At 40.4% G+C, this 57,671-nt stretch carries 54 protein-coding genes and 1 riboswitch (1 of these 55 running past the window's edge); of the genes, 44 read left to right on the top strand and 10 right to left on the bottom strand.

Translation table 11 applies throughout. The annotated features are described in order from the left end of the window. The 7 genes from metG to IV67_RS00300 all read left to right on the top strand — a co-directional run. Window positions 1-800, top strand: the 3' end of a protein-coding gene (metG, locus tag IV67_RS00330; protein WP_057785997.1) for a methionine--tRNA ligase. The gene continues 1,189 nt to the left of window position 1, outside the view; only the last 800 of its 1,989 coding nucleotides appear in the window; the start codon falls outside the window, past its left edge; the stop codon is at window positions 798-800. Window positions 801-873: 73 nt separating this feature from the next. After that, complete coding sequence (locus IV67_RS00325; protein ID WP_057785995.1) at window positions 874-3,021, top strand: cation:proton antiporter; 2,148 nt, start codon at window positions 874-876, stop codon at window positions 3,019-3,021. 141 nt (window positions 3,022-3,162) lie between these two features. Beyond that, complete coding sequence (locus IV67_RS00320) at window positions 3,163-3,966, top strand: TatD family hydrolase (protein ID WP_057785993.1); 804 nt, start codon at window positions 3,163-3,165, stop codon at window positions 3,964-3,966. Further along, window positions 3,966-4,529 (top strand): ribonuclease M5, encoded by a 564-nt coding sequence (rnmV, locus tag IV67_RS00315; RefSeq protein ID WP_057785991.1) that lies wholly within the window; start codon window positions 3,966-3,968, stop codon window positions 4,527-4,529. The genes IV67_RS00320 and rnmV overlap by 1 nt, the downstream gene beginning before the upstream one ends. Then, complete coding sequence (gene rsmA / locus IV67_RS00310) at window positions 4,526-5,422, top strand: 16S rRNA (adenine(1518)-N(6)/adenine(1519)-N(6))-dimethyltransferase RsmA (protein WP_057785989.1); 897 nt, start codon at window positions 4,526-4,528, stop codon at window positions 5,420-5,422. Before rnmV ends, rsmA begins: the two co-directional genes overlap by 4 nt. Window positions 5,423-5,501: 79 nt before the next feature. Next, a complete protein-coding gene (locus tag IV67_RS00305) occupies window positions 5,502-6,869 on the top strand; it encodes a hemolysin family protein (protein WP_057785988.1) in 1,368 nt (455 codons plus the stop codon). Window positions 6,870-6,910: 41 nt separating this feature from the next. Then, on the top strand, window positions 6,911-8,269 hold the full coding sequence (locus tag IV67_RS00300; RefSeq protein WP_057785986.1) for a hemolysin family protein: 1,359 nt from the start codon (window positions 6,911-6,913) through the stop codon (window positions 8,267-8,269). A gap of 46 nt (window positions 8,270-8,315) precedes the next feature. Here IV67_RS00300 and IV67_RS00295 read toward each other — a convergent pair whose 3' ends face one another. Continuing rightward, window positions 8,316-9,350, bottom strand: a complete 1,035-nt coding sequence (locus IV67_RS00295) for a branched-chain amino acid aminotransferase (protein ID WP_057785984.1) — start codon at window positions 9,348-9,350, stop codon at window positions 8,316-8,318. A 162-nt stretch (window positions 9,351-9,512) separates the two neighbouring features. After that, on the bottom strand, window positions 9,513-9,755 hold the full coding sequence (locus tag IV67_RS00290) for a Veg family protein (protein WP_057785982.1): 243 nt from the start codon (window positions 9,753-9,755) through the stop codon (window positions 9,513-9,515). Window positions 9,756-10,020: 265 nt separating this feature from the next. Here IV67_RS00290 and IV67_RS00285 point away from each other — a divergent pair, with 265 nt between their 5' ends. The 8 genes from IV67_RS00285 to IV67_RS00250 all read left to right on the top strand — a co-directional run bounded on the left by IV67_RS00285 (window position 10,021) and on the right by IV67_RS00250 (window position 17,802). Then, on the top strand, window positions 10,021-10,512 hold the full coding sequence (locus IV67_RS00285) for a deaminase (RefSeq protein ID WP_057785980.1): 492 nt from the start codon (window positions 10,021-10,023) through the stop codon (window positions 10,510-10,512). 2 nt (window positions 10,513-10,514) lie between these two features. Beyond that, window positions 10,515-11,471: a thymidylate synthase gene (locus IV67_RS00280; protein WP_057785978.1), complete on the top strand. Its 957-nt coding sequence runs from the start codon at window positions 10,515-10,517 to the stop codon at window positions 11,469-11,471. A gap of 31 nt (window positions 11,472-11,502) precedes the next feature. Further along, window positions 11,503-12,615: an LCP family protein gene (locus tag IV67_RS00275; RefSeq protein WP_057785976.1), complete on the top strand. Its 1,113-nt coding sequence runs from the start codon at window positions 11,503-11,505 to the stop codon at window positions 12,613-12,615. A gap of 202 nt (window positions 12,616-12,817) precedes the next feature. Then, window positions 12,818-13,753, top strand: coding sequence for a phosphate/phosphite/phosphonate ABC transporter substrate-binding protein (locus tag IV67_RS00270; protein WP_057785974.1), 936 nt, complete (start codon window positions 12,818-12,820; stop codon window positions 13,751-13,753). A 140-nt stretch (window positions 13,754-13,893) separates the two neighbouring features. Then, window positions 13,894-14,664, top strand: coding sequence for a phosphonate ABC transporter ATP-binding protein (phnC, locus tag IV67_RS00265; RefSeq protein ID WP_057785972.1), 771 nt, complete (start codon window positions 13,894-13,896; stop codon window positions 14,662-14,664). Next, window positions 14,664-15,446: a phosphonate ABC transporter, permease protein PhnE gene (gene phnE / locus IV67_RS00260; RefSeq protein ID WP_057785970.1), complete on the top strand. Its 783-nt coding sequence runs from the start codon at window positions 14,664-14,666 to the stop codon at window positions 15,444-15,446. Before phnC ends, phnE (IV67_RS00260) begins: the two co-directional genes overlap by 1 nt. Beyond that, window positions 15,446-16,237, top strand: coding sequence for a phosphonate ABC transporter, permease protein PhnE (gene phnE, locus IV67_RS00255; RefSeq protein ID WP_057785968.1), 792 nt, complete (start codon window positions 15,446-15,448; stop codon window positions 16,235-16,237). Before phnE (IV67_RS00260) ends, phnE (IV67_RS00255) begins: the two co-directional genes overlap by 1 nt. A gap of 14 nt (window positions 16,238-16,251) precedes the next feature. After that, window positions 16,252-17,802 (top strand): bifunctional metallophosphatase/5'-nucleotidase, encoded by a 1,551-nt coding sequence (locus IV67_RS00250; protein WP_057785966.1) that lies wholly within the window; start codon window positions 16,252-16,254, stop codon window positions 17,800-17,802. Between the two features lie 35 nt (window positions 17,803-17,837). On the opposite strand, the gene IV67_RS00245 is transcribed toward IV67_RS00250, so the two are convergent. Both IV67_RS00245 and IV67_RS09335 read right to left on the bottom strand, forming a co-directional pair. Then, entirely contained in the window at window positions 17,838-18,632 is a 795-nt protein-coding gene (locus tag IV67_RS00245) for a CPBP family intramembrane glutamic endopeptidase (RefSeq protein ID WP_057785964.1), read from the bottom strand. Window positions 18,633-18,651: 19 nt separating this feature from the next. Then, a complete protein-coding gene (locus IV67_RS09335) occupies window positions 18,652-19,143 on the bottom strand; it encodes a CPBP family intramembrane glutamic endopeptidase (protein WP_162261061.1) in 492 nt (163 codons plus the stop codon). A 602-nt stretch (window positions 19,144-19,745) separates the two neighbouring features. On the opposite strand from IV67_RS09335, the gene IV67_RS00235 reads away from it, so the two are divergent. Next, entirely contained in the window at window positions 19,746-21,005 is a 1,260-nt protein-coding gene (locus IV67_RS00235) for an aminoacyltransferase (RefSeq protein ID WP_057785960.1), read from the top strand. Between the two features lie 50 nt (window positions 21,006-21,055). Beyond that, a complete protein-coding gene (locus tag IV67_RS00230) occupies window positions 21,056-21,373 on the top strand; it encodes a bacteriocin immunity protein (protein ID WP_057785958.1) in 318 nt (105 codons plus the stop codon). 64 nt (window positions 21,374-21,437) lie between these two features. On the opposite strand, the gene IV67_RS00225 is transcribed toward IV67_RS00230, so the two are convergent. Next, window positions 21,438-21,665 carry a PspC domain-containing protein gene (locus tag IV67_RS00225; protein WP_057785956.1) on the bottom strand — a complete coding sequence of 76 codons (228 nt, stop codon included), beginning with the start codon at window positions 21,663-21,665 and terminating at the stop codon, window positions 21,438-21,440. 178 nt (window positions 21,666-21,843) lie between these two features. Here IV67_RS00225 and IV67_RS00220 point away from each other — a divergent pair, with 178 nt between their 5' ends. Beyond that, a complete protein-coding gene (locus IV67_RS00220; protein ID WP_057785954.1) occupies window positions 21,844-22,683 on the top strand; it encodes an undecaprenyl-diphosphate phosphatase in 840 nt (279 codons plus the stop codon). Window positions 22,684-22,902: 219 nt separating this feature from the next. Here the strand turns inward: IV67_RS00220 and IV67_RS00215 are convergent, their stop codons facing one another. Together IV67_RS00215 and IV67_RS00210 are read right to left on the bottom strand one after the other, a co-directional pair. Continuing rightward, window positions 22,903-23,772, bottom strand: a complete 870-nt coding sequence (locus IV67_RS00215; protein ID WP_057785952.1) for a YihY/virulence factor BrkB family protein — start codon at window positions 23,770-23,772, stop codon at window positions 22,903-22,905. Window positions 23,773-23,936: 164 nt separating this feature from the next. Continuing rightward, complete coding sequence (locus IV67_RS00210) at window positions 23,937-24,194, bottom strand: hypothetical protein (protein ID WP_057785950.1); 258 nt, start codon at window positions 24,192-24,194, stop codon at window positions 23,937-23,939. Window positions 24,195-24,433: 239 nt separating this feature from the next. Between IV67_RS00210 and IV67_RS00205 the strand changes: the two genes are divergently transcribed. The 15 genes from IV67_RS00205 to arcA all read left to right on the top strand — a co-directional run bounded on the left by IV67_RS00205 (window position 24,434) and on the right by arcA (window position 38,959). After that, entirely contained in the window at window positions 24,434-25,177 is a 744-nt protein-coding gene (locus IV67_RS00205; RefSeq protein ID WP_057785948.1) for a hypothetical protein, read from the top strand. Window positions 25,178-25,192: 15 nt separating this feature from the next. Next, window positions 25,193-25,855, top strand: coding sequence for an ATP-binding cassette domain-containing protein (locus IV67_RS00200; RefSeq protein ID WP_057785946.1), 663 nt, complete (start codon window positions 25,193-25,195; stop codon window positions 25,853-25,855). A gap of 102 nt (window positions 25,856-25,957) precedes the next feature. Continuing rightward, window positions 25,958-26,056, top strand: a riboswitch (TPP riboswitch). Between the two features lie 81 nt (window positions 26,057-26,137). Beyond that, window positions 26,138-26,920, top strand: a complete 783-nt coding sequence (thiM, locus tag IV67_RS00195) for a hydroxyethylthiazole kinase (RefSeq protein WP_057785944.1) — start codon at window positions 26,138-26,140, stop codon at window positions 26,918-26,920. Beyond that, window positions 26,911-27,729, top strand: a complete 819-nt coding sequence (gene thiD, locus IV67_RS00190; RefSeq protein ID WP_057785942.1) for a bifunctional hydroxymethylpyrimidine kinase/phosphomethylpyrimidine kinase — start codon at window positions 26,911-26,913, stop codon at window positions 27,727-27,729. Before thiM ends, thiD begins: the two co-directional genes overlap by 10 nt. A 6-nt stretch (window positions 27,730-27,735) precedes the next feature. Further along, the gene (gene thiE, locus IV67_RS00185) at window positions 27,736-28,383 is read left to right on the top strand and encodes a thiamine phosphate synthase (protein ID WP_057785940.1); all 648 of its coding nucleotides are present in this window, start codon (window positions 27,736-27,738) and stop codon (window positions 28,381-28,383) included. After that, window positions 28,376-28,963 carry a thiaminase II/PqqC family protein gene (locus IV67_RS00180; protein ID WP_057785938.1) on the top strand — a complete coding sequence of 196 codons (588 nt, stop codon included), beginning with the start codon at window positions 28,376-28,378 and terminating at the stop codon, window positions 28,961-28,963. The genes thiE and IV67_RS00180 overlap by 8 nt, the downstream gene beginning before the upstream one ends. Before the next feature lie 221 nt (window positions 28,964-29,184). Continuing rightward, complete coding sequence (locus IV67_RS00175; RefSeq protein WP_057785936.1) at window positions 29,185-29,931, top strand: cell envelope integrity TolA family protein; 747 nt, start codon at window positions 29,185-29,187, stop codon at window positions 29,929-29,931. A gap of 114 nt (window positions 29,932-30,045) precedes the next feature. Further along, the gene (locus IV67_RS00170) at window positions 30,046-30,978 is read left to right on the top strand and encodes an efflux RND transporter periplasmic adaptor subunit (protein WP_057785935.1); all 933 of its coding nucleotides are present in this window, start codon (window positions 30,046-30,048) and stop codon (window positions 30,976-30,978) included. Between the two features lie 11 nt (window positions 30,979-30,989). Next, window positions 30,990-31,667 (top strand): ABC transporter ATP-binding protein, encoded by a 678-nt coding sequence (locus IV67_RS00165; RefSeq protein WP_057785933.1) that lies wholly within the window; start codon window positions 30,990-30,992, stop codon window positions 31,665-31,667. Next, window positions 31,657-32,850 carry an ABC transporter permease gene (locus IV67_RS00160; RefSeq protein WP_057785931.1) on the top strand — a complete coding sequence of 398 codons (1,194 nt, stop codon included), beginning with the start codon at window positions 31,657-31,659 and terminating at the stop codon, window positions 32,848-32,850. The genes IV67_RS00165 and IV67_RS00160 overlap by 11 nt, the downstream gene beginning before the upstream one ends. A gap of 190 nt (window positions 32,851-33,040) precedes the next feature. After that, window positions 33,041-33,949, top strand: coding sequence for an ATP-binding cassette domain-containing protein (locus IV67_RS00155; RefSeq protein ID WP_057785929.1), 909 nt, complete (start codon window positions 33,041-33,043; stop codon window positions 33,947-33,949). A 2-nt stretch (window positions 33,950-33,951) separates the two neighbouring features. Further along, on the top strand, window positions 33,952-34,725 hold the full coding sequence (locus IV67_RS00150; protein ID WP_057785927.1) for a hypothetical protein: 774 nt from the start codon (window positions 33,952-33,954) through the stop codon (window positions 34,723-34,725). A gap of 3 nt (window positions 34,726-34,728) precedes the next feature. After that, the gene (locus tag IV67_RS00145) at window positions 34,729-35,511 is read left to right on the top strand and encodes an ABC transporter permease (protein ID WP_057785925.1); all 783 of its coding nucleotides are present in this window, start codon (window positions 34,729-34,731) and stop codon (window positions 35,509-35,511) included. 120 nt (window positions 35,512-35,631) lie between these two features. After that, window positions 35,632-37,317 carry a D-lactate dehydrogenase gene (dld, locus tag IV67_RS00140; protein ID WP_057785923.1) on the top strand — a complete coding sequence of 562 codons (1,686 nt, stop codon included), beginning with the start codon at window positions 35,632-35,634 and terminating at the stop codon, window positions 37,315-37,317. 406 nt (window positions 37,318-37,723) lie between these two features. Continuing rightward, window positions 37,724-38,959, top strand: a complete 1,236-nt coding sequence (gene arcA, locus IV67_RS00135; RefSeq protein WP_057785921.1) for an arginine deiminase — start codon at window positions 37,724-37,726, stop codon at window positions 38,957-38,959. Between the two features lie 54 nt (window positions 38,960-39,013). Here the strand turns inward: arcA and IV67_RS00130 are convergent, their stop codons facing one another. The 3 genes from IV67_RS00130 to IV67_RS00120 all read right to left on the bottom strand — a co-directional run bounded on the left by IV67_RS00130 (window position 39,014) and on the right by IV67_RS00120 (window position 41,562). Further along, complete coding sequence (locus tag IV67_RS00130) at window positions 39,014-39,913, bottom strand: aspartate carbamoyltransferase catalytic subunit (RefSeq protein WP_057785919.1); 900 nt, start codon at window positions 39,911-39,913, stop codon at window positions 39,014-39,016. Window positions 39,914-40,185: 272 nt separating this feature from the next. Beyond that, window positions 40,186-40,821, bottom strand: a complete 636-nt coding sequence (gene cbpA, locus IV67_RS00125; protein WP_057785917.1) for a cyclic di-AMP binding protein CbpA — start codon at window positions 40,819-40,821, stop codon at window positions 40,186-40,188. Between the two features lie 135 nt (window positions 40,822-40,956). Further along, complete coding sequence (locus IV67_RS00120) at window positions 40,957-41,562, bottom strand: TetR/AcrR family transcriptional regulator (protein ID WP_057785915.1); 606 nt, start codon at window positions 41,560-41,562, stop codon at window positions 40,957-40,959. 115 nt (window positions 41,563-41,677) lie between these two features. Between IV67_RS00120 and IV67_RS00115 the strand changes: the two genes are divergently transcribed. The 11 genes from IV67_RS00115 (at window position 41,678) to lysS (ending at window position 57,404) form a co-directional block, all read left to right on the top strand. Further along, entirely contained in the window at window positions 41,678-44,275 is a 2,598-nt protein-coding gene (locus IV67_RS00115) for a YhgE/Pip domain-containing protein (protein WP_057785913.1), read from the top strand. A gap of 197 nt (window positions 44,276-44,472) precedes the next feature. Then, entirely contained in the window at window positions 44,473-45,039 is a 567-nt protein-coding gene (gene pth / locus IV67_RS00110; protein WP_057785911.1) for an aminoacyl-tRNA hydrolase, read from the top strand. Window positions 45,040-45,060: 21 nt separating this feature from the next. Continuing rightward, on the top strand, window positions 45,061-48,555 hold the full coding sequence (mfd, locus tag IV67_RS00105; RefSeq protein ID WP_057785909.1) for a transcription-repair coupling factor: 3,495 nt from the start codon (window positions 45,061-45,063) through the stop codon (window positions 48,553-48,555). Window positions 48,556-48,567: 12 nt separating this feature from the next. Continuing rightward, the gene (locus IV67_RS00100) at window positions 48,568-50,160 is read left to right on the top strand and encodes a putative polysaccharide biosynthesis protein (protein WP_057785907.1); all 1,593 of its coding nucleotides are present in this window, start codon (window positions 48,568-48,570) and stop codon (window positions 50,158-50,160) included. Continuing rightward, the gene (locus IV67_RS00095) at window positions 50,147-50,419 is read left to right on the top strand and encodes an RNA-binding S4 domain-containing protein (protein ID WP_057785905.1); all 273 of its coding nucleotides are present in this window, start codon (window positions 50,147-50,149) and stop codon (window positions 50,417-50,419) included. Before IV67_RS00100 ends, IV67_RS00095 begins: the two co-directional genes overlap by 14 nt. Window positions 50,420-50,547: 128 nt before the next feature. Next, window positions 50,548-50,925 carry an FtsB family cell division protein gene (locus IV67_RS00090; protein ID WP_057785902.1) on the top strand — a complete coding sequence of 126 codons (378 nt, stop codon included), beginning with the start codon at window positions 50,548-50,550 and terminating at the stop codon, window positions 50,923-50,925. Window positions 50,926-50,990: 65 nt separating this feature from the next. Continuing rightward, window positions 50,991-51,968, top strand: coding sequence for a tRNA lysidine(34) synthetase TilS (gene tilS / locus IV67_RS00085; RefSeq protein WP_057785900.1), 978 nt, complete (start codon window positions 50,991-50,993; stop codon window positions 51,966-51,968). Between the two features lie 116 nt (window positions 51,969-52,084). Next, a complete protein-coding gene (gene hpt, locus IV67_RS00080) occupies window positions 52,085-52,681 on the top strand; it encodes a hypoxanthine phosphoribosyltransferase (RefSeq protein WP_083486624.1) in 597 nt (198 codons plus the stop codon). 63 nt (window positions 52,682-52,744) lie between these two features. Continuing rightward, a complete protein-coding gene (gene ftsH / locus IV67_RS00075; protein WP_057785898.1) occupies window positions 52,745-54,823 on the top strand; it encodes an ATP-dependent zinc metalloprotease FtsH in 2,079 nt (692 codons plus the stop codon). Between the two features lie 112 nt (window positions 54,824-54,935). Further along, a complete protein-coding gene (hslO, locus tag IV67_RS00070) occupies window positions 54,936-55,826 on the top strand; it encodes an Hsp33 family molecular chaperone HslO (protein ID WP_057785896.1) in 891 nt (296 codons plus the stop codon). 93 nt (window positions 55,827-55,919) lie between these two features. Beyond that, window positions 55,920-57,404 (top strand): lysine--tRNA ligase, encoded by a 1,485-nt coding sequence (gene lysS / locus IV67_RS00065; RefSeq protein ID WP_057785894.1) that lies wholly within the window; start codon window positions 55,920-55,922, stop codon window positions 57,402-57,404. Window positions 57,405-57,671 lie beyond the last annotated feature (267 nt).

The following is a 57,671-nucleotide window of genomic DNA, read 5'->3' as shown; positions in this document are numbered from 1 at the left end:
ACTTGGAGCAAACTGCTGCAACAGTGATTGAAAACTACAATAAGTATATGGGTGAATTACACACATCAGATGCTTTAGCCGAAGTATGGAAGTTAATCTCACGTGCGAATAAGTATATTGATGAAACAACACCATGGACGATGGCTAAAGATCCTGAACAAGCTAATAACTTGAGTGATGTGATGGCACATTTGGCTGCATCATTACGTGTTGCTGCTATCTTGCTACAACCTATTTTGACAAAGACACCAAAGGCAATTTTTGAACAACTTGGTTTGACTGAATCAAACTTGCAAATTGCTGGACTAAGCTTTAATGACTTGCCAACAGGTGGACGTGTTGTTGAAAAGGGTCAGCCAATCTTCCCTCGTGTGGATGTTGAAGCTGAAGTTGCCTACATTCGTGATGAAATGACTGGTGGCACAGCGCCAACTAAAGATGATAATAAGCCAGAAGACTTAGAGACTAAGCCAGAAATTGAATTTGATGATTTTGAAAAGGTTGATATTCGTGTCGCCCAAATTAAAGAAGTGACAGCTGTTGAGAAATCAAATAAGTTGTTGCGTTTCAAATTAGATGACGGTTCAAAAAATGGTCGTACAATTCTATCTGGTATGAAGAAGTTCTATCCAGAATATGAAGCGCTAGTTGGTAAGAAGATTGCCTTTATTGCTAACTTAAAGCCACGTAAGATGATGGGAGAGTACTCAGAAGGTATGATTCTATCAGCTGAAAAGGATGATCAAGTAACGTTGACTTTCCTACCTGATTCAATCGAACCAGGTGCTGACTTAGGTTAATCAATCACTAAGGGACTCAATCATTAATTGGGTCCCTTAATCTATGTCATCATTTACCCCTCAGGAGGCATATATGAATTATCTAGTTGTTATTTTGGTGATAATGATTGCGATTATTATTGCTAATTTTCTTTCACAACTGGTTCCAAAAGTCCCCAAAGCTTTTTGGCAAATTCTAGCTGGAATTATTTTAGCGTTAATTCCAGGTACCTTAAGTCAAATTCATCTGGAACCAGATTTATTTTTGATGTTAATTATTGCACCTTTATTGTTTTATGAAGGACAGCATACACAAGCACGGTTGATTTCTAAAAACTTTTCAGCGATTATTCGTTTAGCTGGAATTTTAGCGATTGTAACAGTGGTCATGTTGGGATTTACTGAACAAGCCTTGTTGCATTGGGCTTTGCCTTTAGCAGTCGGATTGGCTGCGATTGTGATACCAACTGACGCAACAGCTTTAGATTCTGTAACGTCAACCGTTGAAATGCCGGCAGGGATTAAACGGGCCTTGAACTTGGAATCACTATTTAATGATGCGAGTGGTTTGGTGGTCTTGGAACTGGCATTGCTTTGGTTGAATACCGGTCACTTTTCATTCTTTGAAGGTTTCCGTCAATTCTTAGTGGCTGCCTTTGGTGGTGCAATTGTCGGATTGATTTTAGGGGCGTTACTTGTTTGGATCCGTCAAAACTTGTTGCGTTTCCAATTAGATGACAGTACCGCGCAAATTATGATTCAAATCATTAGTCCGGTTGCCATTTATTTGGTCGCTGAACACGTCTTCCATGTGTCAGGAATTATTGCGGTTGTTATGGCTGGAGTTGTTCATAATGAAGAACGTGCGCATATGCAGTTTATGTCAGCACAACTGAATAATTTAACAAATCAAGTTTGGGAAATGCTTTCTCAAGTCTTGAACGGAATTGTGTTCGTATTGCTAGGACTTGAGTTGGTTCGTGTTGTTGAAATCTTTGTGGATACAACGGGAACTGATTGGTTAGCAATGGTTGGAATGGGAATTCTCATTTATGTCGTTATGTTAGTTATTCGTTATCTATCAATGATCTTCTCACAAAAGGAAGATGTCGAACGCTTTATTGATCCTGGTCAAAAGCAAAAAGACGCGTTGGTCTTTGCGGTCGGTGGTGTGCATGGAGCGATGACAATGGCGATGGCCTTATCATTGCCTTATGTTTTGAACAATGGAAAGGCATTCCCATTCCGTAATAATATTTTGCTGATTGCGTCAGTTGTGATTATCTTGAGTTTGGTAATGCCATTGCTTGTTTTGCCTCGTTTGTTACCAGCAGCTAAGGCTGAATTTGATACGGCCGATTTTGACAAGGCGCATCTTGAAATGGTTAACTTAGGAATCCGAGAGGTTGAACAATCTCAAGCGGATCCTAAGACCAAGACGCAAGTCACACGCCAGTTGCAAGGCCAATTAGGCTATGGTGATGAACAGCTGGATCCAAAAATTATGGCTGAAGCATCTAATCGTATGACGCGGGTCATGAATGATGCGGTTGAAGATGCGATGGATACTGATCAATTATCAAATGATGCGGGGATGTTCTATCAACGTCTATCAAATAATTCAAGAAGCTTTGGTTGGGGTGGTACCAAGCATCGTTTCCGTGTTTATTGGCATACGTTTGAGCAACGTTGGATGCATCTAGTTGATCGCCACGTTTCAGAAGGGCGTCGTAAGAAGCGTCAACAGCAGCGTGCTGATAAGTATATGCGTCATGAAGAAAAGCATCTACAGAATCTACCAGAAGATAAACAAGCGCTTATCAAAGAGCGGATGGCAGAACGTCAAAAGATGCTTGATATTAAGTCTTCAGGTAAGCCAAGTGATTTACATCAATACAAGAAGCGCCAGCGCGAACGTTGGTCAGCTGCAGCCCAAGAGATTCAGGCAGTTACTGGACCAGCCGTTGATGCCGACATTCAATCATTAGAAGCTTCTGGTGAGAATCCTCGTTTAGTTGTTGCCATGCGTAATATTCAAGTGCGTCAACAAAATGTGGTGGAGAACTCAGTTGGTTCAAATATGGCTTCGCAAGAAGTGATGATGAATGCCTTGCAAGCTGAATTACAATACATCCAAGATGGCCGGACAAAGGGCGCATTAACACCCGCTTTGTCAAAGGCTTTGTACGACGAAGTGAACGCCGCACAAGCTTTGGTTTTGGCCATCGAAGAAGAGGAATAAACATTTCATTTCCAAATCTGCAAATAGGCTCGCTAATTCTAAAATTAGCGGGCTGTTTTTGTGGATAAAGCTTAAGCAAAGCGGATTTATTTGTTATGATAGTGTTATCTATAACTGTAATTAAAATAAATGAGGTAGAATATGGCAATTTATGATCCATCGAAGCGTCCAACGGATGCTTACGATACACACACCCATTTGAATGAAGATGAATTTATGGAAGACGTGCCAGCTTATTGGGCGCGTGCGCGTGAATATCGCATTATGGAAATGAACGTGGTTGGCTATAACCACCTTGGTAATGCGCGTGCCATTGAAATGGCCCATGAATTAGAAGGTATCCACGCAATTGTTGGTTTCCAACCAGAAGATGCGAAGGAATTTAATGATGCCGAATTAGCGATTTTGAAGGATCAAACAAATGACGATAAAGTTGTTGGTTTGGGTGAAATGGGCTTGGATTATTATTGGGATGAGAATCCAACGCCTGAAGTTCAAAAGGCCGTTTTCGGAGCGCAATTGGATTTGGCTCGTGAAAAGAACTTGCCAGTCACTGTGCATTCACGTGACGCCTTCGATGATGTATACAGCATGTTGCAAGAACACCATGTTGAAGAATTTGGGGGCGTGATGCACTCATTTTCAGGAGGTCCAGAAGAAGTTAAGCGCTTCGTCGACTTGGGCATGTATATTGGTTTTTCTGGAATGGTCACATTCAAGAAGTCTGACGATATTAAGGCGGCTTTAAAGGCCGTGCCTTTGGATCGGATTCTGGTTGAAACGGATGCACCATTCTTAGCGCCAACACCTATGCGTGGTAAGATGAATGAACCTATGTTCACGCACTTTACCCTTGAAAATATGGCAGAGCAATTAGACATGACTTATAACGAATTGGCAGATATTACGACGCAAAATGCCCATCGTTTGTGGCTTGAGCGCTAATGTCAAAAATTCAAGAAGTGCTTGTTGTGGAAGGTAAAGCAGATACACAAGCCATTCAGCATGCAGTGGATGCCGATACTTTAGAGACGAATGGGTCAGCTTTGAGTCCGTCGACTTTGGCAGCAATCAAGGCAGCGGCAGCGACCCGCGGCATCATTGTGTTTACCGACCCTGATTTCAATGGGGAACGTTTGCGTCAGCTGATTACGCAGGCCGTGCCAGATGCTAAGCATGCATTTTTAACCAAAGATGAAGCTGGGCGTCAAATTAAGCATCATAGTTTGGGCATTGAATATGCCGATTCAGCCACAATTCAGCACGCTTTGGCACAAGTTGTGACGGTTGCGACAAATGATACGCAATCGGATGTTACGCGCCAAGACTTAATTGAATTACACCTATTAGCTGGTCCACAAACAGGACAGTTACGCCAACAAGTGGCGGAGCGCTTGCAACTGGGCTATGTTAACGGTAAACAATTTTTAAAGCGCCTTCAGATGTTTGGAATTTCCAAAGCTGAGTTAATGGCGACAATTCAAGAGATTAAAGAGGAAAATGCATGACAGATGTACCTGATATTGCCACGCCCGTCCGGACTCAGGCAATTATGAATCAATTTGATATTAATACGAAAAAATCGTTGGGTCAGAACTTCCTAACGGATATTAATATCTTAAAAAATATTGTTGACGCTGGGGATGTTCAACCAACGGATAATGTGATTGAAATCGGACCTGGAATCGGGGCATTGACGGAGCAATTGGCACGTAATGCCAAGCAAGTTGTCGCTTTTGAAATTGATGATCGTTTGATTCCGGTGTTAGATCACACGATGGATCCCTACGATAATGTCAAAATCATCAATCAAGATATTCTAAAAGTTAATTTAGAAGAGACGATTCAAGCTGAATTTGATGATCCTGATGCGCCACTTAAATTAGTGGCTAACTTGCCATACTACATCACAACGCCAATCTTGATGCAGGTATTACAATCAAATGTGGTTTTTGATGCCATCGTTGTGATGATGCAAAAAGAAGTTGCGGATCGCTTGTCAGCTGAACCAGGGACTAAAGATTTTGGTGCCTTGACTTTGGCTGTCACGTACCGCATGAACGCTGACTTGGCCTTTAACGTGTCACGGACAGCGTTTGTTCCCAATCCTAATGTTGATTCAGCGATTATCGTGTTAACACCACGTGAACCACTTGAAGTCCAACCTAAGGATGAAAAGAAATTATTCCAACTATTCAAGGTTGGTTTTGCCATGCGTCGTAAGACATTGTGGAATAATCTAATTACCGCATTTGGTAAGACGGATGACATGAAAGCAAAGTTAACGACAGCTTTGGAAGCTGCAGAGATTAGCCCTAAAATTCGGGCTGAAAAGTTGACATTGGATGATTTCATTCGCCTTCACAATGCATTATTTGACGCCGGCGTGTATAGCGTCTAAAATGATGTAGGTAAGTCGACTTTTGTCGAGAAATAATACAAATAACATATATATTTTAAAAAATGAAAGAAGGTAGCTCATGGATTCCGGTCCGTCTATATTGATTAACGTCATTATCATATTTATTATTTTGGGATTGGCAGTATTGTTTACTTTAACTGAGTATTCATTGGTTAAAGCCCGCCCAAGTGCCCTAAAAGCCATTAAAGAAAAGCAAAAGAAACCATCAGCCAAGGTTGATGGTGCGCTTTATATGCTTGATCACTTAACTGAATATCTTTCAACTGCACAAGTTGGAATTACATTGACCTCACTTATTTTAGGTTGGTTAGGTGAAAGTTTTATTGCCGGTTTAATTATCAGCAGTGGCTTATTGCCAGCAGAATTTGCGCATAGTATTGCGTCAATTGCGGCTATTTTGATCTTTACCTTTATTCATGCTGTGTTTACTGATTTGGTCCCAAAGAATATTGCGATTGATGATCCAACAGGGGTGTTGTTGAAGATTGTGCGTCCAGTGATGTTCTTCCACGTTCTTTTCTACCCAATGATTTGGTTGTTTGATCGTACAGCTGCAGTTGTGACTGATTTACTAGGTTACAATTCACATCCAGATGAAGACATTTACTCGCAAGCTGAAATTGTGTCATTGTCACAAGATGCCGCGCAAGCTGGTGAAATTGATGAAGATGATTTGCGTTTCATGAAGCGTGCCTTTGAAATGAATGATAAGGTTGCCGCAGATATCATGATTGACCGAACACAATTGGCCGTAATTGATGTTACGCAAACAATTCGTGACGGTTTAAATATGTATTTGGAAACACAATACTCACGTATTCCAGTAGTTGCCAATAATGATAAAGATAAGATCTTAGGCTACATCTATTCTTATGATTTAGTACGCCAAGGTCGCATTGATATGGATGCACCTGTTCGAACAGTTTTGCGTAACTTGCCAAACATTCCTGAAGACCAACAAATTACAGATGTCCTACAAGAAATGATTGATCATCGTGTACCGATGGTTGTTGTTAAGGACGAGTATGGTGGAACTTCTGGAATCGTAACGGACAAGGATATCTACGAAGAACTATTCGGAACGGTGCGTGATGAAGTTGATGATACGATTGATAATTTGATTACCAAGATTCGTTCTGACGATGAAGGTAATATGCATTATGAAGTATCAGGTAAGTTAAACCTTAATGATTTTGAGCGTTATTTCCACGAAGATATTAGTTCATTTGAAGATTCTGAAAAGGTAACATTGACTGGTTATATGCTAGACAAGTTCCCTGATTTGGAAGTGAATGTACCTAATCAAGTGGCGAATTTTGAAATTACAGCATTAGACTATAAGGATGCTTATATTAATTACTTTGAAGTAACGGTTTATCCGTTGACAGAGGAAAATAGTGCTGAAGTTCGCATTGAAGAAGACTAAAACGTTAGTCTTTAACGCTTAAAAAGAAAGAGGGAAAACAATTGAGTAACGCACAACTATGGATGTCATTATTGATAATTATCCTGGTGTTAGTGTTTGCTGCAATCTTTGTGGCGGCTGAATTTGCTTTAGTTAAAGTTCGTAAAAGTACCTTGCGGGAAATGCAAGAAGATCGTGACAAGCCATCACGTAAAATTGATCGTACCATCTACATGGTGGAACATTTGAATGAGTATTTATCAACAACACAAGTGGGAATTACGCTATCAGGACTACTCCTTGGATTTATGGGGGAGTCAACCGTGGCCCATTTGTTGTTGAATATGGGGATTATTCAAAAAATGACTGGGCCAAGTTCGGGAGTGATTGCATCTGTAATTGCTTTGATTCTTTTGACCTATGTTGAAGTGGTCTTTACGGAATTGGTACCTAAAAATGTCTCAATTGAGTTCCCAGTTAAAATGGCTTTGGCCGTGTCGGGACCATTGCATTTCTTCCATTTGTTGTTCTACCCATTTGTGTGGTTGTTGAACATTTCAGCGAATGTGGTTACCCATATGATGGGGCTTAAGACTGCCTCTGAAGATGACGATGTGTATTCTGAAGCAGAAATTCTCAGTTTGTCACGTAATGCAGCGCGTCAAGGACAATTACAAGACGAAGACTATTTATTAATGCAACGTGCCTTTGAAATGAACGATAAGGATGTTGAAGATATCATGATTGACCGAACACAAATGGTCGTGATTGATATCAATACATCAATCAAAGACGCAGTGAAAGTATACTTTACATCAAAGTTTTCACGTTTGCCGGTTGTTGCCGACAACGATAAAGATAAAGTTTTAGGTTATATCTTTAATTATGATTTGATGCGCCAAGCCGCAGTCGATGACTCAGTTTCTGTTCGTAAAATTTTGCGTCAGATGCCAACTGTTCCGGAAAAGATGCCGATTCAAGATGCTCTGCAAGAAATGATTAAAAAGCGGACGCCGATGGTAGTCATTAAAGACGAATTTGGTGGGACTTCGGGAATCGTAACTGACAAAGACGTTTATGAAGAGCTCTTTGGAACAGTTCGTGATGAAGTTGATGATGTTGCGGATGATTTAGTTGAAAAATTAGGTTCAGATGATGCCGGAGTTATGCATTATCGTGTTTCTGGTAAGATGACCTTGTACGATTTTGAACGTTATTTCAAAACTGAAATTCGTGAGTTTGACCGTTCAGATATGGTTACGTTAACGGGTTACATGTTGGATGATAATCCAAATGCTCGTGCGGGTAGTGAAATGCAAGTTGGTCCATTTAAATTGACCGCTTTGCATTATAAGGATGCCTACATCAGTGATTTTGAAGTGATCCGTGTTCCAGAATCAAAGATTGAACCAACAACATAAAAAAACGCTTAGCTGGTAATGCCCAGTTAAGCGTTTTTTATTTGTTTTAGTTTAATGGGACATCAACGGCCCAACCCTCAGGTCCTGTTGCGTCACCGAATTGAATGCCCAATAGGCGATCGTACAATGCTTGCGTCTTTGGTCCAACTTCAGTTTCTGAATAGAAAACATGTTTGTTGCCATTGTGGGTGATTGAACCCACGGGTGAAATGACAGCAGCCGTTCCCATGGCCCCTGCTTCAGCAAATTGATCAAGATCATAAATACTGATTGTCGTTTCTTCTGTTACCATACCGGCTTCTTCTGCTAGCGCAAGTAATGAGTACTTCGTAATTGAAGGCAAAATTGACGGTGACTTAGGTGTTAGGAAGCGGTTGTCATGTGTGATACCAAAGAAGTTAGCTGATCCGAGTTCTTCAATGGTTTCATGTAAACGTGGGTCAAGGTACACGACGTCAGAATAGCCATCTGCATGGGCTTGTTGACCAGGTAACATTGATGCAGCATAGTTACCACCAACCTTAGCGCGACCAGTTCCACCGTGAGCAGCACGGTCATAGGGACTTGTCACATAAGCAGTCGGTGTTAGGCCACCCTTGTAGTAAGCACCAACAGGTGTGACATAAATCCCAAAGACAAATTCATCAGCAGGTTTCACACCAACAACTGGACCAGTCCCAATCAAATAAGGACGAATGTAGAGTGTGGCTCCTGAGCCATAAGGCGGTACAAAGTCTTGATTAGCTTTGACGACAGCCTGGACTGCCTCCACAAAGGTTTCTTCAGGGAAGGCTGGCATCAATAGACGTTCGGCTGATTGACGCATACGAGCAGCGTTTTGGTCGGGACGGAAAATGTTGACCCCACCATCTGAACGGCGATATGCCTTTAAACCTTCAAAAACTTGTTGGCCATAGTGAATTGCGGCTGCAGCTTCACTCATATTGATTGAGCTGTCTTCAGTAATTTCTCCGGCTTGCCATTGTCCATCGCGATAAATGGCGCGATAGCGATAAGGGAGATCGTGGTATTCAAAACCCAAGTCTTCCCAGTTGAAGTCAGATGGTTGTGCTTTTGTCATAAAGGGTACCTCTTTCTTAAGTTAATCTACTAGTATATTCAGCCTTAATTATTAGAATAAAATGATAAAAAAGTCAAGACCCTAAGATTATAAAGAAAATACAAAAAAACCTCATCACTGGTACTTAGTACGGATGAGGTTTAGTATAATAAACAAAAGCTTTTAATCTTGAATGTCAAAATCAAGTTCAATGTTTTCAGTTAGGACGTCAGTATAGCTAAATGACGCACGGTCGAATTCATGACCATCTTGTTGTAGGTCTAGGACAAAGACAGCAGGGAAAGTTTCACGGACAATGGCTTGATGTTCGATTGTACGATGACGACTTTCGTGCGTAACCAATGTAACGGCTTCTCCTAGATGGCTATCAAGTTTCTGTTTAATTTCTGCTAATGTTGCAGGCATAGAAACACTTCCTTTCGCGAGTCAAACCCGCAAGCTCTCGACAAATGAAATCGAGACAATGATTTGGCGTTGTTTTTATGTACAACAAGGCCTTTTATTATTTTACCATAATTTTTATAACATTGAAAGTTGTTTTTTATTAGTAATTTTTGTTATTTTTTTAACGAATGAGTCAAAAACGCATTTTAATAGGATTTGACTTAGGAAAGTCAAAGTCCAAATCCCCGTTTATTTAAATAAGCGTCAATGAAAAGTGAGGAAAATGATGGCTGAAACACGAGTTGAATGGCCTACTTATTTCATGTTACAAGCAGTAATGATGGCATCGCGTGGTACATGTACCCGTTTACAAGTCGGCGCAGTGGTTGTCAAAGATGGTCGGATTGTTGCCAGTGGGTATAATGGATCAGTTTCAGGAACGCCACATTGTGATGAGGTCGGCGACTTAATGGTTGATGGGCACTGTATTCGTGCCGTACATGCCGAACAAAATGCGCTGATACAAATGGCTAAGATGGGTATTTCGTCAGATGGGGCGGAAATCTATGTAACGGATTTTCCATGTGCTAAATGTACAATGTTGTTACTACAAGCGGGTATTAAAAAGATTAACTACCTACGTAACTATCGCAATGATGCCTTTGCGATGGAATTAATTGCCGAAAAACAGGTCGCCTTAGAACAGGTTGCCATTCATGCGGAAGATATTGAAAAAATGCATTTTGATCAATACATCAATGTTAGCGAGGAGAAATAGTTATGAGTCAGAATGAACAAGCGTATTTAGATACTTTACAAAACATTTTAGAAACTGGTGCGGTTAAGACTGACCGTACAGGGACTGGAACACATTCTGTCTTGGGACGCCAAATGCGTTTTGATATGGCGGAAGGGTTCCCCTTGCTTACAACAAAGCGAGTACCTTTTAAACTAATTAAGAGTGAGTTGTTGTGGTTCTTACAAGGAAACACGAATATTAAATTCTTGCTTGAGAACAATAATCATATCTGGGATGAGTGGGCCTTTAAAAATTGGATTGAGTCTGACGGATACGATGGACCTGATATGACTGATTTTGGACGTCGCGCCCTAGTTGATGAAGAATTTGCTGCTGCGTATGATGAACAACATCAAATTTTTGTGGATAAGATGCTAAGTGATGATGCCTTTGCTGCCGAATTTGGTGAGCTTGGTGATGTCTATGGTGCACAATGGCGTCATTGGAAGAAGGTTCAAGGTGGTTTTATTGACCAAATCCAAGATGTGATTGACCAAATTAAAGTGCATCCTGATTCACGTCGCTTAATTGTGACGGCTTGGAATCCTGAGGCGGTACCAACACAAGCGCTACCACCTTGCCATGCTTTATTCCAGTTTTATGTTGCAGATGGCAAGATTAGCTTACAATTGTACCAACGTTCAGCGGATATGTTCTTAGGTGTACCTTTCAATATCGCTTCGTACTCATTGCTTTTGCACATGGTAGCAGCCCAAACAGGTTATGAGGCCGGTGAATTTGTTCATACCTTGGGGGATGCCCATATTTACAATAACCATATTGAACAAGTTCAAGAACAATTATCACGACCAATGGCTGATTTGCCAGAACTTTGGTTAAATCCAGAAGTGACATCGATTTTTGATTACACAATGGATGATATTAAAATTAAGAATTACCATCCGGCTAAAACGATTAAGGCGCCGGTTGCAGTTTAAAATAGTATTACTCGGGGAGTGAAGATGAACAATGACAGATCCAGATAATAGAAGTGGGGGGCTAAAGTACATCAAGCGAGCTTATCGCGGGCGTAACATTATGTTAGTGCTTGTTGTCATTTTGGTTGGCTTGGGTGGTTTGTTTGGTTTCCGTGCATTGGGTAATGCACAAAAAGCAGTGAATAAATCATATGAGAGTGCTGGTTTTGAAAAAGCCCGTAATACTGACCAATTATTGAAGGAACGTAAACCTTTTTCCATTTTATTGATGGGAACTGATACGGGTGAATTAGGTCGTAAATATAAAGGTCGAACGGATTCAATGATGTTGGCTGTAGTTAATCCACAAAAACAGACGACCACATTGGTCTCTTTACCGCGCGATACCATCATTGCGCCAATTGGTTTTGAAAACCAATTTCCAGCTAAGTTAAATTCAGCTTATGAATTTGGTTCAGCGGAGACTTCCATGCAAACCGTGCAAGCTTGGCTCAATGTGCCTGTTGATTATTATGCTTTGGTAAATATGCGTGGACTGGAACAGGTGGTGAATGAACTAGGTGGGGTCAAAGTGACGTCACCGCTATCATTTAAGTACAACCCAGATACAGCGCATGAAGACGCGGGTAATTTATATGAATTTAAGAAGGGGTCATCTGATTTTACACATACTGGTAAAGATGGCAAGACTAAATCATATAGTAAAATGGATGGTGCTGCGGCATTAGCCTTTTCACGCATGCGTTACCAAGATCCAGAAGGCGATTATGGACGCCAAGCGCGTCAACGTTTGGTATTGGAAGGCATTGCCAGCAAGGGACTTTCTAATCCAGTTCGGTTAGCTGATCAAGGATTTTTATCAGCAATCAGTAAATCGGTAAAAACAGATTTGAGCTTCACTAATATCCAACAAATTAGTGGTAATTATTTACCAGCTGGGAAAAACATTAAGACAGATCATTTGGTTGGGAAATCTTATAATACCAAGAGTGGCTCTGCTGAGTATATTAGCAATGAAACGAAACAAGGTGTCACGGATAACTTACGTAAAGAATTAGATTTAGAGCCAGCTGAGACCGGCCCCCTTTATGGTGGCGCAGTTGATATGTATACGGCAGATAAACATGCTTTACCGGCACCTTAAAAAACTAAAAAAAATAAAGTTCGGGTTAGCTCCCGAACTTTTTTTATTTGGTTTATTATTAAAACGTTTAACCGCTAAAATGGAACAAAATTGTCATTGACTAACATATTGTTCGGATATTATACTTAAAGTAACCTTTAATTCAAAAAAGGGATTTACTTACTTTCGCAATAAGCGAGCAAATTTAAGGAGATAGGTTCTGATGTTAAAGAAAATGCTTTTAGGAACTGCTATGACCTTGGCAGCGACTGCAACAGCTGGGGTTGTCACATCAACTTCTGCTGATGCAGCCTCAAAAGTTGATATGAAGGAAGTTAACGTGCAATTCGTGCCTTCATCACAAGCTGACAAGATGGAAGCAAAGACTAAGCCACTTGAAAAGTTGTTGTCTAAGGAATTGGGTGGCGTGCCTGTCCATGTTTCTGTTTCAACAGACTACAATACTGTGGTTGAAGCAATGGGATCAAAGAAAGTGGACTTGGGATTCTTGCCACCTGACCCATATGTACACGCCAACGATAAGTATGGTGTAAAGCCACTTTTGCAATCAGAACGTTATGACATTAACGATAAAAAGGGTGATGGATCAAGTACAGATAAGTTAGTTGACTCATACCGTGCGATGGTTGTTGTTAAAGACGATTCAAAGATTAAAGATGTCAAGGATTTGAAGGGTAAGTCAATTGCCGTTCAAGGAACGACTTCTGACGCTGGATACATCTTCCCAATCGTTGATTTGAAGAAGGATGGCGTTAATGTTATCAAGGATTCAAAGCTCGTAACTGTTAAGGGTCATGACCAAGGAGTTATGTCAGTTTTGAACGGTGATACTGATGCCGCATTCATCTTTAACGATGCTCGTAATTTGGTAAAGAAAGACAATAAGGACGTCTTTAAGAAGACACGCGCACTTACATACACTGAAGAGATTCCAAATGATACAATCTCAGTTCGTAAGGGTGTCTCAAAGCACGATCAAGAAGCGCTAAAGAAGGCTTTGAAGACAGTGGCCAATGACGACAAAGAAGGTAAGAAGATTATGCATGATGTCTATACTTGGGAAGGTGTAACTGATACCAAGGATTCAAACTTCGATAAGGTTCGTGATTACCAAAAGAAGTTGGAAGACATTAAGTAATTTCAACTAGGTCAGTTAAAAATTTAAGGAGCTAATCCATTTAGATTAGTTCCTTTTTTCACGCTAAGGAAGTAAATCCTTTTAAAAGCGAAATTAAAAAAATGCCTCAATGGCAACACAGAAACGGAGTAGTGGCAACGATGGAAAGCCCAAAAGGAACAGTTAAGATTGATCACGTATCTAAGGTTTATAAAAACGGCACAGTGGGGCTAGATGATATTAATTTAGACATTAAAGCTGGTGAATTTGTCGTGGTAGTTGGTTTATCAGGAGCTGGTAAAAGTACATTGTTACGTGCGATTAATCGTTTGCACGATGTGACTGATGGTCATATTTTGATTGATGATGAAGACATTACCGAAGCAAAAGGGAAACAATTACGTATGATTCGTCGCAATATCGCGATGATTTTCCAAAACTTTAATCTGGTTAATCGTGTTTCTGTTGCACGGAATGTGTTTAATGGGCGCGTTGGCTACTATTCATCAATTAAAAGTGCTTTAGGCTTGTATTCAAAGGAAGATAAGCAACGTGCCGAGAATAATTTGGAACGCGTTAATATGCTAGACAAGTATTATACACGTGCTGATGAATTATCAGGGGGACAACAACAACGTGTCGCCATTGCCCGTGCGATGATGCAATCACCAACTGTCTTTTTGGCTGACGAACCAATTGCCTCACTTGATCCTAAGACAACTAAGATGGTTATGGATGATTTGAAGCGCTTGAATGAAGAATTAGGCATGACGGTTATCGTCAATTTGCACAGTGTGCCCCTAGCCCGTGAATACGCAAGCCGCATTATTGGTCTACGTGGTGGAAAGCTTGTGTATGATGAACCAATTCAAGCCGTCAAGGAATCTGATTTCTCGGAGATTTATGCTGAAGAAAGTGATGGAAAAGACTAATGAATGCAACTTTACCTGAGCGCGACTTTGCTCAAAAATGGCACCTAAAGGCCCTTTTTGCGATCATCCTAGTCGCAATTATTATCGCGGGTTCAGTGCAAAAAGTTGGGATTGAGACTGAATTCAGCTGGGACCAATTCTTTCAAATTTGGAAAGAAATGGCACACCCAGATTGGTCATATTTTCCAGTAATTGTGCAACCTATTTTGGAAACGGTCCAAATGGCCTTAGTGGGAACGTTATTTGGAACATTACTAGCCATTCCGTTTAGTTTAATGGCTTCAACGAATATTATGAAAAATAAGTTCGTTTTGAGTGTTGTCCGTTTCTTCTTGAATATTGTCCGTGCGGTTCCAGACATGTTGTTGGCTGCGGTTTTCGTGGCGATTGTCGGAATTGGACCAATGGCCGGTGTTGGTGCTTTAACGGTCTTTAGTTTTGGAATGATTTCAAAACTGTTTTATGAAGCTGTTGAAACAATTGATGAAGGACCAGTTGAAGCCTTGACTGCGGCTGGTGCCAATAGTGTGCAAACGATTATTTTTGCGGTGATTCCGCAAGTGACGAATCAATTCTTGAGTTACTTCTTGTACACACTTGAGATTAACGTGCGTGCGTCAACAGTGCTTGGTTACTTAGGAGCCGGTGGTGTTGGTCTATACCTAGACCAGACCCTTTCAATGTTCTTATACGACCGAACAGCCATTGTTATCTTAGGAATTTTGGCAGTTGTTGTTGTTGTTGATGGAATTTCAAATCACTTACGGGAGGCCTTAGCATAATGCAAAAAGTAAATAGAACGCTTTGGCAACGAATTAAGCCTTGGTTTATTACTCTTGTAGTTGTCTTAATCTATCTCTGGGCCTTCTCAGGAATTGATATGAGTTCAATTAAAGAGACTGCTGGCGAAGTGACCATGGCGATTTTGAATGGTTTGTTCCATCCAGATTGGGATTTTGTTTATATCGGTGATGGGGAAGACTTGATTAATGCCTTGGTCGAAACTTTGGCGATTGCCTTTTTGGGTACATTTATTTCCGCTTTCTTGACAATTCCATTCGCCTTTTTGGCGGCACATACGAAGCGTGGCTTTAGTGCCCACGCAACAATTGGTAAGTTCCTTTTGACGGTTATTCGTGTGTTCCCTGAAATTGTGCTAGCTTTGATGTTCATTAAGGCGGTTGGGCCTGGAGCCTATGCCGGTGTCCTTGCTGTGTCAGTGCACTCAATTGGTATGCTTGGAAAATTGTTTGGTGAATCAATTGAAGATATTGATCGCGGTCCGAACGAAGCGATTGTGGCAGCCGGAGGTTCAGCTGTTGATAGTTGGACGCTTGCAACCATCCCAGCTGTTTTGCCAGCCTTTATGAATTACACGTTGTATCGTTTTGAAATTGCGGTGCGTTCTGCCTCAATCCTTGGAATTGTTGGAGCCGGTGGAATTGGAGCGCCATTGATTTTCGCGCTACAAACACGTAATTGGTCACGAGTTGGAATTATCTTACTCGGAATTATTGTAATGGTGACGGTTATCGATTACCTTTCAGGTCAAATCCGTAAGCGTCTCGTTTAAATGGGGGATGCGTCATGCAAGTAACACTTTTATCAACATCAGATGTCCACGGTTATGTCCGGGCTGATGATTTTCGTCGTCCAGCCATTAATGATGGCTTTGGCTTATCACGAGCTGCGACGGTCATTGAAACCATTAAGCATTCAGCGACAGCCGATAATGCTGTCATCACGATTGAAAATGGTGACTTTATTCAAGGTTCGCCCTTAACCAATTATATTTCGCGACAAGGTGATGGTGCAGATGCGCTATATGGTGAGTTGGCAGATCAAGTTGGTTATGATGTGCGTGTTTTAGGTAATCACGAATTTAATTATGGTCGTGATTATTTGACACACTTATTGGCGGATGATGAAAAATTGATTAATGCCAATGTGATTGATGATAAGACGCAGGCACCTTTTATTGGAGTTCCGTATAAAATTATCGACCGGGATGGTGTTAAAATCGGCATCATAGGTCTAACGACGAGTTATGTGCCACATTGGGAAACTGCTGAAAATATTCAAGGTTTGACCTTTTTGGATCCGATACAAGTTGCGCAACAGTATATTGCTGAATTGCGCGAACAAGTTGATGTTTTGGTATTGGCTTATCATGGTGGTTTTGCTGAAGACTTGGATACAGGGCATTCGTTAGAAGCTGTGACTGGTGAAAATCAAGGTTATCAGCTATTGCACTTATCAGGTGTCGATGCGCTGATTACTGGGCATCAACATCGTAAGATTGCACAAGTCGTTAACGGTGTTCCAACAACGCAACCAGGCTACCGTGGTAGTGAAGTTGGTGAAATTGTGTTGACTTTGGATGAAAATAAGCATGTGCAAGATGCAGATGCTGCATTAATTCAAACACAAGCTTATCCTGAACGTGATGATATTGTGGCACGTGTGGATCCATTGCAGAATGCGACGAATACGTGGCTGGATCATGCATTTGGTCATGTTGGGAATAATATGCAAATTAACGACCATTTTGCTGCCCGTCGGGACAATCATCCATTCATTGAATTGGTGAATCGCGTTCAGATGGAGGCTGGTCAAACGAGTATTGCGAATACAGCTTTGTTTAATGATGAAGTCCAAGGTTTGCCAGACGCCGTAACTTTACGGGATATTATGACAAATTATATTTATCCGAATACACTTGTGGTTGAAAAGTTAAGCGGAGCCGATATCAAGGCGGCATTAGAAGTTAATGCCCGCTACTTTATGTTAGATGAACAAGGTGAAGTTGGCGTGAATCCACGGTTCTTGGAACCAAAGGTGCAACATTATAATTATGATATTTGGTCTGGAATTGATTACACACTTGCAATCGGAAAGCCTTTCGGTCAGCGTGTGACAGATGTTCAATATCAAGGACAGCCCCTTGATATGGATGCTGAATATGAAGTAGCGATGAATAATTATCGTGCTAGTGGTGCGGGAGATTTCCCTATGTTTGCGACGGATAAGATTGTACGTGAAGTCCAACAAGAGACGGCTGATTTGATTGGTGATTATATCATTCGTCATCCTGAAATTCAGATTGACCAGCCCCATAATGTGACGGTAAAAAAATAAGCTAATAAAAAGTACGGACAATTGTCCGTGCTTTTTTATTGTTGAATTAAATAAAGGTGCTGCTTTTTAACTTGTTGATCGACGGTCATGATAAATAGCAGACTAAATAGGGCCATTGGTAGAAAAATGATGATAATACCAAGCCAATCTGAGACACCAGCAGCACCTTGCGTGATGGATAATTGCCAATCCAATAGAAAATGCAGAATAGCGCCAATGTAAATCGTATTTGTTGCAATGCGGAAAGCGGAAAATAGTAACCCCATGCAAGTCGCATAAAAGACTTGTTGCAGTGTCGCAGTAAGACCTTGACCACCGAGGAAATAATTCATTAAATGCAAGCTTCCGAAGATTAAACTATTGAAAAGGCTGGCAATTAATAGCGGATAAGTTGTGACGTGATAGTGATTTAAAAGGCGTTGGCACAGATTAAATAGATAGCCACGTGTTAAATATTCTTCCAAGAATCCCGCTGATATGGCAACGGTTGTCACAATGAGTGTCACATGCCACGAGCTATGGTAAATACCAACTAAAGCATCGATATTACCATTTAGCACATAGGAAATTATGAAAAAAATAGTTGCAGTGAATAGAATGATTTTCTGAATCGGGCTGAATTGAAGGCGGTGCTCGAATAATTTTTCATGATGGGTACGAAGATTAACTAACCAAATCGTGATAGCAATAATAACGATTGTTGCTATGACACAAGTCATCGTGTCAGTCGTGCCCATAGAAGTGCTCCATGGCTGAAAGCCGATGCCGATAAAAATAATTAAGACAATCCAAAAGCCTAAGCGGGGGAAGAGCGGTTTTAGTTTTTGCATGATAACTCATTTCTATTTTTTATTGTTGAATCAGTGTCATTTTTTGATTTCTAACTTGTCGATCGACGGTCATGATAAATAGCACACTTAATATTGCAATGGGGAGATAAACAAGCACAACATTCGACCAAGGCATCAAAGCCGAGATGCCTTGAGTAATACCTATTTGCCAGTCAAATAGGAAATGCAGGATAGCGCCAATGTAAATCGTATTGGTTGCAATACGTAAAGCGGAAAATAGTAAGCCAACGCAGGTCGCATAAAAAACTTGTTGCAGTGTTGCCATAAGGGCTTGGTCACCAAAAATGTAGTTCATCAAATGTAAACTCCCAAATATCAAGCTATTGAAAAGACTAGCGATTAACAGCGGTGAATGGGTTATATGGTAGTAATTTAAAATACGTTGCGCTAGGTTAAATAGATAACCACGTGTTAAATATTCTTCAAAGATACCGGCACTTACTGCAGTAACTGTGGCAATTAAAATCAGCTTAAAGGTGGCGTGAGACATTGAGATTAGCCCACCTATGGTATTCATAAGGTTAAGGAGGATGAATAAACTTAGGATAATAAGAAATGTTTTTTGTAGCCATGTTAATTTAATGGTATGCGTGAACAATTTTCCATTGTGCGTTCGCATATTGACTAAGTAGATTGTCAGCCACATAAATAGGACGGAAATGAAAACTAGGATAAGCGTCTTTGGCAGTGTTGTATGTGGATTTATAGTTGCTATTTTTTCACCCAGAAGAGAACAAAGCACAATCCAAATGCCTAGTTGAGGCTGAACTTTTTTAAGCATGATAACTCATTTCTATTTTTTTATTTACACATATCGTATTCCTTTGTCACATATATGTAAATATTGAAATATTTTCTTAAAGTTGTGCCCGGCCAGCGTCAAGGTTAGTCTTATTAGTAGTTAAAGCTTTTAAATCATGTTGCGAAAAATTTTAGATATGCTGTCAAAACTTATATGTGTTATTAAAAGCGTTAAGCTAGATATGTTAGGTTATAATAGTATTAAATGTTATTTGGAGCAGGGGATTCCAGTGTAAAATATCATGAGTGTAGTATAATTGAGACTAAATAATTAAAGTAATAGGAGCCAATATGGAATTTCGAGAGTTATCTAAGCAAGAGTTTGATGGTTTTGCAAAAGACCATCCACAAAGTAGTTTTTTGCAAACAAGTGCTCAAGCAACGGTTATCAGTGAGCGTAGCTGGAATGCGGCTCTAGTTGGGCTAGTTGAAGATGGACAAGTTGTGGCAGCAGCAGTGCTTAGCTGGACGCATATTCACACCGGTGAACTATTCAAGATTGATGGCGGGATGCTTATTGATTACAGTAATGCAGAACTGGTAAAGGCCTTTTTGGACGGTACTATTGCCTTTGCAAAAAAGCACAATGGTGTGTATTTGGAAGTTATGCCAAATAAAGTCCATCGTAAATTTAATGATGAAGGTGAATTGTTAGAAGCGCCTGATGAAAGCGTAACTGACTTGATGGTTTCCCTAGGGGGGACGCATGTAAAACCTACGCGTGGTATGACTGTTACGACAGCCCCTTATTGGCAATATACGAAAGATTTAACACCAATTCTTGAATCTGAAGATCCAGATAAGGCATTGTTAGATTCTTTTGCTAAAGATGGAAAGTATTATACAAAGAAGGTTAATCAATTTGGTATTACAACACGTCGATTGGGACGTGAAGATTTACCTGCCTTTAAAGATTTGACGCAAAGTACCGCAGACCGTTTACACTATCATGATAAGGAATTGAGTTATTATGAGAAGGTCTTTGACATTTTTGGCGATGATGCCTATTTTGTCTTTTCAGAACTTGATTTCCAAGACTACATTGATGCGCAACGTGAAAAGAGTGACGACTTGCAAAAGCAACTTGATGATTTGGATGCTCGTATTGCTGAAAAGCCAAACTACAAAAAGTTGAAGCGTCAACGCAATGAATTTGCAGATCAACAAGTACAACACGAAAAGCGCATTAAAGATGCACAAGCAATGATGGAACAAGCGGGGCAACGTAAGGTTGTTTTGTCAGGTGCATTATTCTTAGCTAGTGACGTCGAAATGATGTACTTATATTCTGGAACGTATGAAGAATATAAGAAGTATTATGGACCATATGCTGTCCAAAATTATGCATTTAAGGTGGCCATTGACCGTAAGATTCCACGTTATAACTTCTATGGTATTTCAGGTGTCTTGGATGGTAGTGATGGTGTTCTAGGATTTAAGCAAGGTTTCAATGGACAAATTGAAGAAAAGGTTGGTAGTTACATCTACCCAGTCAATAAGTCTAAATATGCATTCTACCGCTTTGCTAAAAAGGTCCTTGGGCGTGGTTAATTAAACTAAGCGCTTGATGGGTTTATCGACAATTTGAAGGAGGGAATATCGTGTTTTTTGGAAAATCAAAACGAGTTCAGCAGATTCATGAAATAGTTGATACCATGGCAAGTCAAATTAATGCCAGCAAGAATCCAGAAGCAGCTAGAGTGATTAAATTAGCTAAAGCTGATTTAGATCATGAAAAACAAGCAGCCCCAGTTGTTGCTAACAAGTTGTCAAATTCGCTTTATCAGCAAAAACTTGCCCATGCACCGGAATTACCAGAAACGGTTAAACCCTTAGTTGGTGAGCTGAAAAATCTGATATCTGCTAATGGTTACGGTATGACTATGTCGAGTGTTCCTTCGTGGACAGCCCATTATTAATTGATTTAAACGCATAAAACCCCACCTATCATTGTGATAGGTGGGGTTTTAGTTAGTCATTGAATTAATCGCGAGGTGTAACATCTTCGCGTGCTTCAAAATTAGGCATATCTGGGATAATCATGGCAGCGACAATGTAGAAAATTAGCGCTGGCAATCCGGCTCCAAGGAAAAGACCAAGGATAACAAAAACAACACGGACGATTGTTGGATCGATGTTAATGTAGTTGGCAATTCCTCCCAAGACACCTGCAAGAACGCGATCATCTGACTTATATAACTTCTTCTTCATAGTATGACTCCTTTGTTTTATATCTAATTACTCTATACAAAGAATTATACTGTACGTCATATAGTATTGCAAGTTTATTTTTAAATTCAAATTAAAAAGCGTTAAAGAAGTGACGCAAACCTTTAGCTTGTCGCCTTTTTTTGGTAAGGTAAAATCAAGCAAATTGAGGAGATAAATCATGATCGAATTATTGAAGTCGTTCATTGTTGGAATTGTTGAAGGAATTACTGAATTCCTTCCAATTTCATCAACGGGACATATTATTATTGCGGATGCCTTGATGGGTATTCCTGGTGGAAATGTCTGGACGCCAGCGTTCACACATATGTATGAATATGTGATTCAACTTGGGGCGATTATGGCCGTTTTGCAATTATATTTTACCAAGTTAAATCCATTTGCGCCGTCAAAGACAGCTTTGGAAAAGCAACAAACATGGTCATTGTGGTCAAAGGTGATTGTGGGGGTACTACCATCAGCTGTGATTGGCTTGGCTTTGAATGATTATATGCAAGACAATGTCTGGGTTGTTGCCACGATGTTGATTGTTTATGGTATTTTGTTCATTGTGATTGAAAATTACCTATCAGATAAGCAACCACGCTTTACTGATTTGAATGCGATGAGTTATAAATTAGCTTTGTTTATTGGATTCTTCCAAGTCTTAGCGATTATTCCTGGAACATCACGTTCAGGGGCAACAATTCTAGGTGCTTTGCTACTTGGAACATCACGTTTTGTTGCGACTGAGTTCTCATTCTTTATGAGTATTCCAATGATGTTTGGAATTGCATTCCTAAAGTTAACCGATTACTTCTTAAAGGGTGGTAGTTTTACTGCCATTCAAAGCGGTGTGTTAGTTGTTGGATTCATTGTTTCATGGATCGTTGCATACATCGCAATTAAGTTCTTACTTGATTACGTTAAGAAGAATGACTTCAAGGCCTTTGGATACTACCGAATTGTGGTTGGTATCTTAGTGATTGCCTTAATCTTAATGGGTGTGATTAACGCCTAACAAAAAAAGACTGCTATCATCAGACGGCAGTCTTTTTCTTTTAGACTAAATCAGGACAAAGAAAAACACCTAGCTTGGGAACTAGGTGTTTTTCATAGGAGTAGGTTATGAAAAAAGTTTTTGGGAAGCTTTTCTCTTAATTAGGTATGTGTATAATATAAGGCCACTAACTTAAAAAAGTGATAACCAGGGCTGAAAGTAACCTTAAATTCAAAAAAATTATTTTACGCGGCTGTTTTGCCAGCGTTCACGGCGGTTGAGTGAACTTCCTGGCCAAAATTCATTTAAAATTGCCGTGATAATTGTACAAATAATACTAATGAGGGCCATAAAGTTTAGCCATAGCATGGATACAATGACCGAACCGATTGCCTGGTAGAACGAATAGGCTTGTGCGATGACGGCCACATAATTACTAAAGGCTTGCGTCAATAAAGTAAAGGCACTAACTTCTAAAACTGTTCCAAGTAAAGCCCAGGGTAGCCAGGGCTTTTTTGCTGGGAGCAACCAATTGAAAAGACTAACACCGATAAACAGTCCAATCCAAACGAAGTAAGGTTGCGCAGCATTAATTTTTGCGATGGTAGACGGCTCAATTGGGAAGGTTTGGAGGATATTTGTTCCAAATGCCGCGAACATTAGAATGCTGGCAATGACTGATAGGATTAGTAGTAACCAGAATAATGAAACAAATTGATCAATAATGGCAATATTTTTGGGCTTAACGCCATAAATTGTATTTTGTGAGATACGGATAGATGCCACCAAACGCGACATAGTCCATAACATAACAATCAATGAAACAGAAAAGACCCCAACGCTATGTTGTGTCAAAATTGACTCGATAATCGGCCGAATAATGGTGAGGGCGGAATCTGGCATGGAATGATTTAGAAAATGCATGACATTATCCAAGTCTAAATTTAGAATCGATAGTAAATTACCCAACACTAACAGGCTAGGTAAGATAGCTAGAAGCGCATAGTAGGTAATAGCAGCACTGGAATAGCCTAAATAAATTCGAGTACAGTAGTCCAAAATGGTTTGAACAGCTGGCTTATGCATGAAAAGATGCAAGCGATTACGCATGATCTTGCTCCTTTAAAAAGTAATAGTTGGTATTATATTATATGAAATTATAGCTTAAATAAATACACCAGCATGCGATAACGTCAAATTTTGACCGCTTCTTAAGAAATTGTAGTACCTGTAAATAAAAAAACACCCGCTGGGGGTGTTTTATCAATATGGCATTACTGCTTTTTGAAATTTTGATGAATGATGGTCAACGCCCACACAGCTATAAGTGTTATGAGCATACCAAATGCGACTAAACCATAGTGAAGATTAAAATTATTGCTGAGTGTATGTGCAGTTTGAATGTTAGAGATTTTCAATCCCAGCGCGGTAACTTGGGGTGAGTTTGCTGGCATTGTAAACATAGCGTAGAAACCAGTTGCGACAAATAGTAATAACCAAAGCATTAACCAATGTTTAAATAATTTAGTCATAAGCCCCCTCGCTTATTCTAATCAAAATAACGAGTTTGATCTATAAATTAGTATAGTGCTTATGATACCATTTGAAAGCAAAATTCTTTATCAGGGTTAAAATAAAAATTAAACCAAGTCGTAAATGTTAAAAAACTTGGATAGAAATATTCATTTTATCATTTTAATCTCATTAAAATCTTGACAATATCTCTAAATGGGGGTTGAATTATAGTCAAATCACTCATAAGGGGAAGTGTATGCGTATTGAAATCGTAGCTATTAGTAAATTGTTTGTCGCCAATCTAAGGTATAACAAAATTGCTTTAGTATTTAACTTGGTATTTCCGACGGTGTACTATTTGTATAATTATTATTCTGGGGGGATTGATGCCCAAAATATGACGCAACAAGTTGTTTATTTTTGGACCTATATTATTTTTGTAAGCATCCTTAATTTTATGATTCTACCGATGATTACTTACAGAGAAAGTGGTATTTATAAGCAGCTTTGGCTAATTGTCAGCAGAAAAAATGCCATTATGTTGGCGCTATTTTTAGTTTATATGACGGTGATTGCACTAGAACTAATTATTTTTAACTTAGCGGTTATGGTGACTAGTGGCGCCTGGCAACCTGAACTGCTCATTAGCAGCTTATTAACACTCATATTATTTGGTCCGATCAGTTATATGATATTGACCCTGTTGCTCGTGTTAAAAATTGTGCCAGAATCATTATCAGTATTAGCGGCCATTTTGATTTTTATATTATTTTATTTGGTCACGCTGGATTCGACGAACGTCGGTTTACAGATGTTATATATGTTAAATCCGGTAAAGTATCTCTTAGTAGCTTCAACGTGGATGTTAGGATTGATAACGGGGCAGGGATTCGATGGCCTCGTTGCACTCCAACTTGTCGTAGTTGGCGTCGTTATGTGTGCGATTGGCGTATTTTCATTGAAAAACTTCAATGTTAAACCGCTGATAAATCAGATGTAAAGGAGCGAATATCACATGAAAATCACAAATTATGCTTTTGCTTATAAAGACCAACCGATTTTCGATGATTTTTCGGTCGAATTTTCGTCTGATTATTTAAATGTGCTGTTAGGGGAAAACGGTAGCGGTAAATCCACATTATTCGATGCCATTGCTGGCGTTAATGGTGCGAGAAATCAACCGATACCAAATCAATCGGTTGCATATAAAGTACAGCAGCCGGTGCTGTTTCCAAATTTAACAGTTCAAGAAATAATTAATTTATTTACCCAAATTGGTAGCGTGAAACTTGAAACAGAGACAGGGCGTTTGATTAGAGAAGATTTTTTATCGAAGATTCTTAGTCGAAAAATGGGGCAGCTTTCTGGTGGTGAGCGACAATTACTTTTTTCTTATGGCACACATTTACTGGACCGTGATATCTATCTATTTGATGAGCCGACGGCAGGTGTGAGTTTTTCAAATGCAGAATATATTCTCAAGATGATGCAAGAATTGGTTGATGCACGTGGGAAAACCGTTGTTGTGACTTTGCATGATTTAAAAGAAATTGAGACGATGAATGCCCATTTGGTTACATTGCAAGCTGGTAAAGTATCCTTTTCCGGAACGAAAGCAGGCATGCTGGATCTTGCTGGCACACCGGATTTTGAAGCAGCTGTAAAGCAGTTAGTTTAGTGGCATTATCACTGTTTAAGTAATCCATCACGGCGTTCCCAATATTTGCATATTCCCAAGGCATAGGGAATGTGTTACGCTTACATTGTGAAAATTAAATAATTTATTTACTAGGGGAGCCAGATCGGCTGAGACAATTTTATTGGACCCTTTGAACCTGAACAAGTCAAAACTTGCGGAGGAAAGTAAACGCATAGAATTGACTATCTGACTGGCTCAAGGAAGGCTTACTTTTTGAAGTAATGTTTTCCTTGGGCCTTTTTTAATGATAGGAGTTTGTAAATGATGCAAATGATTGAGAAAATTCGTGCGAACCAACCGGTAGTTGTTAATTTGGCTAATTCGGTGACACCACAACATGTCGCTGATGCAGTTAGTATGCTCGGTGGCAGCCCTTTGATGTTAGAAGCACCACAAGAAGCGGATGAATTTGTAGATATTGCGCAAGCGGTTATTTTGAATATTGGGACAATCACTCAAGAACGCTTGGCTTTGATGATTAAAGTTGGAAAACGGGCGAATGAACGGGGCATTCCAGTTATCTTAGATCCAGTGGCAGTTGGCATGGCGTACCGCTCAACTTGTCTCAAAGAACTAGCGGCAGCGGTTCACTTCGACTACATTCGCGGGAACGCATCCGAGATTGGTTGGTTTGCAGATGTTGATGTTGCAGGGAAAGGCATTGATGCACTGGACCAATCATTAGATGTCTCAATTGCGCAAAAAGCGGCTTTAGCAACCGGGGCAACGATTTTACAAAGTGGTGTGCAAGATGTCATTAGCGATGGAACCAAAACCGCAGTGGTTAGTTATGATAATCCATTATTAGCGGTCAATGTCGGAGCTGGGGATATGTTAAGCGCTGTGGTTGGAACCTTTGGTGCAATTGCCGATGATTCAGTTGATGCAGCCGTCGCTGCTGCAATGGCTTTTAGTTTAGCAGGTAATCAAGCAGGGGCGCAGGCCGGTATTGATCGACCAGGAACTTATATGGCAGCTTTATATGATGCTTTGTATCAATTGACGGATGTTGATTTGAACGCAGGAGTGGTGGCATGGCATTAGAAAAGATTCCACAAGTACTGACCATTGCTGGAACTGATGCGAGCGGGGGGGCTGGTCTGAATGCGGATACGCGTTTTTTTGCCTTGGCTCATGTTTATGCAGCGACGGTTGTGACGGGAATTACTGCTCAAAATACACAAGGTGTCCAGGCTATGATGCCCGTTAGTGAATCGCTTTTACGCCAGCAAATGAAATCTGTCATGGATGATTTAGATATTAAAGCTATTAAGACCGGTGCACTTTTTGATGAACATATCGTTAAGACGGTGGCTGACTTAGTTTCAGAGTTTCCGGAGATTCCTTTAGTGATTGATCCCGTTATGGTGGCAAAAGGGGGTGCTAAATTGTTGTCTGATGCAGCAATTGACTTGATGATTAAAGCGCTATTACCTTTGTCTGATTTAATTACGCCTAATTTGGAAGAAGCCGCCGTGATTACTGGGCAGTCGATCAATTCTAAAGATGACATGTGCCAAGCGGCCCAAGCAATTCAACAATTAGGAGCTAAGCATGTGTTATTAAAAGGGGGCCATGGCGCAGAAGAAACTGTATCAGATTTACTCTATACGGCTGACCAACAAGCGTATTGGTATCGTAGTGAGCGCTTTGATACGATTCGGACGCATGGTACTGGGGATACATTGTCAGCCTATATTACGGCTGGCTTAGCAAAAGAGTTGACCTTGCCTGAGATTATGCCAGACGCGAAGGTGTACATGAATCAAGTGATTCAAAATGGCATTGATGTCGGACATGGGCATGGGCCACTTAATCTATGGGCTGGTATGTTGGAAGAAAATAAGGGGTAAGAAAAAATGCTTGATTTAACGATTTATGCGATTGCAGGGCCACAAGATTATCCCACTGATTCGATTGAAGTGGCCTTTGAAAAGATGAGCCATGTGATTGAAAGTGGTGTGACGGTTTTTCAGTATCGTGATAAAGGGATGGCTTTTCCAAAATTAGGGCAACGTGAACAGTTGGTAGCAGCATTACGGGCCGTTGCTAAATTGGAACAGGTGACCTTTATGATTGATGATGATGTCAAACTTGCTTTAAACGTGCATGCTGACGGGATCCATGTGGGGCAAAGTGATTTGGCACTTGAAAAATTAGTGCCACAATTACCAACTGATATGATATTAGGGCTCTCAATCAACAATTTATCTGAGATGACCGCTGTCGACAATCCACGCATTGACTATCTAGGCCTCGGACCGATTTTTCCAACGAATTCAAAAGCGGATGCGAGCGCAAGTCTTGGCGTGGAATACGCATCAGAAATTTTGAACGCAAATCAATTACATTTACCCGTGGTCGGAATTGGCGGGATTCAATTGAAAGATTTGCCAGCCTTGAAGCAAGCGGGGCTCAATGGGGTCGCCGTAATTTCATTACTGACGCAAGCGCAAGATGTAGCCGCGACGGTATCTGCGATGAAGGAAAGTTGGCAAAATGCTTAAAACACAGTTACAACCAATTCAAGAAAAATGGTTAGCACAAATTAAGCGCCTGCCATTTTTGCAGGGGTTACAGCAGGGGCATTTAAGTCAGATAACACGTGATTTTTATGTCGCGCAAGATGAATATTATATTGCGCATTTTATGGCCGTGACGGAACAGATTAAGGCTTTACCAGCAACGAATGATGAAACCTTGGATGAAGGGGATGCTCATTTGGGATTAAATCCATCTCCTGATTGGGTGAATTGTGCCATTACGGATGAAAGCAAGGCTTATGTTTATTTTCTTGAAAGTGGCCCAAAAACCGATGATGTGGTGCAATTATTGCGAACCATTCCATGTGCTGAATCTTATTATTTATTGGCCTTGTCGATGCAAAATCAACCGCATGGCCATCAATATCAGGCCTGGATTGATTATTATACAAGTCCAGCCTATCAAGATGCAGTGACGCGTTACTTAGCAACATTACAAGAACTGGTTGAGGCGCGTGGTTTTTCTTTGCAGGCGAACGAACTGGCTATTTATGAAAAAGGTTACCAGTTTGAGTTTTCATTTTGGGAGCAATGCCCCGACTAGCTAGCCGAATATAAGTGAAAAATGTGTTTAAAGGGCGATTTTACAAGCGTAAAGTCGTCTTTTTTTGTGAAAACGGGCAATGATTTGGCGTGAATTTAATTTTATTGTATAGTTAAACTATTAAAATAAAGGGTAATGCAGTTAGCAGAATACCGATGAATGTGGGATAGGGTATTTGAATGAATGCTGAATGCTTACCAATAAATAGGAGGAATATTGTTATGGATGAACAAGCATTGATTGATTCATTTAAGCAATTATACGGTCGCCAACCAACAGAAGCAGAACTTGCTGAAATGGTTGAAAATCAAAAGCAACAACAACCTGTGTCACGTGTTGAAAAGCGCCGGGAACAAGAGGCAGCTGAGAAAAAAGCAGCCGAGCAGAAGGCAGCTGAAAAAAAGGCCGCACAAGTCAAAGCAGATCCAGAAGATGAATTTGATGAGCCAGAGTTAAAGCCAGCGCCAACTAAAAAACGCCGCCGTGCGCGCGTTAGTTTTATCGGTGGTTTACTAGGACTTGCTAGTTTAATTGGTTTTTTCATACTGCCTTTTTTGCAAATCACTTTGCCTAATATGAGTGAGACAAGTGTAACTTTGTATGATTTGATGACGAATGCTAGTAATGTCCTAACGTCGGCCGGTGCGCAAGAGCAGTCACAATATTTGACGATTGGTTTGTATATGTTGATTATTTTACCGATTGTGTATATTTTTGGTGAAATTGTTCCAAACTTCTTTGCTAAAGGAATTGCGCTTTTGGCATCACTCTTGCATTTTGGGGCTGTCATTTATGTGGCTGTGACCGTTTATAATGAGTTCCAAAATTCAGTTTTGGGTGTCCTTAATCAGCATGTTAATTTAAATTTGACCCAATTCTTTGGAACTGGTTTTTGGGCGACTTTGCTCATGCCACTTTTGATGTTTAGTTGGAGTGTCCTAACGATTCGTGGGAAAAAAGTTAAATAATCATTGAAAGCACAGACAGGTTTTGTCTGTGTTTTTTATTTAGTCCTTTACAATATTATACGCGGGATAGTATAATTCATTGTATAGTCGAAAGTCCAACTTGGAGGGGAAGTAATGTTTAAAAATCGTAAGACAAAATGGGTATTAGGTGGTTTGGTGGGTGTTGCAGTTATTGGTAGCGGGGCTTATATGATGCAACCAACACCAAAAGACAACAAAGATGATGAAATCGCTACGATTCATGCAACAAAAATGGATCCTTTGAGTGAATCAGGTGTGGTTAAAGCGGACCATCAACAAGATGTGAAAGTGCCAGAGGGGGCCCAGGTTACGCTATATATCAATGATGGTGCGACAGTTCAAGCCGGGGACGTCATTGGTTTGGCAACAGATACTGAGGCGCAAAATGAAGCGCAACATAAGTGGTCTGAACTACAAACGCAAATTGCAAATGCCCAGGCGCAGGGTGATGATACGCAAGATTTGCAAAAAGAACAGCGTGAAGCCCAAGAGGCATACAATAAGGCGACTAAGACCATCGTGGCACCTTATGATGGGATGTTGTCGATTGACGACCAAGATACGACAAATGTTAAAATTGCGATTTCATCAAGCACACGATACATTGACTCTAGTGTGACGGATTATGATTATGATCGCCTATCAACTGGTGCAACTGTTAAAGTGGCAACAAATTCGGGTAATGTGAAGACGGATGAAAAAATCACATCTATTTCTGAAATTGCCAAAGAAAGTGGAAAAGTAGCCAATTATACTTTTAAGACAACAGCTGCTTCAAACTATCGTTTAGGACAACAAGTGACCTTAAAAATTGCACAAGATGATGTTGTTTTGCCAAAATCTGCTGTCCAAGATAAGGATGGTAAAAAGTATATTTATGTTGTCGACGAGGGTAAGGCTAAAAAGCAAGCCATTAAAGCAACGCAAACTGGGGATACCTATGCGATTTCAAAGGATGATTTGAGCACAGATGTTAAAATCGTCAAAGATCCAGGTAATAAAGACCTAGACGGCAAAAAGATCTAGGGGGGCATGCGATGTTAGAGTTGCGACATATTAATAAGTATTTTAAGCGTGGTGACGACGAACAACACGTGTTAAAAGATATTAGTTTGACCATCAACGATGGCGAATTCGTCTCAATTATGGGGCATTCCGGTTCAGGAAAATCAACATTGCTAAATATTATCGGACTATTGGATCGTGAATTTTCAGGGGATTATGTGTTGAATGGTTTAGACACACATGAATTAAGTAAGAAAAAGTTCACGAAATTCCGAAACGAAAATGTTGGTTGGGTTTTTCAAAATTTTAAATTAATTCAGAATATGACAATTGCAGATAATGTTGGTTTGCCTTTGCGTTATCAAGGTAAGTCGAATAAAGAAATTAAACAAACGGTTGACCGTGTTTTGGACGAAGTTGGTATTTTAGATAAGGCAGATGCTTTTCCTAAATTGTTGTCAGGGGGACAACAGCAACGTGTAGCGATTGCACGTGCTATCGTGACCAGTCCCAATATTGTTATTGCCGATGAACCAACTGGTGCTTTGGACAGTAGTACAACGATTGAAATTATGAACGTGTTTAAGCAATTAAATGCGCAGGGAACGACCTTAATTATCGTGACCCATGATGCGAGTGTTGGTGAACAAGCGCATCGAATGATTAAGATCTTAGATGGTCAGGTAATGGGGGCAGATTATGAAATTTAGAGAGACAGTGCTAACGGCGTTGCAATCGTTAAAAATGAATCCAAAGCGTTCTTTCATGACCATTATTGGAATTGTGATTGGAATTGCCTCTGTGATTACGATTATGGCGATTGGAAATGGGGTCAATAAGATGGCTACCGACCAATTTAAGACTTCTAAGTCTGGTGAGCTAAAAGCTAAAATCGATTATTATGGTTACGATGATGATGCTGGGCAAAAGGGATTATCACAAGCCGATGTGAGTTTGATTAAATCAAGTGATATTGGTCATAAGATTTCAAAGATTGAGTTATCAGCGCTATCCGGCGATACGGGGCAAACTACGGGAATTATTAATGATGAATCAACTGACTTATCATTTACCGTAATGCGTAATCTAGATAATGAACCGGATATGCAGAGTGGAAAAGTTTTCTCACAAAATGATCTTGATGTTGGACAAAATAAGATTTTAATCACGAAAGATTTAGCAAAAAAGAATTTTGGATCTGCAGAAAATGCGGTTGGGAAATCAGTAACGTTAGGCAATTATGCTTACACAGTTGCTGGAACCTATAATGAAAATGACCGTTATATGGATAATGTGATTATTCCTTATGAAGCTTTCCAAAGAGAGTCAAATGACGATGGGGCGGTCATGATTCTTAGCGTCAAGAAGGGCGAAAATCCACGTAAGGTGGGTCAAGCGGCTGAGAAAATGTTATCAAAGCAAGGTTCAAGTCGTAATAGTGGCTCATACTCTTATGAAGATACGGATAAGATGATTGGGGAAATTAGTAAAGTCTTGAATGGCTTAACGTTCTTTGTGAGTGCTGTTGCTGGAATTTCACTGTTTATTGCTGGAATCGGTGTGATGAATATGATGTATATTTCAGTTTCTGAACGGACGCAAGAAATTGGTATTCGCTTAGCCGTGGGGGCGACTGAGTCGAATATTCGTAATCAGTTCTTGATTGAATCAATTGTGCTAACAGTTGTTGGCGGGTTGATTGGTTTGTTAAGTGGTTACTTAATTGCGAATATGGTCACGAAATTTATTCCGGGAGATATGCATATTAAGGCGATTATTTCACTAGCAGATGTTGTTTTCGCGCTTGGTGTCTCGACCTTGGTTGGGGTTATCTTCGGTTGGTTGCCAGCTAAGCAGGCTGCGGATAAGAATTTGATTGATATTTTACGTTAATAAAAACAAAAACGAGTACAGAGATTGTTTCTGTACTCGTTTTTTTTACTGAGAATAATCAATTTCCAGCATCAATATGAAATTTTAGTTAGAAATATGAGTTTTTGCATTGACGATGCTAATACTGATGTGTTCAACTAAAAATAGTGATAAAAGTGAACACGATTTATCAGCGGGAGAGCAAACAATCATGCAGAATAAAATAATTGAAGTAAAAACAGTTAGTAAGGCTTATAAGGGTGCCACCGATATGATTTTGGCCTTAAATGATATTGACTTTAACATTGAGGTTGGTGATATTGTCGGTTACGTTGGGCAAAATGGTGCCGGAAAATCGACGACCATAAAATTACTATTGGGGTTAATGCTGCCAACAAATGGTGAAATTTCGGTGCTAGGAAATAATCCATTTAAGAAGAGAATTCAAAATGCCAAACAAATAGGGACGGTGATGGGACAAAAGAGCCAATTGTGGTGGGAACTGCCACTCATCGATTCTTTTAAATTTTTGCAAGCAATGTATGACACGAAAGATGATGCATGGTTAGCGCAATTAATTGATTTACTAGAGGTAAATGATTTTTTGCATAAACCAGTCCGAGAGTTATCATTAGGGCAAAAAATGCGCGGAGAATTGATCGCAGCATTAGTCCATCAGCCTAAATTGTTATTTTTAGATGAAGCAACGTTAGGATTAGATGTGCAAACAAAGAATGTATTTCTAAATTTCTTAATGCAATTAAATAAGACTAAGCAGACAACCATTATCATGACCACGCATGATTTACGTGAAGTGGAACGCATTGCAAATAAAATTATTTTGATTGATCACGGACAATTAAAATTTAATGGTGCGAAAAGTGATTTTATTGCTGAATTTAAGAACATGGAAAAAGTTGAAATTTATCAATCAGCTATTTTGGAAGTACCAGGCCTCAAGTTGTATCAAGAAAATCAAGATTCGAATGTCTATGTTTTTAATATTGATGAGTTAACAGAGAAACAATTAAATAAAATTTTTCTAGAAGCAGATATTATTAGCAATGTCAGATATAGTGATTTAGATTTGACGGATATCTTAACGTTATCGGGAATTTAACTATGAGAGTAATTAATACTTATGTGAAATCAGAATATCTCGTTCGGCAAAGTTTTAAGGCGAATGCATGGTTCACAATTTTATCAGGGATTATTGGTGCAATTGTTCAATACTATGTCTGGCATGCGATTGCCCCGAGCCAAGATATTAATATGCTGGTGACCTATGGGTTAATGGCAATTGTTTTGAGTACCGTTATTCCGACCACGGAAACGGCTAAAAAATTAGGGAAAAATATAAACGATGGCCAGATTGGTAGCATCTTGGCAAAACCAGTTACCATCTCACAAGTGATGTTGGGCCGATCAATAGGCACGTTAATTTATGATTTAATCTACAAATTGATGCCATTGACGATTATTTATGCCGTGTTTTTTAGACAGGTGTTGCAGTTTAACCAGGTAAATATGTTGATTTTGTTATTATCAATTGTTTTATCATGGCTGATTGCATGGCTGATTGGTATGATTATTGGATTTTGTGCCTTTATAACCGTTCGAGTAAACGGATTGCTAGCGCTGAATGGTGGATTAATGGTCATACTGGGTGGCGCAGCCATTCCAATTAATATTTATCCACCACTAATCAAAGTGATTGCGGAATGGTCTCCTTTTTATGCAATCGGTTATATTCCGTTATCACTCGTAACGGGGATGAATCAGACGACTATTTCCATGCTAATCCTACATCAATTAATTTGGTTAGGTATCATTTTTTTGGTGTATGCCGTTATTTCAAAAATGGTATTGAACCGACTAAGCATCATGGGAGGATAAGCAATGCGACATTCAATTTACGTGTACAAAGAATTCATAAATCGAGATTTTAAGCGCATTTGGCTTTACAAATGGGATGTTTTATTCGGAAATTTGGGCTTTTTAATTGATTCATTATCGACGCTTTTTATTATTTTTGTATTAACCAATTTCAAAAATGGGATTGGTGGTTGGTCGAGCCAAGAAGTTATCCTGATGTATTTATTTATGCATATGGCACTTTCAATTTGGGAAACTTTTTTTGTGACCACCATGGATATTCCAGAATTGATTCAAGATGGGACATTAGATGTGCTTTTGATGCGACCAATCAACTTGCTGTTACAAGTCATTATGGTGGAAATTGATGAAGAGGCGATGGTTGAAGCCGTCATCTATACGGTAAGCTTTTTTGCATTACTCATCCATGTTCAAGGGCTCAATCTATTGGTGGTTCTGTTAGCTAGTGTCCTATTACTGACAACGCTGGCTCTAATTGAAGGTATTTATTTATGTTTTAGTTCTTTGGCCTTTTGGATTAAGCAAGTTGATGGGGTAACATCCATTTATTGGCAACTTATACAATTAGCAGATTATCCTATGTCAATTTATCCAAAAACGATTCAAATTGTGCTAAGTATTATTCCAGTCGGGTTTATGGCATATTATCCAGTTTCATTTTTGCTTCATAAAATTCAACATCCGGCGGTGATGGTCATGACAATCCTGTCTGGACCACTATTTTTTCTACTTGTTTATCATACGATTTGGAAAAAAGGATTGCAGAATTATACGAGTTTTAGCTAAGCATACTGGTGTTTTTTGATTGAAAATGAATGATTTGTTAATAGTCTGTTAATAATTTAACAAATTAGAATGTAAGTGGTACAATATTAGTTATAAATAGATTTTAATGGGAGGCTTATTATGTCAGTAGTGGAAGAGCTTACAAATATTGTTGGCAAGCACAATGTTATTACCTCAAAAGAGCGGTCACGTCCGTTCCGTGAAGGTTATCGTTCAGGAAAAGGTGATGCTCTAGCCGTGGTTCGTCCAGGGTCTTTGATGGAGTTATGGCACGTGTTGGAAGTATTGCATGCAAATAACATTATTATCTTGATGCAAGCTGCTAATACTGGCTTGACTGAAGGTTCAATTCCAGCATCTGGCTATGATCGTGATATCGTTGTTGTCAACGGAATGCGCATTAAGGGTCTCCAATTAATTAATCATAATCGTCAAGTATTAGCTTTCCCAGGAACCACACTACATCACCTAGAAGGTGAATTAGACAAGGTAAATCGTGAGCCACATTCAGTAATTGGTTCTTCTGACATTGGTGCTTCCGTCGTCGGTGGTGTTAATAACAATTCAGGTGGTGCTTTGATTCAACGTGGACCAGCCTACACTGAGCTATCTTTGTATGCCCAAATTGACGAAAATGACGAATTGCATTTGGTTAACCATTTGGGAATCGACTTAGGGGATACACCTGAAGAAATTATCACGAATTTGGAAGAGCGTAATTTCGATATTCATAATATTCCTCAGGGTAAGGAACATGTTGCTGGAAACCGTAACTATGAAGAACGTGTCCGTAATGTTGATTCTGAAAAGCCAACGCGTTACAACGCTGATCCAAATAATTTGTATGAAGTATCTGGTGCAGCTGGAAAGCTTGCAACATTTGCGGTTCGTTTGGACACATACCCACAAGCAAGTGAGTCACAAGTCTTCTACATTGGTGTAAACAATCCAGATGTTCTAGAACGTTTGCGTCGTCATATTTTGACTGAATTCAAGCATTTGCCAGTATCTGGTGAATATATGCACCGTGAAGCTTATGATTTGGCCAAGAAATATGGTAAGGATTCATTGATTGTGATTGATACAATCGGAACAAATGCTTTGCCATATTTGTTTGGTATGCGTGCAACTGCTGAACGTATTTTGGACCACGTGCCAACGTTCAAACCTTACTTCCCAGATCGTATGTTGCAAACAATGAGTAACTTTGTGCCTAATCAATTGCCAAAGCGCTTAGAAGAATATCGTGATCGTTACGAGCATTATCTTCAATTGAAGATGGATGGTGCGGGTATTCAAGAAGCACGTATTTTCTTGGACGACTTCTTTAAGACTGAAGAAGGTGATTATTTCGAATGTACACCAAAGGAAGCTAAGGTTGCTGCAACGCACCGTTATGTAACGGCCAGTGTGGCCATTCGTTTGGAAGAAGTCTTCCAAGACGATCACATTCAAATTTTGCCAATTGACGTTGCTTTGCCACGAAATGAATTTAAGTGGTTTGAGCATTTGCCAGCTGAACTTGAAGATAAGATTCAATACAAGTTGTACTATGGACACTTCTTGGATCACGTTATGCACCAAGACTATGTACTAAAGCCAGGGGTTGATGCCCACGAAGTTAAGCAAGAAATGCTTAAGATTTTTGACGAGCGTGGAGCTATCTATCCTGCCGAACATAATGTGGGACATTTGTATGAAGCTGCGCCTGCATTAGTTGAACATTATAAGAAAAATGACCCTACAAATAGTTTCAATCCTGGAATTGGAATGACATCAATGCACAAATATTGGGGAAATTATTAAAGTTAAAAAAGCTGTTCTCATCGTTGAGAGCAGCTTTTTTGTCATTTATTTTTGAGTAACTAAAAAATTTTGGCATATTTTTATAAAAAATATATGAAACGAAAATATAAATGGATATTGATGAACAAATATACATTAAATCTGATATTATATGTATCGCAATGCATTGAGCAATTAACAGTTGCGGTAAGGGATGTTGGCAATTTTAACATTGTCTGTAGATGCGTGAAAGTGTTTTAAAATTTGTATATTTATTTACCACATCATAAGTATTGATGTTTATTGTATGGTTTTACGACTTTTACAAGCTGGAAGCTTGGTTCTATTATGTAGATATATACAATTGAGGTAAGCATGCAAGTTAATAAGAAATGATTTTTTGCGACAGCAGATCGGAGTTTTAATAATGATTAATAATCCAGCGATTCAAGTTAACTCAGAAATTGGTACATTGAAGACGGTCCTATTACATCGACCAGGTGCTGAAATTGAAAATATTACACCAGATACGATGGAACGGTTGTTGTTTGATGATATTCCATTCTTAAAAAATGCGCAAAAAGAGCACGACTATTTTGCAGAGGTTTTGCAAGCTCATGATGTCGAAACGATTTATATTGAACAGCTGCTTGAAGATGTTTTATCAGATGCAACTGTGAAGGATGAATTTTTAACGCGTTATGTCACAGAATACCACTATATGGGTGATACGATGCAAGACATCAAAGCCTATCTAAATACGTTATCGACGCACGATTTAGTAGCAACTATTTATGCTGGTGTTCGCAGAGAAATTGTTGATTTTAGACATCCTAATCTACATGATGTTGCTGGTTCAGATGCGGAAAATCCATTCTTAATGGATCCTTTGCCCAACGCATACTTCACGCGCGACCCACAAGCGATGATGGGGAGTGGGGTAACGATTAATCGCATGGCCTATGAAGCACGACGACCAGAATCGTTGATTTCAGAATTTGTGATGACCTATCATCCACGCTTTGCCGGTAAAGTTGATATTTGGACTGATCGCAATTCAGATGCACGAATGGAAGGTGGCGATGAATTGGTTTTGAACGATCATACATTAGCCATTGGTGTTTCAGAACGTACATCTAGCCGTGCCATTCAAGCTTTAGTAGAAAAATTATTTACGAATGAAAATAGTCATTTTGATACCATTCTTGCAGTTGATATTCCCCATAATCATGCCATGATGCATTTAGATACGGTGTTTACAATGGTTAATTATGACCAGTTCACAGTATTTCCAGGCATTATGGATGATGAAGGCAAGATGAATATTCATATTTTGCGTGCAGATGATCAAGGTCAAATTGTGATGGAACATCGTGATAATTTGAAAGAATCATTGAAAGAGATTTTGAATTTAGATGATTTGGATTTGATTGAGACTGGTGGGGGTGATCCGATTGCGGCTCCCCGTGAGCAATGGAATGATGGGTCAAATAATTTGACCATTGCACCAGGCGAAGTGGTTACATATGACCGTAATTATATCTCAATTAAATTGATGCAAGAACATGGCATTAAGGTTAATGAGATTAAATCCAGCGAATTATCGCGTGGCCGTGGTGGTGGTCGTTGTATGTCACAGCCAATTTGGCGTGAGAATATTTAAAGTAAATGATAAAAAAGCTTCCGACACTTTTAAGTCGGAAGCTTTTTAGTTATTTTAATCTTTTTCAACCGCATCCAAAATTGCCATACGGGCGTAAACACCATTAGTCATTTGTTGGAAAATACGTGACTTAGGGGCTTCAACTAGGCTGTCTGCAATCTCAACATCACGGTTAACTGGAGCGGGATGCATAATAATCGCTGTATCCTTCAAATGGTCATAACGGTCTTGTGTCAAACCAAAATCGAAATGGTAGCTAAGTGGTGAAAAATCAGTATTTTCAATTTCAGCAATGCGTTCGTGTTGAACACGTAAGAACATGATGACATCAAGGTCTTCTAAGCCTTCATCAAGTTCTGTATAAATACCAAATTGATCAAAATCAGCTGGATACCAAGACTTTGGACCTGAGAATGAGATGTTTGCCCCTAAGCGTTGTAGGACTTCGGCATTTGAACGGGCAACCCGTGAATGTGCTAAATCGCCAACGATACGGACATTTAGGCCATCGAAGTGTCCAAATTCTTCATACATGGTTACTAAATCTAGCAAGCTTTGTGAAGGATGCTGTCCGTTTCCATCACCAGCATTAATTAGACGAGGCATCAAATCTGAGTGCTCAGCAATTAATGGTTGATACCAGTCGTTAAGACTGTGACGAATCACAGCAAATTCTACGCCCAAGGCACCAAGGGTTTTAAGCGTATCACTTAAGCTCTCACCCTTTTTTGTTGAACTTGTTTGCGGGTCAATCATAATTTGCTGCCAACCCATTTTTAATTCAGCCACTTGAAAACTTGAATGTGTACGGGTTGAATTTTCAAAGAAAAGGTTAGCAACCATATGATTGGTTTGAGTTGGTTGCGCTGCTCCACTTTTAAATTCAAGTGCACGTTCAATTAAAGCTTGGATATCTGAAGTAGATAATTCGTTTAAGTTAACAAAGTTTTCCATGGTTCCTCCAAAAAAATAGGGCATACGTGAGCTTAGGAGTTCACGTATGCCCTATTTGATTTAGACTTCATACTGCGCAATTGCAGAATAGGCTAATTTCGGCCACAAGCGTCAACCCTTTTGAATCTCACGGATTCGGTTAAAAGGTTCTGTTCTTATTGAAGACATACTAACATAGTTAAAAAAATTAGTAAACAGAGGCAGTGTGGTTAAAATTGCATAAAAGAAAGGCGAGTAAGGCAAACAGTAAATGATAAGGACACATCGTTTACTTATGCACTTGGTCGACGATAAGACTCAATGCTTTCAATTTCAAAGTCTTTGCGTTGTAGTGCCCGTGTGATTTTGTTGAGAGTGCTATCATCAACTGAGGTAGGAATTGTTGCAATAATACGACCAGGACCGTGGTCTGTATTTAAAGTGACAACAGAAAGAATGTTTGTGTAACGAGCCATAATCTTTGAGGCGCGTTCGAGATTACCGCGACCACCGGTTGATTTCAAAGTCATGACGGTTTTTCCATCATTTGGACGCCAAGAATCTTCTAATAAACGCATATAGTGACTGTACGTAATAATGCCAGTAAAATGATTTTCGGCATCAAGCACTGAAATAAACGGTAAATCACGGATTGCGAATGTCAAATCAAAGAAAGTGGCATCGCTATTGATAAATTTAGTTGTGTTACGCATAACAGACGTAACAGGCTGCTGCATATCCCCATTATTAGCTTTGTGCTTGTAAAGATGCATTTTGTAGACAACCCCCCGGAATAATTGGCCACTAGCATCTAAAATAGGGAGCGCGCGAAAATTGAAATCTTCAAGTAGCATGAGTGCTTCACTTAAAGTGGTGTCTTCATTGACGGTTACTAAATCTTGTCTAGGTTTCACCATAGTTTCAAGCATTTGGCGCGGACCTCCTTGTGTGTTTGATTTACTTATCATAGCATGTTTTGCTAGTTTTTCCTATTTTTTGTGAGAAAAAAATGAGATTAAAACTGTAGTAAATCGATTTTAAGATTGGTATAGCTCTCACGAATGCTAATCAAATACTAATAAATCACGAGGCGCAATCAAGCGGCTCTTCATGAGAATTTCTGCGAGTTCATTTGGCGTTTCAGGATTTGGACTATTTAGCCAGTGTCGAACGATATTCAATAAATTGGTAATGGAAATCTCTTTTGAATATGAAATAGGTAAGACGTCTGAAAAGTGACCATTAAATTCAGTTAATTTGCTCGTTAACAATTGATCGACTAAGTTTTTAACTTTATCAAAAAAATGGGGATCGCCATTAGGCGACAAAAGGACACGAATCGTCTCTCGTTCACTATCGATATAGGCTAAATAATAGCTAAAAGTGCGGTAAGTTGATGTCGCAATGTCCTCATTACTTCGTGCTAATAATGGTGCATTTAACTGTTCACGGACGATACTACTTTGCAATTTTTCGAAAATATCAGCCTCGAGTTTTTCTAGTAAATCATATTTATCCATATAATGAACATAAAATGTCCCGCGACTAATGTGCGCGTGCTGAGCAATGTCAGTAATCGTCACTTTGTTAAAGCCTTTTTGATCGACAGCGTGAATAAAAGCCTTTTTGATTTGTTGCTCGGTTTCGAGGTTTCGTTCAGCGTGTTTCATGATAAATCCCCTCTTTTCAATTTATTGAACACTTTGTTTAATATTGCGTATTGAAGTTATTATAGCAAAGATTAAGATAAAAACAGTCCAAATATTTATTTCCAGGGGGGGCGATATGTTAAAAGCAGAGTGGCAATATTTAAAAGAACATCATTTTACAGGACTCGTGATTTTTGTTTTATGCTTTTTACCAACATTATATGCAATTCCGTTCTTAGGTTCTTTATGGGACACCTATGGTAACGTTAAGGAATTGCCAGTAGCGGTTGTTAACCAAGATAAAGCAGTTACTTATCAGAAACATCAAGTTGCGGTCGGAGACGAATTAGTCAAAGAGCTCAAAAAATCAGACGAACTTGATTTTACTTTTACTGATGAAAAAAAAGCACATCAAGGGTTGGAAAAGGGCGACTATTATATGGTCGTGACAATTCCGAAAACATTTTCAAAGCATGCGACATCTATTTTGGATCAGAAGCCGCAAAAGATGCAATTAGATTATGAAACAAGTTCGGGGCACAGTTTTATTGCCGGTAAACTATCTGATTCAGCAGCTGAAAAAATGCGTCAGCAGGTATCAACTTCAGTTACCAAAGCCTATACAAATGCGATGATGACTGAAATTAAAGGTGCTGGTAAAGATTTAGCTAAAGCATCAGACGGTAATCAACAATTAGCGGACGGCGCAGATCAGTTAAAAGATGGTAGTCAGCAGTTAACGGATGGATTGGATACATTAGCAGCTAGTACGCTGACTTTTGGATCTGGAGCTGGTGAATTGAATGTTGGTTTAAATCAGTATGTCGCTGGTGTTGGTCAAGCAAGCCAAGGTAATGCCCAAGTTGGTGCTGGCTTACAGCAAATGCAGCAAGCATTGCCGGCAGCTAATCAAGGGGTCTCACAATTATCAGCTGGGCAACAAAGTCTTACGAATGGTTTGGGGGAATCATTGGCAGGACAACAAGCATTAGTTGATGGTTTGACCCAGTCACAAGCTGGTGCCGAGCAATTAAATCAAGGAATTACAGACTATACGGGTGCTGTGTCGCAACTGGCGGCAGGTAGCAAAAAAGTTTCAGATGGTGTCGGTCAAATTAAAACCGCGTCTGATTCAGTTAGTCCAGCGGACCTTAAGCAAGCAAAACAAGACTTGGAAGATTTACAGCAGTTAGTGGAGGCTGTACATAATCCAAAGAATACAGTCGACGTTAACGCAACTGCGCAAACGATTGAGACAATGTTAGCAACGGTTACTGCGATTCAAAATATTCAAGCGAGTCAAAATGATCATACAAATGCAGCGATTGACAAAGCAGCCGCTTCGCAAAAATTAACGCCTGAACAAACCCAAGCGATTAAGCAGGCTGTACAAGCTAGTCAGGCAGCAGATCAAAAAGGCATCCAGGATCAACTGGTTATTTTAAAGAATAATGCGGGAAGTTTGGCGAAAAATCTAGAACCTTTGGTTAAAAATCTTGAGGATAATCAAGGGGCAATTGAACGTTTGACGACGCGAACACAGTCGATTAATTGGAGCCAGTTGAATACCCAAGTTGCACAAGCACAAACCATGCAAAGCAAAATTTCTAAATTAGACGACGGTGCTAATCAAGTGACTAATGGTTTGCAACAATTGAATCAAGAGTCAGCAGCTTTGCAAGCTGGTGGGCAACAAAATGTGGGCGGTCAGAATAAGTTGTTGTCGGGGGGACAACGCTTAGTTTCTGGTGGTCAACAAGCCTATGCCGGCAGTCAACAATTGCAAGCTGGTGTATCAACGATGGCCTCTAAAATGGGTGGCATGCAGCAAGGGGTGAACCAACTTGTTGATGGAAATGGTCAAGTGCAAACCGGGTTGAACACCTTACAAAGTAAGGGAAATGAGTTGACCCAAGGTTCCAACCAATTGGCCGATGGCGCCAATCAATTACATGCTGGTTCAACGCAACTAGCTGATGGTTCTAAGCAAATTGGTCCGGCATTAACTAAAATGCAGCAAGGCAATCAGACGCTTGCTGACAAAATGGATGATGCGGTTAATCAAGTCGCCGGCTTACCAGATAAGCGACAAGTTGACCAACAAATGGCTTCACCAGTGAAGACAAAGCACCAAGAACGTGACCATGTTGCCAATAACGGAACCGGTATGGCACCTTATATGTTCTCAGTTGGTTTATTTATTGGGATGTTAGGGATGAACTTAATGCTGGATTTGTTGACGCCACGCACACCGGTTCATTCATTGTTCCGCTGGATTGGTTCAAAGTTTGTGATTATTTTCAGCATTGCAACCATGATGGCTGTGGTCTTGTTCTTGTTGAACAAGTGGATTTTGGGGATGAATTATGTAGACCCAATGGGAACATTACGCTTTTTGATATTAATCGCTTGGATGGATGCGATGTTAGTGACAGCGTTGAATTTATGGTTTGGTCGCGCGGGATCCTTTGTTTCAGTGGTCTTGCTAGTCGCGCAATTAAGTTTGTCGGCGGGAACTTACCCGATTCAGTTGTCACCAGAAATTTATCAAAAGTTACATGCCTATGTACCCATGACGTACACCGTACAAGGATTACGTGAGACGATGATGATTGGCGAAACACCGAGCCAGGCAATCATGATTTTAAGCATGGTGCTGCTGGGATCGATGTTAGCGGTCATTCTTTACTTTGTACGCCATCAAAAACAATATCGTGTTTTAACACACGCATAAGCAATAAAAAAGGACGTAACGGGGGTTACGTCCTTTTTTTATTGGACTGATGTTCAGCCCCTTTTTTGACCATGTTAGTTTTAAGCTAAAATGCTATAATAGAAAACAAGTTAAAAATAAATAGATGCGCGGAGGGGTAGGATCATTTTGATTCTGCCCATTTCGTGCCTTAATCATAAAAAGTAGGTAAATGAAACATGAAGATGATTGTTGGATTAGGAAATATTGGCCGTGATTATGATCAAACACGCCATAATATTGGATTTATTACATTAGATGCACTGGCTGAAAAAGAAGGGTTAACTTTCAAACAAGATAGTGACCATCATGCTTTTGTGGCAGATTGGTTCAATAATGGTGAAAAAGTCTTGTTGGTTAAGCCAACAACTTATATGAATGACTCAGGTAAAGCAGTCCGTCCTTTGATGGATTACTATAAAATTGACCTTGAAGATATATTGATTGTGCATGACGATATGGACATGGATTTGGGACGTTTACGTTTGCGTGCCAAGGGATCAGCTGGTGGTCACAATGGGCTTAAAAGTATTGCAAACCATTTGAATACACAAAAATTTAATCGTTTGAAATTTGGCATTTCACATCCACAGCATACGCATCAAGCTGTGATTGATTATGTCTTAGGCAAGTTTGGTAAGGAAGAAGCAGCCGATTTGATGGCTGGGATTGATAAGGCTCTGGATATTTTTGCTGACTTTGCAGCTGGGGATGATATTCAAACCTTGATGAATCGCTATAATTAAGCGAAAAATAGGAGATAGACCATGCAACTGGTTGATTTAATTGCTGAAAATGAAGATTTAAAAACATTAACGACAGCACTCAAAAAGGGTGGTCGACATGTCGTAACGGGTTTGTCTGGGGCAGCTCGCACGGCTTATTTAGCAGCGATTGATCAAAATGTCCAACAACCGATGTTAATTGTTGCTGACAGTCAATTTCATGCGGACCAAATTGCAGAAGATATGATGGGCTTGTTGCCAGATAGGCATGTTCATATTTTCCCAGCAGAAGAGACAATGGCGAACGAGTTGGCTGTGACGTCTTTGGATGTCCCGATTGCACGTGTGCGGGCACTGGAGGCTTTACGGACTGATCAACAAGCTGTGATTGTGACGAGTGTGGCTGGTGCGCAACGCTATTTACCACCAGTTTCTGATTTCGCAAAAGCACGCTTAACAATTGATTTTGAGCATGAATATGCTTTAGACCAATTAAGTGCACAATTGCATACGATGGGCTATCAGCGCCATGAAGCGGTTGGGCAACCAGGTGAATTTGCAGTTCGTGGTTCAATTGTGGATGTGTACCCATTGGACGCCGAATATCCAGTGCGGATGGACTTTTTTGATACAGAGCTAGATTCATTACGGACTTTTGATATTGCGACGCAGCGGAGCCAAGAGAATTTAAACACAGTCACGATTTTACCTGCGACTGAGTTGGTTGCGACAGACACGCAAATAGCGGCTGCTAAGACGCGTTTAGAATTAGCCTTTACGGAAAACCGTGATCGCCTAGAAGGGGCAGATAAACGTCATTTGACGGAAGCCATGACCCCAATCTTAGATGGTTTGGGACAAGGTCAGATTCTGGCGCCGTTCCGTCAATATTTGAAATTTTTGTATCCAGATGCGGAAAGCCTGTTTGATTATTTGCCACAGGATGGAGTGGTCGTATTCGATGATTATCCACGTGCGTTGGACAATATTAAACAATTAGCTGAAGAAAATACGGAATGGTGGCAACAAAAGGCTGAAGAGCAGTTGATGCTAGATCAAATTGATTTAGGCTTTGATTTAGAGTCACAGGTGACGACATTGCAACAAACAGCCTTGATGATTTCACCACTCCAACGTGGTATTGGTAAGTTAGCACAAAGCAGTTTGACGAATGTGACCGTACGTCCAAGTCAGCAGTTCTTTGGTCAAATGCCGATATTAAAAAGTGAAGTCGAACGTTGGCAAAAGCAAGGCAATACCGTGCTCTTTTTAACGAACACGGACGAGCGTGCGGATAAATTGACGCAGACCCTGAGTGATTTTGATATTAAAGTAAATGCGGTTGCTTCTGACGGCCTAAAGATGGACCGAACCCAGCTGACGACACAACCTTTGAGTGCTGGTTTTGATTGGCCGGCGCAAAAATTGATTGTGCTGACTGAACATGAGTTGTTCCAGCAGGCTAAAAAGAAGGCGCCACGACGTCAAACGCTGACGAATGCGGAACGTATTAAGAGCTATAACGAGCTGCAAGTCGGCGATTATGTTGTGCACGTTAATCATGGAATTGGTGTCTACGAAGGCATGGAGACGATTGAACGTGATGGCGTCAAGCAAGATTACATCACGATTGGTTATCAAAAAGACGATAAGATTTTCATTCCGGTTTCTCAATTGGATTTGGTGCAGAAGTATGTGGGTGCCGCTGAAAAAGCCCCTAAGTTGAATAAACTTGGTGGTTCAGAATGGCAAAAAGCGAAAGCCAAGGTTGCCAAGAAAGTTGAAGATATTGCCGATGAGCTGTTGGACTTATATGCCGAACGTGCTTTGAAACAAGGCTTCGCCTTTCCTGCCGATGATGATGCACAACGTCAGTTTGAAGACGCCTTTCCATATCCGGAAACACCTGATCAACTGCGGTCCGCGGATGAAATTAAGCGCGACATGGAGAAAATCCAACCCATGGATCGCTTGTTAGTTGGGGATGTTGGATTTGGTAAAACGGAAGTAGCCATGCGTGCCGCCTTTAAGGCAGCGCATGCTGGTAAGCAAGTTGCAATCCTAGTGCCAACCACGATTTTGGCGCAGCAACATTATGATAGCTTCCAAAATCGTTTTGAAGGAACGGGAACTAAGATTGGTATCTTGTCACGTTTTCAATCAACGAAAGAAATTAAGGCCACTTTGGCAGCTGTCGCCAGTGGGGATGTCGATATTTTGATCGGAACCCATCGCATTTTATCTAAGGATGTCGAGTTCTTAGATTTGGGCTTGTTGGTGATCGACGAAGAACAACGCTTTGGTGTGAAGCATAAAGAACGTTTGAAGGAAATGCAAAACAATGTGGATGTGTTGACCTTAACGGCGACACCCATTCCACGTACTTTGAATATGTCGATGGTGGGTGTGCGTGATTTGTCAGTTATTGAAACGCCGCCAGCAAATCGTTATCCGATTCAAACCTATGTCATGGAGCAAAATGGCCGCACTTTGGCGAGTGCTGTGGAACGTGAGATGGCCCGTGGTGGGCAAACTTTCTATCTACATAATCGTGTGGAAGACATTGAGCGGGTTGTGGCCATGATTGAGTCACTAGTACCAGATGCGCGTGTGGCTTTTGTCCATGGAAAAATGACCGAGACGCAACTTGAAGGAATCTTGGTTGATTTTATTAACGGTGAATATGATGTGTTAGTCACAACAACAATTATTGAAACTGGGGTTGATATTCCAAATGCCAATACATTGTTTGTGGAAAATGCCGATCATATGGGCTTGTCACAACTCTACCAGTTACGTGGTCGTGTTGGCCGTTCAAATAATTTGGCATATGCCTACTTTACTTATCCAGGCACACGCACATTGAACGAAGAAAGTGAAAAACGTTTAGAAGCCATTCGTGACTTTACGGAATTAGGATCTGGTTTCAAGATTGCGATGCGTGATTTGTCGATTCGTGGGGCAGGAGATTTGTTGGGTCAAAGTCAACATGGCTTCATTAATAGTGTTGGTTATGATTTGTATATGCAAATGCTTAATGACGCTGTGGCACAAAAGCAAGGTAAGCGTAAGCAAAAGACTTCTGATGCAGAGTTGGATTTGCAAGTTGAAGCTTACTTGCCAACCGATTATGTACCAGATGGTCCGCAAAAGATTGAAATTTATCAGCGTATCCGTAAATCAACTAAGCCGGCTCAATTTGATGAAATTGAAGATGATTTGGTTGACCGTTTTGGCGACTTGCCATTAGCAGCGGAACAATTAATTATGGTTGGCCGTTTGAAAGCTGCCGCTGATAGTGTTGGGGTTGAGTCTTTGAAGCGTACGGCACGTCAACCGCAGATGTTGACGTTGAAGTTTACAGCGCAAGCACCAATTGATGGTGATAAGTTGAAAAAGGCTTTCCAAGACCAGCGTATTGCCGGTCAGGTTAAGCAACAAGCAACACCAGTGCAAGCGCAAATTGCCATCCAACCTAAACAAAAAGCGCTGGATTGGCTCAAGCAATTACGCGACTTGTTTACAAGTTTGGCGTAGAGGTAGCGACATATGGCGAAACAACAACAGCGTATTTTTGCGGGAGCAGGTGTCTTAGCGCTTGCCGGGATTATTGCTAAAATATTAAGTGCCGTCTATCGGGTACCCTTTCAAAATATTGTCGGGAACCAAGGCTTCTATGTCTATCAGCAGGTCTACCCCATTTATGGGATTGGTATGGTGATGGCCTTGAGTGGCTGGCCGTTATTCATTTCTAAAATGGTGGCTGAACAACCAACCCAAGCGGCTAAGCAGTTAGTCGCACGGCGTTTGTTTTGGCTATTAACGGGGATTAGTGTCCTGATTTTTGTAGGTATTTATTTTGGTGCAAATGTCATTGCTAATGCCATGAATGATGCGCTCTTAGCACCAGAAATTAAGGCTGTGGCCTGGATGTTTTTGTTCATGCCAGTCTTAGCTACGAGTCGTGGGTACACACAAGGGCAGTTCAACATGGTTCCGACCGCAATTTCTCAAGTGATTGAGCAAGTTGTGCGGGTGGCAGTTATCTTAGGGGTCGCCTGGTTCGGGATGCAACAAGCGTGGAACGCTTACCAGATTGGTACTTGGGCGACTTTCGGTGCGACCATTGCCGCGGTGGCGACAGGCAGCTATTTGCTGGGTTCCTTTCGCCAAATTGGGCCTTTTCAAAGGCAAACAAAAGCTGCGACAGCAGACTTACGCTGGCGTGTTTTGGGCCGGCGACTCTGGCGCGAAGGAACTTTATTAGCAGTGTTAGCAGCCCTTTTGGTCTTCTTACAACTGATTGATTCCTTTACAATTAAGGGTTTGCTGGAGCAAGGGGGCATGGCGAGTCATGTGGCCGAAACAACGAAAGGGGTCTATGACCGTGGACAACCGTTGGTTCAACTCGGGATGGTTGTTGCGACTGGCGTTGGCACGGCCTTATTACCAACTTTGCACGCCCATTTTGAGGCGCACGAAGACGCAGCGCTGAAAGCGACCTTTCAGACGACCTTGCGGATTACGTTAATCGTGTCACTTTTGACGCCCGTTGGCTTGATTGCGATTATGCCGGTGATTAATCAATTTTTGTTTAGTTCGCGTGAAGGAGATAGCGCCTTGATGTGGTATGTCACAATTATTGTGCCAGCAACATTGATTACGGTGTTGGCCAGTGTCTTGCAAAGTATGAATCGCACTAAGGGCTTAATCACGATGATTGGAGTGACCTTGGTGTTGAAATATGGGTTAAATAATTTGCTGATGCCACAATTTGCGATTGTGGGTGCATCAGTGGCGACAATGCTAGCATTATTGCCCTTACTTGTTTATAGTATGTATCAGTTACCTCGTCCATTATGGCGCGGCATGTTCACTTGGAACTGGTGGTTCCGCGTGGTCGGCATGTTGATGGCAATGATGGTCGTGGCAATTGGAGTCCGGATGTTAGGTGATCAGATATTTGGACTGGGACGTGGTGCCAGTATCTTAACCACGATCCTTGCAGCCGGTAGTGGGGCGATTGTTGGTGTGGCACTGTTATTGCGTTTAAAGATATTAAATGAACAGGAACTCCTAGCTTTACCTAAGGGTGAAAAACTAGTTGTTTTAATGAAAGGAAAATCAGATGCGATTAGATAAATTTTTAAAGGTTTCACGCTTGATTAAGCGTCGAAGCGTTGCCAAAGAGATTGCGGATCAAGGCCGAATCGATATTAATGGAAAGACTGCTAAGTCTTCAAGTGATGTGAGTGAAGGGGATGAATTAACAATCCGCTTTGGAAACAAGACCTCTGTTTTGCAAATTGATAAAATTGTGGAAACAACGAAAAAAGATGAGTCAGCAGAGATGTATCACATTGTTGATGAAACTTACGTAACGGATGGAGAGGAAGCCTAACAATCCGTTAGGCTTTTATATGAAAATGTTAAGTTTTGCGTATAGGTCTTAAGAAACGGTGTGTTTTTAGATAAAGTAATGGGTGTTGAGAAATGAACTTTGTTTAAAAGCATGAAAGGGGCCGGATAATGGCAAGATATCAAAGCAATCAAAATATTCAACCATTGAACGATGCCGGCCAACGTGCGCTAGAAGTTCAGGCGCTAGAGTTAGAGCATCACAACAAGGTACACCGTCGTCGACGGATTGTATGTGCTGTGATGTTACTGTTAATCACGATTATGTGTGCTTGGCAGTATCAAACGCGTTATGTGCGTTATTCAGCTGCTGTTCAATCAACACAAAAAGAACAGAAAAGCTTAGACGCAGCTAAAGAAACCAATGCAAAATTAAAGCAAACGAAAAAAGATCTTAAAAATGATGATTATTTATCTAAGGTTGCCCGTGACCGTTACCTTTATTCAAAGGAAGGCGAAGTGGTCTTTAATTTGCCAGATGATAAATAATTAATTGCAGGAAGCCGGGCTGATGCTCGGTTTTTTTGTACCACAAGGATTAAAAGGAGGGGCTCATGCGTCAGAATAAAGTCCAACAACGATTATTAAAGCAGATTCAAGCAACACAGTTGTTTGATGCTTCTGATCATGTCTTGGTTGCCTTTTCAGGTGGGCAGGATTCAATGGTTTTGTTAAATTGGTTGACCCAACAACAATTGCCAGCCGATTTACAGCCCAAAGTAAGTGCCCTTTATGTTAATCATCATTTGCGCGAAGACGTGGCGCAAGAAGAGGCATTAGTAAAACAAACTTTTCAAGCTAATCAACAGTTAGCGCATACAAAAATCGCGCATTTAAATTGGGATGAACAACCAACTGTTGGCATTGAAGCGCAAGCGCGCGACAAAAGATACGCGGCATTGATTGCGTTTGCTAATGAGATTGGTGCAAATAAAATTGTCACGGCGCATCATGAAACGGATCAAGCGGAAACGATTCTCTATAAATTAATCCGAGGTGGACGAGTAACGCAATTAAAGGGGATGCAGATGCGCACGAACCTGACGGAACAGATTGAATTAGTTCGGCCATTTTTAGGCTTACCTAAAGCCCAGCTTGCTACACTACTCAATGCACCTTTAGAGGCTTTTATTACGGATAGTTCAAATGCGGACAATCAATATGCCCGTAATCGGCTTCGTAATCGGGTTATGCCGGAGTTAGTTACGATTAATCAGCAAGCTGAGCAACATATAACAGAAGTTGCAGACCAATTAACAGGGATGGAATATCTGCTTCAGCCAGAAATTAAGCGTCAAATTTTGGCGTTGGAAGACGGCAGTTTTGACTGGCAAATGCCAGACGCAGCGATTCAATTTATTTTACAAGAATGGTTGAATCAACAGCAGGTTTATCATGTCAAAGCGCAACAATTAGCACAAGCCATTCAACTGATGCGAAATCAGAGCGTTTCAACCGGACAAATTGCCCTGGAAAAGGGTGATTTATTAGAACGGACAGGGCGCTCGTTGTGCTTAAGGACGACGGATTAGGCTTTGATTAAAAAGTTGTCATTGTTTTGATGATTTTGCTAAACATTCTGTTTTATTTGTGTTACTCTTAATGCTGTGTAACGATAGGTGAAATAGATTTTAGGAGAGCGGACTACATGAACCAGTGGGACATGAATAACGATATTGAACGCGTTTTATATAGTGAAAAAGACATTGCAGAAGCAGCAAAGCGAGTTGGTTCACAATTAGCGGCTGATTATGAAGGCCGGACACCAGTCATTCTTTCAGTTTTGAAAGGGGCTGTATTGTGGACAGTTGACGTGATGCGATATATGCAATATGCAGAAGTCGAATTCATTGATGTATCAAGCTATCACGGTGGAATTGCTTCTGCCGGGGAAGTTGATTTAGTGGTTGACTTACAAACAGATATTGCCGGTCGCGACATCATTATCATGGAAGATATTGTTGATACTGGTCGTTCATTGCAATTTATGAAGGATCTGCTGGAAGCACGTGGTGCGAAGTCAGTTAAAGTTGCGAGTCTTTTGGATAAGAAAGACGGACGTGTTGTTGAAGCACATGTAGATTATGTTGGATTTGATGTGCCTAAGGCCTTCGTGGTGGGTTATGGACTAGATTACAAGCAATTGTATCGAAACTTGCCTTACGTGGGTGTACTTAAGCCATCTGTTTATGATCCAGAACATGCTGGTTTAGTTGATACAACTGACATCACGCCGGAACATTAACCAAAAGCAATTTAATTAAAGTAATCGGATGTCGTCATATGGCGACGTTCGTAGGAGGAATAGATGCGAAACCCTAAGAACAATGATGGTTTTGTACGTAATAGTCTATTCTATGTCATCTTAGCGTTAGGATTTTTGGGATTATTTTACTGGGTTGCAGGACCTACTCAAACAACCACAACGAAAACTTTGACGACAACAGAATTTGTGACTGATTTACAGGACAAAAAAATCAAAAAAATCACTGTTCAGCCTGGAGCAGGTGTGTATGACATTACGGGTGAATTCCGTGAAGCACAATCTAACTCTGATGACAGTAAGAAAGAAAACAATGGCCTTTTTGGTAATCTTTTGTCTGATTCAGATACAAAGACAAAGAAGTTTGAAACACAAGTTGTCAGCAATGGTAGCGTTATTTCAGACATCCAAAAGGATGCCACTGATACAGATACGGACTTAACAACAAAGCCACAGGCCTCAAACTTTTGGGGTACGATGCTTGTAACCATGTTGCCAGTTCTATTAATGGTTGGTTTGTTCTACTTCATGATGAGTAGCATGCAAGGCGGCGGTCAAGGTGGCCGTGGCGGTGGTAACATCATGGGTGTTGGTAAGTCTAAGGCTAAGCCACAAGACCCAAGCGAGAACAAAGTTCGTTTTGAAGATGTTGCAGGTGCTGAAGAAGAAAAGCAAGAATTGGTCGAAGTGGTTGAATTCTTGCGTGACCCATCTAAGTTTAGTAAGTTAGGTGCCCGTATCCCGGCTGGTGTCTTGTTAGAGGGACCTCCAGGAACAGGTAAAACGTTATTGGCTCGTGCCGTAGCGGGTGAATCAAAGGTACCATTCTTCTCAATTTCAGGGTCTGATTTCGTTGAAATGTTCGTCGGGGTTGGAGCAAGTCGTGTACGTGACTTGTTTGAAACTGCTAAGAAGGTTGCACCAGCGATCATCTTTATTGACGAAATTGACGCGGTTGGTCGTCAACGTGGTTCAGGTACCGGTGGTGGAAACGATGAACGTGAACAAACATTGAACCAAATTTTGGTTGAAATGGATGGGTTCTCAGGTAGCGAAGGTATCATTGTGATGGCCGCTACTAACCGTTCTGATGTTTTGGACCCAGCTTTGCTTCGTCCAGGTCGTTTCGATCGTAAGATTCTGGTTGGACAACCTGACGTTAAGGGTCGTGAAGCTATCTTGAAGGTTCATGCAAAGAACAAGCCATTGGATTCAAGTGTTGATCTAAAGGAAGTTGCTAAGCAAACGCCAGGATTTGTTGGAGCGGACTTAGAGAACTTGTTGAATGAAGCAGCGTTGTTGGCAGCACGTCAAAACCAAACGACAATTACTGCCTTAAACGTGGATGAAGCTGAAGATCGTGTGATTGCTGGTCCAGCTAAGAAGGATCGTGTTGTTTCTGCTAAGGAACGTAAGACGGTTGCTTACCACGAAGCGGGACACGCAATTGTGGGACTTGTTTTGAATGATGCACGTGTTGTGCACAAGGTGACAATTGTTCCTCGTGGACGCGCTGGCGGATATGCCATTATGTTGCCACGTGAAGATCAAATGTTGATGTCAAAGCAAGATGCTAACGATCAAATCGCTGGATTGATGGGTGGACGTGCAGCAGAAATGTTCATGTTTGACCAACAATCTTCCGGAGCTTCAAATGACTTCCAACAAGCAACGCAAATTGCGCGTTCAATGGTCACGCAATATGGAATGTCAGATAAGCTTGGTATGGTTGAACTTGAAAACCACAATACACCTTCAATGGGTCGAAATGGGCTTACTTACTCAGAAGACACAGCAAAGGTTATTGATGATGAAGTTCGTCGTTTGACATCTGACGGTTACAATACTGCTATGTCAATCATTGCCGAATACCAAGACAAGCATGAAGCAATTGCGCAAGCACTACTTGAATATGAGACTTTGGATGAAAAGCAAATCTTGAGTTTGTTTGAAACTGGGCATATGCCTAATGAAAAACAAGTTCAACCAGAAGAAGCTAAGCCAATGTCATACGAAGAAGCGCGTGCGGCAGTTAACCACAAGCAAACAGAAGTTGAACCAGAACCACTTAAGGATACGGATGAGAAAATCACACCGGATCAAGATAGTGATGATGAATTGTAATCTATTGCAACTTAAAGGACTAATCACGCGATTGGTCCTTTTTTGTATTTATTAGTCATGAATAGATAGCGTATAATAACAAATATGAATTCAGAGAAGAGGAAAAATAGTTATGACAGATGAATTAGTGCGTGCAGTCACAAAAAATAATGCTTTTCGTGCCATTGCCGTTGATGCAACGGACATGATTCAAGAAATTTCAGGTTATCACCATGCTTCGAAATTAGGTGTAACCATTTTGGGACGAGCATTAATCGGTGGACTATTACTATCAAACGCGTTGCTTAAAGATGACGACCGTTTGGTATTAACCATTGATGGAAATGGACCGGCTGGAAAAATTGTGGTGGAAACATCAGCTGAAGGACAAGTCCGTGGCTATGTGTCAAACCCAGAAGTTGATTTACCGGTCCAAGAAGATGGTGCTCAATCCGTAGGGGCTGCTGTGGGTGTTAATGGATTTTTGACCGTAACAAAGGACATGGGTGAAGACATGGAACCATTTACGGGGCAAGTGCAATTGGCAACTGGTGAAATTGGTGATGATTTGACTTACTATATGGCCAAGTCAGAGCAAATTCCTTCAGCTGTTGCGGTGTCAGTTGATTTGGATGACGCAGGTGCGGTTGTTTCGGCAGGCGGATTTATTATCTCAGCATTGCCTGATGCAACAGATGCAGATTTGGATAGTTTGGAAGATAAATTGTCACACTATCCAGCGATTGGTTCATTATTAAAGGAACAACATAATCCGATGTTGTTAATTGATGAACTATTTGGGGCAAAGGATGTTGAACAAGTCGATACGACTGAGATTACTGCTTATCCTGAAATTTCAAAGGAACGGTATGCACAAATGCTTAAGACCATGCCGGTGGCTGAATTGAAAGATATTTTGGCAAAAGACCATGCCCTCAATATTACAGATCGCTTTACAGGTAAAGAGATTGTCTTTGATGCAACTGAATTAGAAGCGCTCATTGCTGAAATTGAGCAGAAATAATCAGGTTAGGTCTTGCAAAATGGGCGTGAGCTTGGCAAACTTAAGTAGAATGTTTTACAAATATAAGTAAATTAGACAATAAAGGGGCAGGTTATGGCAGAACAACAAGAGTCATTAAATGATCAAATGCTAGCACGTCGTCAAAAAGCAGACGAATTACGCGAAGCTGGCATGGATCCATTCGGTCATCGTTTTGACCGCACACATGATGCAGCTGAATTGCATGCATTGTATGATGATGCAACAGCTGAAGATTTAGAGGAAGCACAACATGAAGTGCAAATTGCTGGACGTATGATGACAAAGCGTCGTTCTGGTAAGATTAGTTTTGCTGATATCAAGGACCGCACTGGTCGTATTCAAGTCTTTGTTCAAAAGCCAGTTGTTGGTGAAGATGTCTATGAATGGTTTAAAAAGTCTGATTTGGGTGACATCTTAGGCTTTAAGGGAACTGTGATGAAGACGCGTGCAGGTGAGCTTTCAATTAATGTGCAAGAAATTACACACTTATCAAAGGCTTTGCGTCCGTTGCCAGACAAGTATCATGGTCTAACAGATGTTGAAACTAAGTACCGTCAACGTTACCTTGATTTGATTGCTAATGATGATACATATGACCGTTTCCAAAAGCGTTCACAAATCATTACAGCGATTCGTAACTATATGAATCAAGATGGCTTTATTGAAGTTGAAACACCTATGTTGCAAAATTCAGCTGGTGGCGCTTCAGCACGCCCATTTATTACACACCACAATGCGTTAGATATTGATATGTATCTACGAATTGCGCTTGAACTACACTTAAAGCGTTTGATTGTGGGTGGTATGGAACGTGTTTATGAAATTGGTCGTGTTTTCCGTAATGAAGGAATGGACCAAAAGCACAACCCTGAATTCACTGTTATGGAAACATATGCAGCATATTGGGACTTTGATGATGTGATGACTGAAACAGAGAATATCTTTAAGGCTGCTGCCAAGGTCGTTTCAGATGATTTGAAGGTTAACTATCAAGGAACAGATGTTGATTTGGCACAACCATTTGCACGTAAGCACATGGTTGATCTTGTTAAAGAACAAACTGGTGTTGATTTCTGGCAACCAATGACGGTTGAAGAAGCACGTGAAATTGCTGATAAGCACGATGTGAAGTATGAAGATTACTGGACCGTTGGGCACATTATCAATGAATTCTTTGAGGATTTCGTTGAGGATACTTTGATTCAACCAACTTTTGTTTATGGACACCCACTTGAAGTGTCACCATTAGCCAAGAAGAATCCTGAAGATCCACGCTTTACTGATCGTTTCGAACTATTCATCTTAGGTGGAGAATATGCGAACGCCTTTACTGAATTAAATGATCCAATTGATCAGCGTGAGCGTTTTGAAGCACAAGCTGCAGAACGAGCTGCCGGAAATGATGAAGCTGAAGGAATTGATGAAGACTTCGTTGAATCATTAGAATATGGAATGCCACCTACTGGTGGATTAGGAATTGGAATTGATCGTTTGGTTATGCTATTAACAGATGCAGAATCTATTCGTGACGTACTACTTTTCCCAACAATGCGTTAATAAAAAAGCGAGTTACAGCGGTTGCTGAGATTCGCTTTTTTTATTTGCAAAAATTGATTGACAATTGCGCGATATATCTGTATTATCTTAAGAGTTGTCACGAGCTGTGACAGCCACAACAACAGCATTTGAAAAACTTTTGGTAAATTAATTGCTTGACTAAGTTTTAGATAGTTGCTATAATATAAAAGTTGCGTAAGGGAGTTACCTTTCGTCTAACAAAGTAGATCATTGAAAACTGAATATCGTTTCGATATAAACAAATGT

This window comes from Weissella minor (assembly GCF_001437425.1).
Lineage (GTDB): Bacteria > Bacillota > Bacilli > Lactobacillales > Lactobacillaceae > Weissella > Weissella minor.
The sequence above is the reverse complement of the archived record's forward strand: the minus strand, read 5'-3'. Positions and strand labels throughout refer to the sequence as shown.

Coding starts and splice junctions, on each gene's coding strand:
- IV67_RS00325 (WP_057785995.1), top strand. CDS start 874: ATGAATTATCTAGTTGTTATTTTGGTGATAATGATTGCGATTATTATT.
- IV67_RS00320 (WP_057785993.1), top strand. CDS start 3,163: ATGGCAATTTATGATCCATCGAAGCGTCCAACGGATGCTTACGATACA.
- rnmV (WP_057785991.1), top strand. CDS start 3,966: ATGTCAAAAATTCAAGAAGTGCTTGTTGTGGAAGGTAAAGCAGATACA.
- rsmA (WP_057785989.1), top strand. CDS start 4,526: ATGACAGATGTACCTGATATTGCCACGCCCGTCCGGACTCAGGCAATT.
- IV67_RS00305 (WP_057785988.1), top strand. CDS start 5,502: ATGGATTCCGGTCCGTCTATATTGATTAACGTCATTATCATATTTATT.
- IV67_RS00295 (WP_057785984.1), bottom strand. CDS start 9,350: ATGACAAAAGCACAACCATCTGACTTCAACTGGGAAGACTTGGGTTTT.
- IV67_RS00290 (WP_057785982.1), bottom strand. CDS start 9,755: ATGCCTGCAACATTAGCAGAAATTAAACAGAAACTTGATAGCCATCTA.
- IV67_RS00285 (WP_057785980.1), top strand. CDS start 10,021: ATGGCTGAAACACGAGTTGAATGGCCTACTTATTTCATGTTACAAGCA.
- IV67_RS00280 (WP_057785978.1), top strand. CDS start 10,515: ATGAGTCAGAATGAACAAGCGTATTTAGATACTTTACAAAACATTTTA.
- IV67_RS00275 (WP_057785976.1), top strand. CDS start 11,503: ATGACAGATCCAGATAATAGAAGTGGGGGGCTAAAGTACATCAAGCGA.
- IV67_RS00270 (WP_057785974.1), top strand. CDS start 12,818: ATGTTAAAGAAAATGCTTTTAGGAACTGCTATGACCTTGGCAGCGACT.
- phnC (WP_057785972.1), top strand. CDS start 13,894: ATGGAAAGCCCAAAAGGAACAGTTAAGATTGATCACGTATCTAAGGTT.
- phnE (WP_057785970.1), top strand. CDS start 14,664: ATGAATGCAACTTTACCTGAGCGCGACTTTGCTCAAAAATGGCACCTA.
- phnE (WP_057785968.1), top strand. CDS start 15,446: ATGCAAAAAGTAAATAGAACGCTTTGGCAACGAATTAAGCCTTGGTTT.
- IV67_RS00250 (WP_057785966.1), top strand. CDS start 16,252: ATGCAAGTAACACTTTTATCAACATCAGATGTCCACGGTTATGTCCGG.
- IV67_RS00245 (WP_057785964.1), bottom strand. CDS start 18,632: ATGCAAAAACTAAAACCGCTCTTCCCCCGCTTAGGCTTTTGGATTGTC.
- IV67_RS09335 (WP_162261061.1), bottom strand. CDS start 19,143: ATGTCTCACGCCACCTTTAAGCTGATTTTAATTGCCACAGTTACTGCA.
- IV67_RS00235 (WP_057785960.1), top strand. CDS start 19,746: ATGGAATTTCGAGAGTTATCTAAGCAAGAGTTTGATGGTTTTGCAAAA.
- IV67_RS00225 (WP_057785956.1), bottom strand. CDS start 21,665: ATGAAGAAGAAGTTATATAAGTCAGATGATCGCGTTCTTGCAGGTGTC.
- IV67_RS00220 (WP_057785954.1), top strand. CDS start 21,844: ATGATCGAATTATTGAAGTCGTTCATTGTTGGAATTGTTGAAGGAATT.
- IV67_RS00215 (WP_057785952.1), bottom strand. CDS start 23,772: ATGCGTAATCGCTTGCATCTTTTCATGCATAAGCCAGCTGTTCAAACC.
- IV67_RS00210 (WP_057785950.1), bottom strand. CDS start 24,194: ATGACTAAATTATTTAAACATTGGTTAATGCTTTGGTTATTACTATTT.
- IV67_RS00205 (WP_057785948.1), top strand. CDS start 24,434: ATGCGTATTGAAATCGTAGCTATTAGTAAATTGTTTGTCGCCAATCTA.
- IV67_RS00200 (WP_057785946.1), top strand. CDS start 25,193: ATGAAAATCACAAATTATGCTTTTGCTTATAAAGACCAACCGATTTTC.
- thiM (WP_057785944.1), top strand. CDS start 26,138: ATGATGCAAATGATTGAGAAAATTCGTGCGAACCAACCGGTAGTTGTT.
- thiD (WP_057785942.1), top strand. CDS start 26,911: ATGGCATTAGAAAAGATTCCACAAGTACTGACCATTGCTGGAACTGAT.
- thiE (WP_057785940.1), top strand. CDS start 27,736: ATGCTTGATTTAACGATTTATGCGATTGCAGGGCCACAAGATTATCCC.
- IV67_RS00180 (WP_057785938.1), top strand. CDS start 28,376: ATGCTTAAAACACAGTTACAACCAATTCAAGAAAAATGGTTAGCACAA.
- IV67_RS00175 (WP_057785936.1), top strand. CDS start 29,185: ATGGATGAACAAGCATTGATTGATTCATTTAAGCAATTATACGGTCGC.
- IV67_RS00170 (WP_057785935.1), top strand. CDS start 30,046: ATGTTTAAAAATCGTAAGACAAAATGGGTATTAGGTGGTTTGGTGGGT.
- IV67_RS00165 (WP_057785933.1), top strand. CDS start 30,990: ATGTTAGAGTTGCGACATATTAATAAGTATTTTAAGCGTGGTGACGAC.
- IV67_RS00160 (WP_057785931.1), top strand. CDS start 31,657: ATGAAATTTAGAGAGACAGTGCTAACGGCGTTGCAATCGTTAAAAATG.
- IV67_RS00155 (WP_057785929.1), top strand. CDS start 33,041: ATGCAGAATAAAATAATTGAAGTAAAAACAGTTAGTAAGGCTTATAAG.
- IV67_RS00150 (WP_057785927.1), top strand. CDS start 33,952: ATGAGAGTAATTAATACTTATGTGAAATCAGAATATCTCGTTCGGCAA.
- IV67_RS00145 (WP_057785925.1), top strand. CDS start 34,729: ATGCGACATTCAATTTACGTGTACAAAGAATTCATAAATCGAGATTTT.
- dld (WP_057785923.1), top strand. CDS start 35,632: ATGTCAGTAGTGGAAGAGCTTACAAATATTGTTGGCAAGCACAATGTT.
- arcA (WP_057785921.1), top strand. CDS start 37,724: ATGATTAATAATCCAGCGATTCAAGTTAACTCAGAAATTGGTACATTG.
- IV67_RS00130 (WP_057785919.1), bottom strand. CDS start 39,913: ATGGAAAACTTTGTTAACTTAAACGAATTATCTACTTCAGATATCCAA.
- cbpA (WP_057785917.1), bottom strand. CDS start 40,821: ATGCTTGAAACTATGGTGAAACCTAGACAAGATTTAGTAACCGTCAAT.
- IV67_RS00120 (WP_057785915.1), bottom strand. CDS start 41,562: ATGAAACACGCTGAACGAAACCTCGAAACCGAGCAACAAATCAAAAAG.
- IV67_RS00115 (WP_057785913.1), top strand. CDS start 41,678: ATGTTAAAAGCAGAGTGGCAATATTTAAAAGAACATCATTTTACAGGA.
- pth (WP_057785911.1), top strand. CDS start 44,473: ATGAAGATGATTGTTGGATTAGGAAATATTGGCCGTGATTATGATCAA.
- mfd (WP_057785909.1), top strand. CDS start 45,061: ATGCAACTGGTTGATTTAATTGCTGAAAATGAAGATTTAAAAACATTA.
- IV67_RS00100 (WP_057785907.1), top strand. CDS start 48,568: ATGGCGAAACAACAACAGCGTATTTTTGCGGGAGCAGGTGTCTTAGCG.
- IV67_RS00095 (WP_057785905.1), top strand. CDS start 50,147: ATGCGATTAGATAAATTTTTAAAGGTTTCACGCTTGATTAAGCGTCGA.
- IV67_RS00090 (WP_057785902.1), top strand. CDS start 50,548: ATGGCAAGATATCAAAGCAATCAAAATATTCAACCATTGAACGATGCC.
- tilS (WP_057785900.1), top strand. CDS start 50,991: ATGCGTCAGAATAAAGTCCAACAACGATTATTAAAGCAGATTCAAGCA.
- hpt (WP_083486624.1), top strand. CDS start 52,085: ATGAACCAGTGGGACATGAATAACGATATTGAACGCGTTTTATATAGT.
- ftsH (WP_057785898.1), top strand. CDS start 52,745: ATGCGAAACCCTAAGAACAATGATGGTTTTGTACGTAATAGTCTATTC.
- hslO (WP_057785896.1), top strand. CDS start 54,936: ATGACAGATGAATTAGTGCGTGCAGTCACAAAAAATAATGCTTTTCGT.
- lysS (WP_057785894.1), top strand. CDS start 55,920: ATGGCAGAACAACAAGAGTCATTAAATGATCAAATGCTAGCACGTCGT.